The sequence below is a fragment of the Micromonospora sp. WMMA1923 genome, from assembly GCF_049179195.1.
GTDB classification, from domain to species: Bacteria; Actinomycetota; Actinomycetes; order Mycobacteriales; family Micromonosporaceae; genus Micromonospora; species Micromonospora yangpuensis.
Genome location: NZ_JBMHLZ010000001.1, coordinates 2,111,963 through 2,169,633 on the forward strand (window position 1 = coordinate 2,111,963; position 57,671 = coordinate 2,169,633).

At 71.4% G+C, this 57,671-nt stretch carries 50 protein-coding genes and 1 riboswitch (2 of these 51 running past the window's edge); of the genes, 29 read left to right on the plus strand and 21 right to left on the minus strand.

Features of this window, described 5'->3' with window-relative positions:
• The 3 genes from ACN28G_RS09640 to ACN28G_RS09650 all read left to right on the plus strand — a co-directional run.
• Nucleotides 1-173, plus strand: the final stretch of a protein-coding gene (locus ACN28G_RS09640; protein ID WP_091437451.1) for a sugar phosphate isomerase/epimerase family protein. Its footprint begins 679 nt before the window's first position; the window shows 173 of its 852 coding nt (coding positions 680-852); its start codon lies off the left edge, out of view; it ends in the stop codon at nt 171-173.
• Nucleotides 174-263: 90 nt separating this feature from the next.
• The gene (locus ACN28G_RS09645; RefSeq protein WP_229688629.1) at nt 264-785 is read left to right on the plus strand and encodes a hypothetical protein; all 522 of its coding nucleotides are present in this window, start codon (nt 264-266) and stop codon (nt 783-785) included.
• Nucleotides 782-4,009, plus strand: a complete 3,228-nt coding sequence (locus ACN28G_RS09650; RefSeq protein ID WP_421478938.1) for an FG-GAP-like repeat-containing protein — start codon at nt 782-784, stop codon at nt 4,007-4,009. Before ACN28G_RS09645 ends, ACN28G_RS09650 begins: the two co-directional genes overlap by 4 nt.
• Nucleotides 4,010-4,092: 83 nt before the next feature.
• On the opposite strand, the gene ACN28G_RS09655 is transcribed toward ACN28G_RS09650, so the two are convergent.
• Complete coding sequence (locus ACN28G_RS09655; RefSeq protein WP_091437458.1) at nt 4,093-4,806, minus strand: hypothetical protein; 714 nt, start codon at nt 4,804-4,806, stop codon at nt 4,093-4,095.
• Nucleotides 4,803-5,015 carry a hypothetical protein gene (locus ACN28G_RS09660; protein ID WP_091437461.1) on the minus strand — a complete coding sequence of 71 codons (213 nt, stop codon included), beginning with the start codon at nt 5,013-5,015 and terminating at the stop codon, nt 4,803-4,805. The genes ACN28G_RS09655 and ACN28G_RS09660 overlap by 4 nt, the downstream gene beginning before the upstream one ends.
• 177 nt (nt 5,016-5,192) lie before the next feature.
• On the opposite strand from ACN28G_RS09660, the gene ACN28G_RS09665 reads away from it, so the two are divergent.
• The 7 genes from ACN28G_RS09665 to ACN28G_RS09695 all read left to right on the plus strand — a co-directional run bounded on the left by ACN28G_RS09665 (nt 5,193) and on the right by ACN28G_RS09695 (nt 18,001).
• The gene (locus ACN28G_RS09665) at nt 5,193-7,187 is read left to right on the plus strand and encodes an N-6 DNA methylase (RefSeq protein WP_175440530.1); all 1,995 of its coding nucleotides are present in this window, start codon (nt 5,193-5,195) and stop codon (nt 7,185-7,187) included.
• Between the two features lie 130 nt (nt 7,188-7,317).
• A complete protein-coding gene (locus ACN28G_RS09670) occupies nt 7,318-8,571 on the plus strand; it encodes a lytic polysaccharide monooxygenase (protein WP_217628810.1) in 1,254 nt (417 codons plus the stop codon).
• Nucleotides 8,572-9,004: 433 nt separating this feature from the next.
• Nucleotides 9,005-10,711: a family 43 glycosylhydrolase gene (locus ACN28G_RS09675; RefSeq protein WP_421480886.1), complete on the plus strand. Its 1,707-nt coding sequence runs from the start codon at nt 9,005-9,007 to the stop codon at nt 10,709-10,711.
• Between the two features lie 10 nt (nt 10,712-10,721).
• Entirely contained in the window at nt 10,722-12,047 is a 1,326-nt protein-coding gene (locus ACN28G_RS09680) for a cellulose binding domain-containing protein (protein WP_421478939.1), read from the plus strand.
• Nucleotides 12,048-12,168: 121 nt separating this feature from the next.
• The gene (locus tag ACN28G_RS09685; RefSeq protein ID WP_421478940.1) at nt 12,169-13,461 is read left to right on the plus strand and encodes a cellulose binding domain-containing protein; all 1,293 of its coding nucleotides are present in this window, start codon (nt 12,169-12,171) and stop codon (nt 13,459-13,461) included.
• Nucleotides 13,462-13,483: 22 nt separating this feature from the next.
• A complete protein-coding gene (locus ACN28G_RS09690; RefSeq protein WP_421478941.1) occupies nt 13,484-16,327 on the plus strand; it encodes a glycosyl hydrolase family 95 catalytic domain-containing protein in 2,844 nt (947 codons plus the stop codon).
• A gap of 36 nt (nt 16,328-16,363) precedes the next feature.
• The gene (locus tag ACN28G_RS09695) at nt 16,364-18,001 is read left to right on the plus strand and encodes a cellulose binding domain-containing protein (RefSeq protein WP_091437474.1); all 1,638 of its coding nucleotides are present in this window, start codon (nt 16,364-16,366) and stop codon (nt 17,999-18,001) included.
• 104 nt (nt 18,002-18,105) lie between these two features.
• On the opposite strand, the gene surE is transcribed toward ACN28G_RS09695, so the two are convergent.
• The 5 genes from surE to ACN28G_RS09720 all read right to left on the minus strand — a co-directional run bounded on the left by surE (nt 18,106) and on the right by ACN28G_RS09720 (nt 24,554).
• A complete protein-coding gene (surE, locus tag ACN28G_RS09700; RefSeq protein ID WP_091437479.1) occupies nt 18,106-18,975 on the minus strand; it encodes a 5'/3'-nucleotidase SurE in 870 nt (289 codons plus the stop codon).
• Nucleotides 18,972-19,934 (minus strand): 1-phosphofructokinase family hexose kinase, encoded by a 963-nt coding sequence (locus ACN28G_RS09705; RefSeq protein ID WP_421478942.1) that lies wholly within the window; start codon nt 19,932-19,934, stop codon nt 18,972-18,974. Before ACN28G_RS09705 ends, surE begins: the two co-directional genes overlap by 4 nt.
• Nucleotides 19,935-20,029: 95 nt before the next feature.
• Entirely contained in the window at nt 20,030-20,839 is an 810-nt protein-coding gene (locus tag ACN28G_RS09710) for an SAM-dependent methyltransferase (RefSeq protein ID WP_091446401.1), read from the minus strand.
• Nucleotides 20,840-21,051: 212 nt separating this feature from the next.
• Nucleotides 21,052-22,029 carry a ribonucleotide-diphosphate reductase subunit beta gene (locus ACN28G_RS09715; RefSeq protein ID WP_229688635.1) on the minus strand — a complete coding sequence of 326 codons (978 nt, stop codon included), beginning with the start codon at nt 22,027-22,029 and terminating at the stop codon, nt 21,052-21,054.
• Between the two features lie 47 nt (nt 22,030-22,076).
• Entirely contained in the window at nt 22,077-24,554 is a 2,478-nt protein-coding gene (locus ACN28G_RS09720) for a ribonucleoside-diphosphate reductase subunit alpha (protein ID WP_421478943.1), read from the minus strand.
• A gap of 126 nt (nt 24,555-24,680) precedes the next feature.
• A riboswitch (cobalamin riboswitch) is annotated at nt 24,681-24,887 on the minus strand.
• Between the two features lie 161 nt (nt 24,888-25,048).
• On the opposite strand from ACN28G_RS09720, the gene ACN28G_RS09725 reads away from it, so the two are divergent.
• The gene (locus tag ACN28G_RS09725; RefSeq protein WP_175440531.1) at nt 25,049-25,687 is read left to right on the plus strand and encodes a TetR/AcrR family transcriptional regulator; all 639 of its coding nucleotides are present in this window, start codon (nt 25,049-25,051) and stop codon (nt 25,685-25,687) included.
• 147 nt (nt 25,688-25,834) lie between these two features.
• Here the strand turns inward: ACN28G_RS09725 and ACN28G_RS09730 are convergent, their stop codons facing one another.
• Nucleotides 25,835-26,833, minus strand: coding sequence for a phosphotransferase (locus ACN28G_RS09730; RefSeq protein WP_091437492.1), 999 nt, complete (start codon nt 26,831-26,833; stop codon nt 25,835-25,837).
• A 224-nt stretch (nt 26,834-27,057) separates the two neighbouring features.
• Nucleotides 27,058-28,464: a Tat pathway signal protein gene (locus tag ACN28G_RS09735; RefSeq protein ID WP_139135662.1), complete on the minus strand. Its 1,407-nt coding sequence runs from the start codon at nt 28,462-28,464 to the stop codon at nt 27,058-27,060.
• Nucleotides 28,465-28,605: 141 nt separating this feature from the next.
• On the opposite strand from ACN28G_RS09735, the gene ACN28G_RS09740 reads away from it, so the two are divergent.
• Nucleotides 28,606-28,740 (plus strand): hypothetical protein, encoded by a 135-nt coding sequence (locus ACN28G_RS09740; protein WP_268239763.1) that lies wholly within the window; start codon nt 28,606-28,608, stop codon nt 28,738-28,740.
• A gap of 70 nt (nt 28,741-28,810) precedes the next feature.
• Here ACN28G_RS09740 and ACN28G_RS09745 read toward each other — a convergent pair whose 3' ends face one another.
• Nucleotides 28,811-29,011 (minus strand): helix-turn-helix transcriptional regulator, encoded by a 201-nt coding sequence (locus tag ACN28G_RS09745; protein ID WP_373868428.1) that lies wholly within the window; start codon nt 29,009-29,011, stop codon nt 28,811-28,813.
• 146 nt (nt 29,012-29,157) lie between these two features.
• Between ACN28G_RS09745 and ACN28G_RS09750 the strand changes: the two genes are divergently transcribed.
• Nucleotides 29,158-30,303 carry a helix-turn-helix domain-containing protein gene (locus ACN28G_RS09750; protein WP_421478360.1) on the plus strand — a complete coding sequence of 382 codons (1,146 nt, stop codon included), beginning with the start codon at nt 29,158-29,160 and terminating at the stop codon, nt 30,301-30,303.
• 55 nt (nt 30,304-30,358) lie between these two features.
• Nucleotides 30,359-31,219: a helix-turn-helix domain-containing protein gene (locus ACN28G_RS09755; protein ID WP_421478944.1), complete on the plus strand. Its 861-nt coding sequence runs from the start codon at nt 30,359-30,361 to the stop codon at nt 31,217-31,219.
• A 141-nt stretch (nt 31,220-31,360) separates the two neighbouring features.
• On the opposite strand, the gene ACN28G_RS09760 is transcribed toward ACN28G_RS09755, so the two are convergent.
• The 7 genes from ACN28G_RS09760 to ACN28G_RS09790 all read right to left on the minus strand — a co-directional run bounded on the left by ACN28G_RS09760 (nt 31,361) and on the right by ACN28G_RS09790 (nt 37,823).
• Complete coding sequence (locus tag ACN28G_RS09760; RefSeq protein ID WP_308472692.1) at nt 31,361-33,637, minus strand: ABC transporter permease; 2,277 nt, start codon at nt 33,635-33,637, stop codon at nt 31,361-31,363.
• A 2-nt stretch (nt 33,638-33,639) separates the two neighbouring features.
• The gene (locus tag ACN28G_RS09765) at nt 33,640-34,368 is read right to left on the minus strand and encodes an ABC transporter ATP-binding protein (RefSeq protein ID WP_091437512.1); all 729 of its coding nucleotides are present in this window, start codon (nt 34,366-34,368) and stop codon (nt 33,640-33,642) included.
• 27 nt (nt 34,369-34,395) lie between these two features.
• A complete protein-coding gene (locus ACN28G_RS09770; RefSeq protein WP_091437516.1) occupies nt 34,396-34,947 on the minus strand; it encodes a PadR family transcriptional regulator in 552 nt (183 codons plus the stop codon).
• Between the two features lie 83 nt (nt 34,948-35,030).
• Nucleotides 35,031-35,480, minus strand: coding sequence for a SitI3 family protein (locus tag ACN28G_RS09775; protein ID WP_091437587.1), 450 nt, complete (start codon nt 35,478-35,480; stop codon nt 35,031-35,033).
• A gap of 1 nt (nt 35,481) precedes the next feature.
• Complete coding sequence (locus ACN28G_RS09780; RefSeq protein WP_091437590.1) at nt 35,482-35,916, minus strand: hypothetical protein; 435 nt, start codon at nt 35,914-35,916, stop codon at nt 35,482-35,484.
• Between the two features lie 158 nt (nt 35,917-36,074).
• Nucleotides 36,075-36,602: a DUF6244 family protein gene (locus tag ACN28G_RS09785; protein ID WP_091437593.1), complete on the minus strand. Its 528-nt coding sequence runs from the start codon at nt 36,600-36,602 to the stop codon at nt 36,075-36,077.
• Nucleotides 36,603-36,674: 72 nt separating this feature from the next.
• Nucleotides 36,675-37,823: an acyl-CoA dehydrogenase family protein gene (locus ACN28G_RS09790; protein ID WP_091446406.1), complete on the minus strand. Its 1,149-nt coding sequence runs from the start codon at nt 37,821-37,823 to the stop codon at nt 36,675-36,677.
• Between the two features lie 161 nt (nt 37,824-37,984).
• On the opposite strand from ACN28G_RS09790, the gene ACN28G_RS09795 reads away from it, so the two are divergent.
• Complete coding sequence (locus ACN28G_RS09795) at nt 37,985-38,470, plus strand: MaoC family dehydratase (protein ID WP_091437597.1); 486 nt, start codon at nt 37,985-37,987, stop codon at nt 38,468-38,470.
• Between the two features lie 55 nt (nt 38,471-38,525).
• Here the strand turns inward: ACN28G_RS09795 and ACN28G_RS09800 are convergent, their stop codons facing one another.
• From ACN28G_RS09800 to ACN28G_RS09810, 3 genes are read right to left on the minus strand one after another with little or no spacing between them, the layout of a single operon-like run.
• Nucleotides 38,526-39,038: a flavin reductase family protein gene (locus ACN28G_RS09800; protein WP_175440532.1), complete on the minus strand. Its 513-nt coding sequence runs from the start codon at nt 39,036-39,038 to the stop codon at nt 38,526-38,528.
• A complete protein-coding gene (locus ACN28G_RS09805) occupies nt 39,038-39,856 on the minus strand; it encodes a VOC family protein (protein WP_421478945.1) in 819 nt (272 codons plus the stop codon). The genes ACN28G_RS09800 and ACN28G_RS09805 overlap by 1 nt, the downstream gene beginning before the upstream one ends.
• Entirely contained in the window at nt 39,853-40,590 is a 738-nt protein-coding gene (locus ACN28G_RS09810) for an enoyl-CoA hydratase/isomerase family protein (protein WP_175440533.1), read from the minus strand. Before ACN28G_RS09810 ends, ACN28G_RS09805 begins: the two co-directional genes overlap by 4 nt.
• A gap of 230 nt (nt 40,591-40,820) precedes the next feature.
• Between ACN28G_RS09810 and ACN28G_RS09815 the strand changes: the two genes are divergently transcribed.
• The 11 genes from ACN28G_RS09815 to ACN28G_RS09865 are packed head-to-tail and all read left to right on the plus strand — an operon-like array spanning nt 40,821 to nt 52,941.
• Nucleotides 40,821-42,305, plus strand: coding sequence for an ABC transporter substrate-binding protein (locus ACN28G_RS09815; RefSeq protein WP_175440534.1), 1,485 nt, complete (start codon nt 40,821-40,823; stop codon nt 42,303-42,305).
• A gap of 2 nt (nt 42,306-42,307) precedes the next feature.
• Entirely contained in the window at nt 42,308-43,153 is an 846-nt protein-coding gene (locus ACN28G_RS09820) for an ATP-binding cassette domain-containing protein (protein ID WP_217628811.1), read from the plus strand.
• Complete coding sequence (locus tag ACN28G_RS09825) at nt 43,150-44,073, plus strand: ABC transporter permease (RefSeq protein ID WP_091437621.1); 924 nt, start codon at nt 43,150-43,152, stop codon at nt 44,071-44,073. The genes ACN28G_RS09820 and ACN28G_RS09825 overlap by 4 nt, the downstream gene beginning before the upstream one ends.
• A 5-nt stretch (nt 44,074-44,078) precedes the next feature.
• Entirely contained in the window at nt 44,079-44,969 is an 891-nt protein-coding gene (locus tag ACN28G_RS09830; protein ID WP_421478946.1) for an ABC transporter permease, read from the plus strand.
• Nucleotides 44,966-45,757: an ABC transporter ATP-binding protein gene (locus ACN28G_RS09835; RefSeq protein ID WP_175440536.1), complete on the plus strand. Its 792-nt coding sequence runs from the start codon at nt 44,966-44,968 to the stop codon at nt 45,755-45,757. Before ACN28G_RS09830 ends, ACN28G_RS09835 begins: the two co-directional genes overlap by 4 nt.
• A 17-nt stretch (nt 45,758-45,774) precedes the next feature.
• Nucleotides 45,775-47,172 carry a hydroxymethylglutaryl-CoA synthase gene (locus ACN28G_RS09840; protein ID WP_139135663.1) on the plus strand — a complete coding sequence of 466 codons (1,398 nt, stop codon included), beginning with the start codon at nt 45,775-45,777 and terminating at the stop codon, nt 47,170-47,172.
• The gene (locus tag ACN28G_RS09845; RefSeq protein WP_091437634.1) at nt 47,162-48,346 is read left to right on the plus strand and encodes an acetyl-CoA acetyltransferase; all 1,185 of its coding nucleotides are present in this window, start codon (nt 47,162-47,164) and stop codon (nt 48,344-48,346) included. The genes ACN28G_RS09840 and ACN28G_RS09845 overlap by 11 nt, the downstream gene beginning before the upstream one ends.
• Nucleotides 48,343-49,266, plus strand: a complete 924-nt coding sequence (locus ACN28G_RS09850; protein WP_091437637.1) for an SDR family NAD(P)-dependent oxidoreductase — start codon at nt 48,343-48,345, stop codon at nt 49,264-49,266. Before ACN28G_RS09845 ends, ACN28G_RS09850 begins: the two co-directional genes overlap by 4 nt.
• A gap of 47 nt (nt 49,267-49,313) precedes the next feature.
• Nucleotides 49,314-49,808, plus strand: a complete 495-nt coding sequence (locus ACN28G_RS09855) for a VOC family protein (protein WP_091437640.1) — start codon at nt 49,314-49,316, stop codon at nt 49,806-49,808.
• Complete coding sequence (locus ACN28G_RS09860) at nt 49,808-51,334, plus strand: class I adenylate-forming enzyme family protein (RefSeq protein WP_091437644.1); 1,527 nt, start codon at nt 49,808-49,810, stop codon at nt 51,332-51,334. Before ACN28G_RS09855 ends, ACN28G_RS09860 begins: the two co-directional genes overlap by 1 nt.
• Nucleotides 51,331-52,941, plus strand: coding sequence for a class I adenylate-forming enzyme family protein (locus tag ACN28G_RS09865; protein WP_421478947.1), 1,611 nt, complete (start codon nt 51,331-51,333; stop codon nt 52,939-52,941). Before ACN28G_RS09860 ends, ACN28G_RS09865 begins: the two co-directional genes overlap by 4 nt.
• 31 nt (nt 52,942-52,972) lie before the next feature.
• Here the strand turns inward: ACN28G_RS09865 and ACN28G_RS09870 are convergent, their stop codons facing one another.
• Nucleotides 52,973-54,067 (minus strand): MBL fold metallo-hydrolase, encoded by a 1,095-nt coding sequence (locus ACN28G_RS09870; RefSeq protein ID WP_091437651.1) that lies wholly within the window; start codon nt 54,065-54,067, stop codon nt 52,973-52,975.
• 68 nt (nt 54,068-54,135) lie between these two features.
• Between ACN28G_RS09870 and ACN28G_RS09875 the strand changes: the two genes are divergently transcribed.
• The 3 genes in view from ACN28G_RS09875 to ACN28G_RS09885 are tightly spaced (at most 33 nt apart) and all read left to right on the plus strand, a layout consistent with a single transcriptional unit that may run on beyond the window.
• A complete protein-coding gene (locus ACN28G_RS09875) occupies nt 54,136-55,698 on the plus strand; it encodes an AMP-binding protein (protein ID WP_091437655.1) in 1,563 nt (520 codons plus the stop codon).
• 33 nt (nt 55,699-55,731) lie between these two features.
• On the plus strand, nt 55,732-56,883 hold the full coding sequence (locus ACN28G_RS09880) for an acyl-CoA dehydrogenase family protein (RefSeq protein WP_091437658.1): 1,152 nt from the start codon (nt 55,732-55,734) through the stop codon (nt 56,881-56,883).
• A gap of 13 nt (nt 56,884-56,896) precedes the next feature.
• Nucleotides 56,897-57,671, plus strand: the 5' portion of a protein-coding gene (locus ACN28G_RS09885; protein WP_421478948.1) for an acyl-CoA dehydrogenase family protein. 248 nt of this gene lie beyond the right edge of the window; 775 of the gene's 1,023 nt are visible here — the first part of the coding sequence; its start codon is at nt 56,897-56,899; its stop codon lies off the right edge, out of view.

Sequence of the window (57,671 nt, forward strand, 5' to 3'; positions counted from 1 at the left end):
GGTTCTTCGCCACCCTGGCCACCACCGGCTACCGGGGCGCGGTCTGCGTCGAGTCGTTCACCGCCGACAACGACACCATCGCCACCGCCGCGTCGATCTGGCGACCGCTGGCCGCCAGCCAGGACCAGCTCGCCACGGACAGCCTGACCTACCTGCGCCAGCTGCTCCGCTGACACCCGATCGGCACCACCACCACCGGCACCGCCATCCGAGTAAGGAGATCCCGCCGTGTCCGTACCGTCCCCGGGGCCACCCGCAGGCGGGTGCTGGCCGCGGCCGCGACCGTCGTGGTCACCGCCGTGGCCACCGTGACCGTCGTCGCCGCCTCGACCGCACCCGCCCTCGCCGCCACCACCACCCTCTACGCCGCGCCGTCGGGCAGCGGTACCGACTGCACCGCCGCCGCGCCGTGCTCGCTGACCGGCGCGCAGACCGCGGTCCGCGCCCGCACCGGCGCGATGTCCGGTGACATCGTCGTCGAGCTCGCCGACGGGGTGTACCGGCTCACCTCCCCGCTGCGGATGACCGCCGCCGACTCCGGGACCAACGGGTACCGGGTGGTGTGGCAGGCCGCCGCGTCGGCCCGTCCGGTGCTCAGCGGCGCGCGGGCGACGCAGGTGCCGGTGACTCAGAACACAATGGACGGTGCAGCGCGCAGCGCCATAGCATCCGCGCCATGTTCCCCCGCTTACCCGTCCGTGGTGCGCTCAGTGCGTTTCTCGCCGTGGTGCTGGCCCTGTCCGCCACGGCCGTTGCGGCCCGTGCCGCCGACGACTCCCGTGTGACCTTCGGGGTCGGGTACTCGGCCTGGCAGGAGTCGTACATCGAGACCGCCCTCAACCAGACCTATCCGGCCCGCTACTACGACCGCGACGACGATATGCCGCTCGACCCGGGTGAACTGCGGAAACGGGACGAGGTGTGTGTGGGCGACATCCGCGACATGTCCGCGGAGCAGTTGGCCCGCTGCGCGGTACGGAAGAAGTACGACGTGCCCTCGGGCGACGCCCTGCCGGGGGCGGTCCTCATCCGGGTCGATCCGGCCGCGGACGATGTCGTCTTCGAGGTGCCGGGCCCGGCGTCGGAGGAGAACGAGAAGGAATGGACGGCGTTCGTGATCTCGACCATGGGCAGTGTCGGCAAACCGATCGTGCAGGGGCTCTGCATGGCCTGGCGTGCCCAACGCGGTGCCAACGTGGCCGACCCGCCGCAGGTCGCGGGCTGCGCGGGGGTCTCCGAGCTGGTGGCCAACTTCGTCTCCCGCGGCGCGGAGAACCTGCGGGACGGCGAGTTGAGGAATCCGCACGCCTGGGGCGCTGATCTGCTGGCCGCGGTCGTCGCCGGCGGACTCGCCTGGCTGTGGGAGTACAAACTCGTCGGCGTGGTCCAGAACGACGGCAGGGCGTTCTTCCAGGCGGTCATCGCGGCCCCCATCCAGCAGATGGCCCAGGGCGTCGGCCGCGCCTGTCCAGGCTGCAAGAAGTACTTCGGCTCCGTGTACCACGTCTTCTACGACGCGATCTTCCAGCAGCTTCCGCTGACCGGTTCGCCGACCGGTTCGCCGACCCCCACCCCCCGTGGCCTGTCGGCGTTGCGCGTGATGCCTCTCGGTGACTCGATCACCTACGGCGTCGGCGTGCAGGACCCGGAGGGCACGGGATACCGTGCCCGGCTCTGGAACGGCCTGGCGGACGAGGCGGTGCTGGACTTCGTCGGCTCGCAGAGCAGCGGAACGCTGCCGGACAAGAACCACGAGGGCCACCCGTACTGGCGGATCGATCAGATCGGCCAGCTTGTCGAGTGTGCGATTCCGAGACACCGGCCCAACGTGGTGCTGCTGCACATCGGCACCAACGACATGTCGTACAACGTCGACGTGGCGGGTGCTCCGGCGCGCCTGGACGCGTTGATCTCCAAGATCGTCAGGTTGGCGCCGGAGACCACGGTCCTGGTGGCGCAGCTGGTCCCGGCGTACAACCAGGGCACCAACAACCAGGTGCAGGCGTACAACGCCGCGATTCCCGGCATCGTCGCCCGGCACCGGGCGGCGGGCGAGCGCGTCCGGGTCGTCGACATGAGCGCGGTGACCAGGGCCGACCTGACCGACTCGGTCCACCCCAACGCCGAGGGGTACCGCAAGATGGCCGACGCGTTCCTCGGTGCCGTCAAGGCGGCCCGTACCGAGGGCATCATCGTCGACCCGGTCGCCGGTGACGCCGGGGCGTGCACGCCGACCACCGGCAAGGCGCCCGACTCCCTCTCGGACGACAGCACCGCCTCCGGTACGGGCTGGCGCTGGCAGGGACTCGTCGCCCCGGGGGTCGGCGCGACCCGCGACCGCGTCCACTTCGCCGACGTCGACGGTGACGGACTCGACGACTACCTGGTCCTCGACGACCAGGCAAAGGTCAAGGCGTGGACCAACGCGCATACGCTCGGTGACGGGTACGGCTGGCGCTACCGCGGCGTCGTCGCGACCGGCGTGGGGGCCGTCCCGGAGAACGTGCGGTTCGCCGACGTCGACGGTGACACCCTGGACGACTACCTCGTGCTGGACGGCACGGGCCGGGTGTCGGCCTGGATCAACGAGTACACCCCGGCCGGCAACTTCGGCTGGTCGTACGCCGGGGTGATCGCCACCGGTGTCGGGGCGACCCGGGAGCAGGTCCGCTTCGCGGACCTGAGCGGTGACGGCAAGGACGACTACCTGGTCGTCGACGACCAGGGCCGGGTCACCGCCTACGCCAACGAGTACCACGGTGGCGGCACGTACGGATGGTCGTGGATGGGTCAGGTGGCCAGCGGGGTCGGGGCGACCCGGGACCGGGTCCGGTTCGCCGATGTCAACGGCGACGCCCGCGACGACTATCTCGTGGTGCACGACGAGGCGCACGTGAACGTCTGGCTGAACACGGTTCCCCGGGTCGTCGTGCAGGCGCCCGGCGGCAGGCCACCGACGATCGAGTGGCAGAACCACGGCCGTACCCTGACGGCGAGGGGGGCGAACCGGGACCAGGTCCGGTTCGCGGACGTCAACGGTGACGGCAAGGAGGACTACCTGCTGGTCGACTCCGCCGGTCGGGCCGCCGCCGCGCTCAACGACCAGTACGGCCGCCCGCAGGCGTGGGACTGGCAGGGCGTCGTCGGCCAGAACCCGGACACCTCCACCAGCAACGGCATGGTCGACCTGACCGGTGACGGCAGGGCGGACTGGATCGCGGTCCGGTCGGACGGGACCGTCGCGGCGTGGATCAACCGGCAGAGCCAGGGCGGCGGCTACGGCTGGGACTACGCCGGACGGATCACCACCGGCGTGACTCCGGGCCGGGAGCGGGTCCGCTTCGCCGATGTCGACGGCGACGGCAAGGACGACTACCTCGTGCTCGACGACAACGGCGCGACTAGGGCCTGGATCAACAAGTACGCCCCGTCCAGCGGCTTCGGCTGGGACTACGCGGGGGTGATCGCCCCGGGGGCCGGAGCACCGAAGGAACAGGTGCGGTTCGCCGATCTCGACGGCGACCGCAAGGACGACTACGTGGTGCTCGACGGCGACGGTGCGCTCAAGGTGTGGCTGAACCGGCGGACGACCGGGTACGGCTGGGACTACGCCGGGCGGATCGGACCCGGCCTGCACACCGCGCGCGACGAGATCCACCTCGCCGACCTCAACGGTGACTTCCGCGCCGACTATCTGCTGGTGGACTCCGCCGGCCGGGTCTGGGCCTGGCTCAACCACTACCGGGACGGCCGTTTCGGGTGGTGGTTCGACGGTCTGGTCGCCTCCGGGGTCGGCGCGAGCGGCTCGCAGGTCCGGTTCGCCGACCTCAACGGTGACCGTCGGGCCGACTACCTGGTGGAAAGCCCGAACGGCCAGATCAGGGCCTGGACCTTCCACGGGTACGTGGTCGCCCAGGACGCGCCGATGCCCGAGGCGCCGACGACCCCGGACGTCGATGTCGACCTGGATCCCTGCGCACTGGTGGTGGCGAACCGGTTGCCCTGCTGAGCCGGGCAACCAGCGCGGGCGTCACCTTCTCCCCGGTGGCGCCCGCGGCCGTTCGGCGACCCGAGCGACCGGCGGCGGGGGCGCTAGCGCGGCGGTGCGGAGTTTGACGGGCTCGGCGTCGGCGCCGGGGTGGCGACCGGCCGGTCGGCGGTGGCGAGCAGGAAGAGCACCGCGCCCAGGGCGACCACGGCCATCGCCGCGAGCGTGGCGATCCGGGACCGCCGCAGCGCCTGCCGGACCTGCCAGACGTGCACGAACTCCAGCAGCCGTCGCTGCAACTGCCGGGCGAGGCGTTCGTTGGCCTGGGCGTCCCGCAGGGCCTGGTCGAGCACCGTCCGGGTCGTCGGATCCCGCTCCTGGCTGAGCAGGATGGCGAGCTGAGCCGCCGCGGCGGCGTGGGTGGTGACGCCGGCCCGCAGGTCGGTCACGCTGTCGCCGAATGGTCCATAGAAGGCACCGGGATCGGTGCCGATCCGGGCCCGCAGCCCGGCCAGGGCCGGGGTGTCCAGGGTGGCCAGCGTGGTGACCGGCGGGGTCAGCGCCTCGGCGGCGAACCAGATGCCGACGCCGACCCCGGCCAGCGCGACGACCAGCCCGACGAAGGCCCACAGGGCGTCACCGGCGGTGCCGACCCGGCCGACCGCCGTCAGCGGCCCGACGCCGAGCAGGAGCGAGCCGACCGCGGCCGCGGCGGCGACCAGCCACTTCGCGGTCGCCCGCATGTCCGGCACCGCGTCCAACGGCGACGGCCCCGACGGTACGTCCGGGGGCTCGCCGTCGCCGGTCGCGGCGCTCACGACGGGCTGTCGTCGGGTTGGTCCGGTGCCGCCCCGTCGTCCGGGTCGGCCTGGCCCGGTGTCGCCCCGTCGTCGGGCTCGGCGCGCACCAACGGGCCGGGGTCGGCCTCGACCAACCGGCGGTAGGGCACCCAGCGCTGGCCGTCGTAGGTCTGCACCACGCCGTTCTGTACCCGGATCTCACCCCGCTCGGGTGGGCTGGCTGTCATGGTCGTCCTCTCGCGTCCACGGTAGACCCTAGCCTTCCGCGTGGTCGGGGGAGCAGGTGCGGGCAGCGTCGTTGATCCGACTGCTGCGGTGCCGGGGTCGGATCGACGGTGAGATCACCTATTCAGGGGCGGCGTCAACAGACGTTCCGTCCTTGACGGGCGTGCGAAACTGGCCGCGTGCAGGAGAACCCGACCATCACGGCGGCGGAGATCGCCCGGCTCGCCGGGGTCGGTCGGGCCGCGGTCAGCAACTGGCGCAAACGGCACCCCGATTTCCCCGCTCCGGTGGGCGGCACCGTGGCCAGCCCCGAGTTCGACCTGGTCGAGGTCGAGCAGTGGTTGCGGGTGCAGGGCAAGCTTCCCGAACTGGCCACCGCCGACCGGCTCTGGCGGCACCTCGCCGCCGTCAGCGGCTCCCCGACGGCCGGCCTCGCCGCCGTGGGCGCGCGGCTGCTCGACCGGCACCGTGGTGTGCCGACCGGCCCGGTCGACGCGCAACTGGCCCCGCTGCTGCCCGACCTCGACGCCCTCGCCGACGAGTGGGGTCCGCAGGGCGCCTTCGACCAGCTCTGGCACCGGTTCGGCGCACCGGGGCCGGGGCGGTCCCTCGCCACCCCGGACGACCTGGCGGACCTGATGGTCGGGCTGGCCGACGTGGCGGGTGGCGTCGTGCTCGACCCGACCGCCGGCTCCGGTGCCCTCCTGCGGGCCGCCGTGCGCGCCGGCTGCACCCACGCCTACGGGCAGGAGCTGGATCCGGACCTGGCCGCGGTCGCCGGGCTGTGGTTGGCCCTGCGGGACGTGCCGGGGGAGGTGGTCGCCGGGGATTCGCTGCGCGCCGACGCCTTCGCCGGCCGGGCCGTCGACGCCGTCGTCTGCCATCCGCCATTCGGGGCCACCAACTGGGGTGACGACGAGTTGGGCCACGATCCACGCTGGATCGTCGGCACCACCCCCCGGACCGAGCCGGAGTTGGCCTGGGTCCAGCACACCCTGGCCCATCTGCGGGTCGGCGGACACGCCGTGCTGTTGATGCCGCCCACGGTGGCCAGCCGACGAGCCGGCAAACGGATCCGGGGTGAGCTGCTGCGTCGTGGCCACCTGCGGGCCGTCGTCGCCCTCCCGGCCGGGGCGGCCGCGCCGCACGCCGTACCCCTGCACCTGTGGGTGTTGCGACGGGCCGCGCCCGACGCGCCGCCGCCGCCCCGGGTGCTCCTGGTCGACGCCGCCGCCGGTGGCTCGGTCGGGACCGCCGCCGCCGGTGGCTCGGTCGGGACCGCCGCCGGTGGCGGCCTGGCCGGGACCGCCGCACGGGTGCGGGCCGTCTGGCGGGCCTTCGCCGCCGGGGACGCCGAGGTCGACCGGGACGGCTTCGCCCGCGCCGTTCCGGTCATCGAGCTGCTCGACGAGGATGTCGATCTGACCCCCGCGCGCCGACAGCCCACCATCGGGCGCGGTGCCACCGCGGAGCACCTGGTCCGCACCAGGGCGCGACTGACCGACGCCGTCGCCCGGCTCTCGGCGCTGATGCCGCAGGTAACAGCCGCCGCGTCGGGTGCGCCGGCACCGGAGACCCTGTCGGTGGCCGAGCTGGTCCGCACCGGCGCCCTGCACCTGATCGGCCCGGTCCGCGCCGCACCGGGCGCGGCGCCCGGTGGCCCGGGGGGCGCGGGCCCGGGCGACGGTGACGTGACGCCGGCCCGGGTGCTCACCGGGCGGGACGTCGTGGCCGGCACGGATCCCTCCGGGTACGACGACGGCACCCTGTCCGAACGGGTCGAGCTGCTGGTCGGGGACGTCGTGGTGCCGGTGGCGGCCCCGCAGATCGTCCCCCGGGTGGTCAGCACGCCGGGGGCCCTGCTGGGCGGGCAGCTCTACCTGCTGCGCCCCCACCCGGGCGCGCTGGACCCGTGGTTCCTGGCCGGACAGCTGCGCAGCTCCGGCAACGACCGGCAGAGCGCGAGCCTCTCCGGTACCCGGATCGACGTGCGGCGGGCGCAGATCCGCCGGCTCTCCCTCGACGAGCAGCGCGGGCACGGGCAGGCGTACCAGCGGTTGGTGGCCTGGGAGGCGACCTTGGCGGAAGTCGGCGTGCTCGGTGCCGAGTTGGCCCGCCTCACCGGCGACGGTCTCGCCGACGGCGCCCTGCTGCCCGAGGGGCAGCCCGACTGAAGCCCTGGTCGTCGGGGCGGTGACCTGAGTCTTTGCTCAAAGTTCTGACCCGGTCGGGTGAACCGGACCACTCTTCGGCCCGTCATGCGGGTGGCGGCGGCGGCCGCCCGAGCGGAACGAGGAGTGTGAGATGAGACTGAGACTCGGTGGGCGCGTGACGGGGCCCGGCCCGACCGGCAACGCGTCGGAAGCATCGGCCCGACCGCTGGTCCGCCGGGGTGTCGCGGTCGCCACCGCGGTGCTGTTGGCCGGTGGCTCCGTCCTCGCCGGGGTGGTCGCCATGGGTGACGAGCCGGCGGCGGCGCACGGCTCGATGCAGTCCCCGGCGAGCCGGATCTACCTCTGTTACCAGGAGGGGCCGGAGACGCCGCGCTCGCCGGCCTGTCAGGCCCTGCGCGAGGCCGGCGGCAGTCAGCCCGTCTACGACTGGAACGGTGTCCTGGTGTCCGACGTGGCCGGGCGGCACCGGCAGGTCATTCCGGACGGCAAGCTGTGCAGCGCGGGCAACGAGGCGTTCCGGGGCCTGGACCTGCCCCGGGCGGACTGGCCGGCGACCAGCCTGCCCTCCGGCGGTGACCACCGGTTCCTCTGGCACGGCACCGCGCCCCACGTGGGCACCTTCGAGTTCTACGTCACCCGGGACGGCTACCAGCCCGACAAGCCGTTGACCTGGGCCGACCTGGAGTCCGAGCCGTTCCTGCGGGCCGACCGTCCGCAGTTGCGCGACGGGGTGTTCCGGATCGACGGGAAGCTGCCGGCCAAGCGGGGCCGGCACCTGATCTACACGATCTACCAGCGCACGGACAGCCCGGAGGCGTTCTACGCCTGCTCCGACGTGACGTTCGGCGGCGGTGACGCACCGGCCCCGCCGCAGCAGCCGGAGGTCCAGCCGCCCGGCGGTGTCTTCCTCGAGCGTGAGTCGCCCGCCCCGGAGCAGCCCGCGCACACCGAGCACGAGCACGCCCCCGAGCAGCACGACGAGCACGACGAGCACGACGAGCGACCCGGACAGCCCGGCGGGGGCGAGCCGGAACGGGCGCCGCACACCCCGGAAACTCCTCCGTCGGGCGAGGTCGCCGGGTGGGCGGCCGGCACCGCCTATCCCGCCGGAGCACAGGTGACGTACCAGGAGCGGACCTACGTGGCGGTGCAGGCGCACACGGCACAGCCCGGCTGGGACCCGCCGCTGGTGCCGGCCCTCTGGCACGCGGTCGCGCCGACCGAGGCCGCCGGCGGGGTCGCGGCCTGGCAACCGCAGACGCCCTACGAGACCGGCTCGCACGTGACGTTCGAGGGAGTGGTCTACATGTGTCGCCAGGGCCACATCGCACTGCCCGGTTGGGAGCCGACCCGGACGCCGGCGCTGTGGGAGCCGATGGGGTGACCGCCGGCACCGCCCCGCCCCGCCCCGTCTGTCGGGACCGGGGCGGTGCGGTGCTGCCCCGACGGTGAGCGCGGTGCCGAGTCCGTGCCGTTTCCGCCGCCGGGGGTGCGACCGGCGGTGCCAAACTTTCGCGAAACATGGCGGACACATCTTGACGTCCGCAGCGCCATCGACGAGAGTCCATGTAGACGCGATGGCTGGCCGCCGGGGGCCGGGTGCGTCGGGTTCTCCCACGCACACATCGGTGTCAGGGCGCCAGGGCAGCGCTTGTTAACGCTAACACGGACGGCTGGTCGCCGACCCCCACGTGGGCCGGCCGACCCCTGCCGGACGCGCCGCCTTCCCGCATCACGTCCTGCGCAAGGAGAGCATCGTGACCCGAACCTTCCCGCGACGTGCCGTCGCCCTGCTCGCGAGCGTGCTCTGCGTGGTCATGCTCGGTCCGGCGGCGGTACGGGCGGACAACCCCATCGTCCAGACCATCTACACCGCCGATCCGGCGGCGCTGGTGCACGACGGCCGGGTGTACCTCTACACCGGACACGACGAGGACGGCTCCACGTACTTCACCATGAAGGAGTGGCGGGTCTACTCGTCGGCGGACATGGTGAACTGGACCGACCACGGCGTACCGATGAACCTGGCCACCTTCAGCTGGGCCAGCGCCGACGCGTGGGCCGGCCAGACCATCTACCGCAACGGGCGCTTCTACTGGTACGTGCCGGTCAAGAACCGGGCGACCGGGCGGATGGCCATCGGCGTCGGGGTGTCCGACAGCCCCACCGGCCCGTTCCGCGACGCCATCGGCCGGCCCCTGGTGGAGAACGGGGAGATCGACCCGCACGCGTTCATCGACGACACCGGACAGGCCTATCTGTACTGGGGCAACCCGAACCTGTGGTACGTGCGGCTGAACGCCGACATGATCTCGTTCTCCGGCAGCCCGACGCAGATCCCGCTGACCGCGGCCGGCTTCGGCGCCCGCAGCGGCAACCCCAGCCGGCCCACCCTGTACGAGGAGGGGCCCTGGGTCTACAAGCGCAACGGCACCTACTACAACGTCTTCGCCGCCGAGTGCTGCTCGGAGTTCATCGCCTACTCCACCGCCCCCGGCCCGACCGGCCCGTGGACCTACCGCGGCACGATCATGCCCCGGCAGGGTGGCTCGTTCACCAACCACGCCGCCGTCATCGACTTCAACGGCGGCTCGTACTTCTTCTACCACAACGGGGCGCTGCCCGGCGGCGGCGGCTTCACCCGATCGGTGGCGGTGGAGAAGTTCAGCTACCGGGCCGACGGCACCATCCCGACGATCAACATGACCACCACCGGCGCACCCCAGGTCGGCACCCTCAACCCGTACGTGCGCCAGGAGGCCGAGACGATCGCCTGGGCGTCCGGGGTGGAGACCGAGCCGGCCAGCGAGGGCGGGATGAACGTCGGTTGGATCGAGAACGGCGACTACGTCAAGGTCAAGGGGGTCGCCTTCGGTGCCGGCGCCACCTCGTTCACCGCCCGGGTGGCCTCGGCAGGCAGTGGCGGCCGGATAGAGGTGCGCCTGGGCAGCGTCAACGGCACCACCGTGGGCACCTGCACCGTCGGCGGTACCGGCGGCTGGCAGACCTGGACCACCGTCACCTGCCCGGTCAGCGGCGCCACCGGCACCCAGGACGTCTTCCTGCGCTTCGCCGGCGGCAGCGGCAACCTGTTCAACGTCAACTGGTGGCAGTTCAACCAGGGGTCGGGCCCGCCGCCGACCACCCCACCGACCACCCCACCGACCACCCCGCCGCCCACCACCGCACCGCCCACCACCGCACCCCCGACCACCCCGCCGCCGGGCGGCAGCGGCTGCACCGCCACCTACCGCACCGTCAACAGTTGGGGCGGCGGGTTCCAGGGTGAGGTCACCGTCACCGCCGGTACCGCGGCGATCACCGGCTGGCAGACGCGCTGGAGTCTGGCCAACGGCCAGAGCATCAGCCAGGTCTGGAACGGCACGCTGAGCACCAGCGGCTCGACCGTCTCGGTCGCCAACGCCAGCCACAACGGCGCCCTCGCCGCCGCCGGTTCCACCACGTTCGGTTTCATCGGCGGCGGCACGCCGTCCACCCCGACCGTCACCTGCACCGCGAACTGAGGACACCGTGATGACAACACCGCACAGATCCCACCTGGCCGCCGTGGCGTTGGCCATCCTGATGGTGCTCGGCGTGGGGGCCGTGACGCTCCCCGCAAGCTTCGGCGGGACCGCCCGCGCCGCGGACGTCACGCCGATGGCGGCGACGGCCGGCTGCGGAAAGGCACCGACGCTGGCCAGCGGAACGCACACCATCCAGAGCAACGGTAAGAACCGTACGTTCATCCTGCGGGTCCCCGACGGCTACGACGTCAACCGGCAGTACCGGCTGGTCTTCGGGTTCCACTGGCGTGGCGGGACCGCCACCGACGTCGCCACCGGGCAGACCGTGCAGCGCGACGTCTGGTCGTACTACGGGCTGCAGCGGCTGGCGAACAACAGCACCATCTTCGTGGCCCCGCAGGGCCTCAACAACGGCTGGGGCAACGCCGGGGGAGAGGACATCACCTTCGTCGACGACATGATCCGCCGGATCGACGCGGGCCTCTGCGTCGACACCACCCAGCGTTTCGCCCTCGGGTTCAGCTACGGCGGGGCGATGAGCTACGCGGTCGCCTGCGCCCGGGCCACCGTCTTCCGGGCGGTCGCGGTCTACGCCGGTGGCCAGCTCAGCGGGTGCAGCGGCGGTACGCAGCCGATCGCGTACTTCGGCGCGCACGGCATCCGCGACGGCGTGCTGAACATCTCCGGTGGCCGTACGCTGCGGGACCGGTTCGTCCGCAACAACGGCTGTGCCGCGCAGAACCCGCCCGAGCCGAGTCAGGGCAGCCTGACCCACCGCAGCACCACCTACTCGGGCTGCCGGGCCGGGTACCCGGTGGTGTGGGCGGCGTTCGACGAGGGACACATCGCCGCCCCCCAGGACGGCGCGACCGGTGACAGCGGCTCCCGGACCTGGCTGCCGGCCGAGACCTGGCGGTTCTTCACCCAGTTCGAGGGCACCAGCCCGACGACGCCCCCGACCACGCCCCCGACCACGCCGCCGACCACGCCCCCGACCACGCCGCCGCCGGGCACCGGCGCCTGCCGGGTCACCGCGACCGTCAACGCCTGGAACAACGGCCTGACCGAGGACCTGACCATCACCAACACCGGCAGTACCGCGGTCAACGGGTGGTCGCTGGTGTTCAACCTGCCCGGCGGACAGAGCATCACCTCCGGCTGGAACGCCACCTTCGCCCCGGCCAGCGGGCAGGTCACCGCCCGCAACGTCGCGTACAACGCCAGCATCGCGCCGGGAGCCTCGGTCGGCATCGGCTTCCAGGCGACCCACACCGGCAACACCGCCAGACCGACCTCGTTCACCCTCAACGGCGCCACCTGCACCACCGGCTGATCCGCCGGCCCGTCGCGGGCGGACCCGATCCGGTCCGCCCGCGACCACCACCGGCACCACCGGCACCGCCGTCCACCGGGACACCCCCGCCCGGTGCACCCGTCGACAGGAGTGACGTCTGATGACAAGGCGTAGTACCAGCACCGGAGCCCTGGCGGTCGCCGTGGCCCTGGCCGGCATCGTGTTCACCGGCACCCCCGGTCCGGTGTCCGCCGCCGGCGCCCTGGCCGCCCCCGCCGATGTCGGCGCCCAGGCGGCGACCGCAGGCTGCGGCCGGGCCCCCACTTTGGCCAACGGCACCTACACCATCCAGAGCGGGGGCAAGAACCGCAGTTTCATCCTGCGGCTGCCCGACGGTTACGACCGCAACCGCCCGTACCGGTTGGTCTTCGGCTTCCACTGGTGGGGCGGCACCGCCGTCGACGTGGCCACCGGCCAGACCGTGCAGCGCGACGTCTGGGCGTACTACGGGCTGCTGCGGTTGTCCGGCGACAGCACGATCTTCGTGGCCCCGCAGGGCATCAGCAACGGCTGGGCCAACGCCGGCGGCGAGGACGTCACCTTCGTCGACGACATGCTCCGCCGGATCGAGGGCGACCTCTGCGTGGACACCACCCAACGGTTCTCCGTCGGGTTCAGCTACGGCGGCGGGATGAGCTACGCGCTGGCCTGTGCCCGGCCGAACGTCTTCCGCGCGGTCGCGGTGCAGTCCTCGCCCGGCACCCTCAGCGGCTGCAGCGGCGGCACCCAGCCGGTGGCGTACCTCGGGGTGCACGGTATCGGCGACAACATCGCCAGCGGACGGTCGCTGCGGGACCGTTTCGTCCGCAACAACGGCTGCACGGCCGCGAACCCGCCGGAGCCCCGGGCGGGCAGCCTGACCCACACCGTCTACAGCTACTCGGGCTGCCGGGCCGGTTACCCGGTGGTCTGGGCGGCGTTCGACGGTGGGCACATCGCCGCGCCGCAGGACGGCGCCGGTGGCGACAGCGGCTCGCGGACCTGGGTCCCCGGCGAGGTGTGGCGCTTCTTCACCCAGTTCGCCGGCACCACCCCGACGAACCCACCCACCACGCCGCCGACCACGCCGCCCACCACGCCGCCGACCAATCCGCCGGCCGGTGGCTGCACCGCCACCTACGCGACCGTCGGGCAGTGGCAGGGCGGCTTCCAGGCCGAGGTCACGGTGACCGCCGGCAGCACCGCCCTGACCGGATGGCGGGTCAGCTGGACACTGGCCAGCGGGCAGAGCATCACCCAGATCTGGGGTGGCCGTAACGCCCCCAGCGGCAGCACCCAGCACGTCTCCAACGAGACCTGGAACGGCAACCTGGCCGCTGGCGCGTCCACCACCTTCGGCTTCGTCGGCGGCGGCCCGGCCACGACACCGTCGCTCACCTGCGTCCGCGCCTGACCGGAGCGGCTGGGAGAAACCGATGACGGACATGACCCGCAGGAACGTGCTCAAGGCCTCCGCGGCAGGCGCCGGGGCCGCGCTGGTGCCGACCGCCTGGACCGCCGTCGCCCGCGCCGGCTCCCAGGCACCGCCGCAGGCGCTGGCCGCCGGTGACCTGGCCCTGTGGTACGACGAGGCGGCCGGCACCGACTGGCTGCGGGCGCTGCCGATCGGCAACGGCCGCCTCGGTGCGATGGTGTTCGGCAACGTCGACACCGAACGGCTGCAGCTCAACGAGGACACCATCTGGGCCGGCGGCCCGTACGACTCGGCCAACAGCCGGGGGGCGGCCAACCTGGCCGAGATCCGGCGGCGGGTCTTCGCCGACCAGTGGAGCCAGGCGCAGGACCTGATCAACCAGACCATGATGGGCACCCCGGGCGGTCAGCTGGCCTACCAGCCGGTGGGCAACCTGAGGCTCGCCCTCGGCGCGGCCAGTGGCGTGTCGCAGTACACCCGGACCCTCGACCTGACCACCGCCACCGTCACCACGACCTACCTGCAGAACGGCGTCCGGTACACCCGGGAGGTCTTCGCCAGCGCGCCCGACCAGGTGATCGTGCTGCGGTTGACCGCCGACCGGGCCAACTCGATCACCTTCAACGCCACCTTCGACAGCCCGCAGCGCACCACCGGGTCGAGCCCGGACGCCGCCACCATCGCCCTCGACGGCATCTCCGGCAACATGGAGGGCGTCACCGGCTCGGTACGCTTCCTGGCCCTGGCCCACGCGGTGACCACCGGTGGCACGGTCAGCAGCTCCGGCGGCACCCTGCGGGTCTCCGGGGCCACCAGCGTGACCGTTCTGGTCTCGATCGGCTCCAGCTACGTCAACTACCGCACCGTCAACGGCGACTACCAGGGTGCCGCCCGTACCCGGCTCAACGCCGCCCGGACCGTCGGCATCGACCAGCTGCGCAGCCGGCACCTGGCCGACTACCAGGCGCTGTTCGACCGGGTACGCATCAACCTGGGGCGCACCGCCGCAGCCGACCAACCCACCGACGTACGGATCGCCCAACACGCGTCCGCCAACGACCCGCAGTTCTCCGCCCTGCTGTTCCAGTACGGGCGGTACCTGCTGATCTCCTCGTCCCGGCCGGGCACCCAGCCGGCGAACCTGCAGGGCATCTGGAACGACTCGATGACTCCGCCCTGGGACTCGAAGTACACGATCAACGCCAACCTGCCGATGAACTACTGGCCGGCCGACACGACGAACCTGTCGGAGTGCTTCCGGCCGGTCTTCGACATGGTCCGGGACCTGTCGGTGACCGGTGCCCGGGTGGCCCAGGCGCAGTACGGCGCCGGCGGTTGGGTCACCCACCACAACACCGACGGTTGGCGGGGCGCGTCGGTGGTCGACGGGCCGCTGTGGGGCATGTGGCAGACCGGCGGGGCCTGGCTGGCCAGCCTGATCTGGGAGCACTACCTGTTCACCGGCGACGTGGAGTTCCTGCGTACCAACTACCCGGCCCTCAAGGGGGCCGCCCAGTTCTTCCTGGACACCCTGGTCACCCATCCGACCCTCGGCTACCTGGTCACCAACCCGTCGAACTCGCCGGAGCTGGCCCACCACACCGACGTCAGCGTCTGCGCCGGGCCCACCATGGACAACCAGATCCTGCGGGACCTGCTCGACGCGGCGGCCCGCGCCAGCGAGGTGCTCGGTGTCGACGCCACCTTCCGCGCCCAGGCCCGTGCCACCCGGGACCGGCTGCCGCCGATGCGGGTCGGCTCCCGGGGAAACATCCAGGAGTGGCTGGCCGACTGGATCGAGCCGGAGCGGACCCACCGGCACGTCTCCCACCTGTACGGCCTGCACCCCAGCAACCAGATCACCCGGCGCGGCACCCCGCAGTTGTACGAGGCCGCGCGCCGGACGCTGGAGTTGCGCGGTGACGACGGCACCGGCTGGTCGCTGGCCTGGAAAATCAACTTCTGGGCCCGGTTGGAGGACGCCGCCCGCGCCCACAAGCTCGTTCGTGACCTGGTGCGCACCGACCGGTTGGCACCGAACATGTTCGACCTGCACCCGCCGTTCCAGATCGACGGCAACTTCGGGGCCACCTCGGGCATCGCCGAGATGCTGCTGCAGAGCCACAACGGTGAGCTGCACCTGTTGCCGGCGCTGCCGACCGCGTGGCCCACCGGGCAGGTGAGCGGGCTGCGCGGGCGGGGCGGGTACACCGTCGGGGTGGCCTGGAGCAGCGGCCAGGCCGACGAGATCGTGGTCCGGGCCGACCGGGACGGCACCCTGCGGCTGCGGGCCCGGCTGTTCACCGGCGCCTTCACCGTCACCGACGTCAGCGACGGCAGCACGCCGGCCACCACCCGTCCGGAGACCGACGTCGTGCAGCTCACCGTCCGGTCCGGCCGCACCTACCGGGCGGCCCGGCCCGGGGTGACGCCCACCCCGACGGTCACCCCCACCACTCCCGCGCCGCCGACGACACCCCCGACCACACCACCGACGACGCCGCCCACCACGCCGCCGACCACCAGCCCACCCGCGCCGTCGGGTGCCCGGGCCACGTACCGGGTGACGAACTCGTGGTCCGGTGGCTTCCAGGGTGAGGTCACGGTCACCGCCGGTACGACGGCGATCCGGGGTTGGACGGTCACCTGGACCTTCGCCAACGGGCAGGTCGTCAACCAGGTCTGGAGCGGGGTGCACAGCCAGAGCGGGGCGAACGTGACGGTGCGCAACGCCGACTACAACGGGGCGCTGCCCGCCGGTGGTGCCACCACCTTCGGGTTCATCGCCACGGTCAACGGCAGCACCAACAACCCGCCGACCAACCTGACCTGTACGACTACCTGACCGGCGGGGCGTGCCCCGGCTCGAGGAGGCAAGATCATGAGACACCGTGCTCGCCGGATGGTGACCGCGTTGACGGTCGGACTGCTGGTCGTGGTGGGAGCCACGACGGTGCTCCGTACGTCGCAGGCGCTGGCCCTGAACAACGGCGTCGCCCGTACTCCACCGATGGGCTGGAACAGCTGGAACACCTTCGGCTGCAACATCAACGAGACCCTCATCCGACAGATGACCGACGCCATGGTCAGCTCCGGCCTACGTGACGCCGGTTACCAGTACGTCGTCGTCGACGACTGCTGGATGAACCCGAACCGCGACTCGGCCGGGAACCTGCAGGGCGATCCGAGTCGTTTCCCCTCGGGGATGAAGGCGCTGGGCGACTACATCCACGCCCGGGGGCTCAAGTTCGGCATCTACCAGGCACCACTTGACCGGACCTGCGCGCAGTTCTTCGGGTCGTACCCCGGGGCCACCGGCTCCCAGGGGCGTGAGGCCCAGGACGCCCGCCAGTTCGCGGCCTGGGGTGTCGACTACCTCAAGTACGACTGGTGTTCGCCCAGCGGGACGATCGACGACCAGGTCCGCACCTTCGCCAGGATGCGCGACGCGCTGGCCGCGACCGGTCGGCCCATCGTGCTGAGCATCAACTCGAACAGCATCCACACCAAGACCGGGCCGCAACGTGACTGGGGTGACGTGTCCAACATGTGGCGCACCACCGAGGACATCACCAACGCCTGGAACACCGGCCAGACCAACGGTTATCCGATGGGCATCCAGAACATCGTCGACGTCACCGTGCCACTGGCCGCGCGGGCCCGACCCGGTGCGTTCAACGACATGGACATGATGGAGGTCGGGCGCGGAGGAATGTCCGACACCGAGATGCGCAGCCACTTCGCGCTCTGGTCGATCCTGGCCTCACCGCTGATCGCCGGCAACGACCTGCGCAACATGAACGCGGCCACCCGGACGATCCTGACGAACACCAATCTGATCGGCATCAGCCAGGATCCACTGGGCCTGCAGGCCACTCAGGTCTCCTTCGACGGCACCCGGCGGGTGCTGGCCAAGCGGCTGTCGAACGGGGACGTCGCGGTGGCCCTGTTCAACCAGGGCACGGCGACGACCACGATCAGCACGACCGCGTCGGCGATTGGACTCTCCGGTGGCTCCTTCACGCTGCGTGAGGCATGGACCAACGCGACCAGCACCACCTCCGGCGCCATCTCGGCGAGCGTGCCCGGCCACGGCACGGTCGTCTACCGGGTCAGCGGTGGGCCCGGCACCCCGACCAGCACCCCCACCGGTACGCCGACCGCGGTGCCGACCACCGTCACGCCGCCACCGTCGGCCGGCAACTGCCAGGTGACGTACGCGATCACCGGCCAGTGGCCGGCCGGGTTCCAGGGCGACGTGACGGTCCGCAACACCGGTACCACGCCCATCGACGGGTGGAGCCTGCGGTGGTCCTTCGCCAACGGCCAGCAGGTGAACCAGGCATGGGGGGCCACCTACACCCAGAGCGGCGCCCAGGTCACCGCCACGAACGTCGCCTACAACGCCTCGATCAGCCCCGGCGGTACCGCGACCTTCGGCTTCATCTCCAGCTGGTCGGGCAGCAACACCCGACCGAACGCGTTCACCCTCAACGGTCAGGCGTGCGGCGTCGCCTGATCGCGATCGGCCATCAGGCCGGACAAGGCGTCACCCCGCCGGGGACGGCGAGGCCCCGGCGGGGTGACCAACACGACGGCCCGGTGCGGGAGTAGCCGGGATTCTCAGGCCGATCCGGCCGGAACGGGATCCTCGTCGTCGCGGCCGGGCCCGGTCGGCACCACCACGTCGGGCAGGTGACCCAGGGCCCGCAGCGCGGTGACGGTGGCGTAGCCCTGCGCCAGCCAGGCCAGGTCCGTGCCGGGGACGTGCCGGGAACCCTGCTCCTGCACGGCGGTCCGGACGAAACCCTGACCGCTCTCGGCGACCGTCATCTGCACCTGGCCGAACGGGGCGAGGCTGGCCTGGCGCAACCCGGGGACCTCGGCGGCCGGCAGGTCCGGCACGTTGAGGTTGAGCACCGTCCCCGGCGCCGCGTCCAGCAACCACGGCAGCAGCGGTCCCGCCAGGTCGGCGGCGGTCGACCAGTGGCGGCGTTCGTCGTCGACGGCGTCCAGCACCGCGAACGCCGCCCCGCCGCTGCCCGCGCTCGCCGCCGCCGGGGAGAGCACGTCCAACGAGACGGCCAGCGCCCGGGTGCCGTTGTTGCCGGCGGTCAACGCCGCGCCGACCGTGCCCGAGTGCAGGACCGCGTGCCCGGCGTTCGCCCCCCGGTTGATGCCGGACAGCACCAGCGCCGGTGGCGGGCCGAAGACCCCGAGCCCGGCCAACACGGTGATGTAGGCGGGGGAGGCGGCCACCCCGTACGCCGGCACGTCGGGCAGCCCGGCCAGCTCCGTCTTGGTGAACACCACCCGCCCGTCGTCGGTGACCGCCGACAGGGCCGCGCTCATCCCGCTCGCCTCGGCCTGCGGGGCGGCGACCACCACGTCGAAGCCCTGCTCGTGGGCGGCCCGGGCCAACCACCGGATACCCGGGGCGTGCACACCGTCGTCGTTGGTCACCACCACCCGGGCCGGCCGGTCACCGGTCACTCCTTCTCCCCCTCGGCCTCGTCGTCCTTCTCGTCCTCGTCGACCGGGGTCAACCGGACCCGCTCGGCGAGCTCCCGGACCGCCTCGGCCCGACCGGTGCCCAGCCCGTGCTGGGTCACGTTGAGCGCGCCGGCCGCGGCACCGATGCGTACCGCCTCCTGGAGGTCGCCACCGCGGGCCAGCACCGAGGCGACCCCGGCGGTCATCGAGTCGCCGGCTCCCCGGTGCTCGGCCAGCTCCAACGGCGGGGCGTGCACCAGCAGCTCCTTGCCGCCGTCCAGCAGCGCCAGGGCGGGCTCACCGGCCCGACTGATCAGCACCGACGCGGCACCCTGCTGTTGCAGGCGGCGGCCGGCGGCCAGCAGCGCCTCGACGCTGTCGTCCTCGGCGAGACCGTCGTCGAGCAGCTCCTCGTGGCTGACCTTGAGCACCGCGACCCCGCCCTCGACGACCGCGCTGAGGTAGGCGCCGGAGAGGTCGGCCACCACGGTGCCGCCGTTGGCGCTCAGGTCGGTGGCGAGCCGCCGGTAGATGTCCGGATCGACCACGTCGGGGGCGGCGGGTCCGCTGAGGATGCTGACCGGGGCGCGCAGCCCCTCGGTCAACGTGACGGTGTACAGCTCGTCGATCTCGTGGCGGACCATCGGCGTACCCGGGTCGTCGGCGATCTCCGACCGGGAGCCGTCGCGTCGGTCGTGGACGTACCAGCCGGAGCCGGCCTGCCGCTCGACGGCGCGGACCGTGACGTCCTCGTCGGCGAGCAGCTTGCGCAGGGTGCCGCCGACCTCGCCGCCGAGCGCGACGCAGAGCGTCACCGGTGTGCCCAACGCGGTGATCATGCGGGCCTGCCAGACGCCCTGGCCCCCCGGGTGCAGGTGCAACTCGACGGCATCGGCCTGCTGCTCCAGGGTCACCGTCAACAGCGGTGCCGGAGCGAACACCATCACACGCTCATCCATGACCGCGTATTGCCCCGAACCCGGCCGGTCGAACCGCCGACCGGGCGTGTCGTCACCCCGGGGTTTCGCGCCCCCCGCCTGCCGCTACCCGCGGGTCACGGTTTGCGGCCGACCGCGCAGTACTGGTCGATCTGCTCGGCGGGAACCTCGCCGTCGGGCCGCCAGCTGACCACCGACACCACCCCCGGCGCGACCAGCTCCAGGCCGTCGAAGAGGCCGGCGATCCGCTGCGGACTGCGCAGGTGGTACCGGGGGTTGGCGGAGAGGTTCCAGATCCGCACCGCCTCGGTGACCGCCTCGCTGGTGTCGCTGCCGTCGTACATCGCCAGGTAACTGCCGGCGGGCAGCCGGTCCATCAGCCGCCCGATGATCGACGCGGCCTCGTCGTCGGACTCGACGTGGCCGAGGATGCCCATCAGCATCAACGCCACCGGCTGGTCCAGGTCCAGCGTGCGGGCGGCGGCCCGCAGGATGGTGTCGGGGTCGCGCAGGTCCGCGTCGACGTAGTCGGTGGCACCCTCGGGCGTGCCGACGAGCAGGGCGCGGGCGTGGGCCAGGACCAGCGGGTCGTTGTCGACGTAGACGATCCGGGCGTCCGGGGCCACCGACTGGGCCACCTCGTGGGTGTTGTCGGCGGTGGGCAGGCCGGTGCCGATGTCGAGGAACTGCCGGACCCCGGCCTCGGCGGCCAGGTAGCGCACCGCCCGGGCGAGGTAGGCCCGGGAGAGCCGGGCGTTCTGCGCCAGCTGCGGCAGGCTCGAGATGATCTGGTCGCCGACGGCCCGGTCGACCGCGAAGTTGTCCTTGCCGCCGAGCAGGTAGTTCCAGATCCGCGCCGTCTGGGGCACGTCAGCGTCGATCTTGGGCCGCTGCTGCCCGTCGTTCACGGCGGTACCGTCCATCATGGTCACACCTCGTGTCTACGGTGGACCAGGATCGGTCCACCCGCGCCAGCGTAGACCGTCTGCCTTCGGCGGTGCCGCCGTGGCGGCGGGTCAGCGTAGCGCGCTGCCCCGCAACCGGCGGGTGTCCCCTGCCGGGCGGTGGGCCACCGGGGTGACCCACCGCCCGGGTCCGGACCGCCGCCGGTCCGGTCGGGCTCAGCACCGGAGCGTGCTCAGAACTCGTCGTCGAAGGTGACGTTGCCGGTCACCCCTACCTGGTACGCCGACACCCGGCGCTCGAAGAAGTTCGACAGCTCCTGGACGTCCTGCAGCTCCATGAAGGCGAACGGGTTCGTCGAACCGTAGTACGGCGCGATGCCGAGCTGGGCCAGCCGCCGGTCGGCGACGTGCTGCAGGTACTGCCGCATGTCGGCCAGGCTGAGCCCGGAGACGCCCTGCTCCAGCAGGTCCTCGGCGAACTGCACCTCACACTCGACGGCCTCGGCCAGCATCTGGCGTACCTGCTCGACCAGGTCGTCGTCGAACAGGTCGGGCTCCTCGCGGCGGACCGTCTGCACCACCTCGAAGGCGAACTCCATGTGCATGGACTCGTCGCGGAACACCCAGTTGGTGCCGGAGGCGAGTCCGTTGAGCAGGCCCCGGGAGCGCAGGAAGTACACGTAGGCGAAGGCGCCGTAGAAGAACAGCCCCTCGATGCAGGCGGCGAAGCAGATCAGGTTGAGCAGGAAGGCCCGCCGGTCGGCCTTGGTCCGCAACTCGCGCAGCTCGAAGACGGAGTCGATCCAGCGAAAGCAGAACTCCGCCTTGCGTTTGATCGACGGGATGTTCTCGATCGCGGCGAAGGCCGCGAACCGCTCCTTCTCGTCGGGCACGTAGGTGTCGAGCAGGTTCAGGTAGAACTGGACGTGCACGGCCTCCTCGAACAGCTGCCGGGACAGGTACAGCCGGCCCTCGGGGGAGTTGACGTGCTGGTAGAGGTTGAGCACCAGGTTGTTGGCGACGATGGTGTCACCGGTGGCGAAGAAGGCGACCAGCCGGGACACCAGGTGCTGTTCGGCGGGGGAGAGCCGGGCCAGGTCGGCCAGGTCGGAGTGCAGGTCGACCTCTTCGACGGTCCAGGTGTTCTTGATGGCGTCCTTGAACCGGTCGAAGAAGTGCGGGTAGCGCATCGGCCGCAGGGTCAGGTCCATGCCCGGGTCGAGCAGCAGTTGACCGGTACGGGTGGTGGGGTCGATGTTCACTGGCAGGCCTCACAGCTCTCGGGGTTCTCCAGGGCACAGGCCAACGCCTCGTCGGCGTCGCCCACGGCGACGAGCGGCATCGCGGTGGCGTCGACGGCGACGAGTGGCGTCGCGGCGTCGCCGACGGCGACGAGTGGCGTCGCGGCGACCACCGGCGGCTGACTGTCGGCAGCCGTGACGGTGACGGTGGCCTGCTGGATGCGCGTCGCGGGCCGCGAGCGCAGGTAGTACGTGGTCTTCAGCCCGGCCTTCCAGGCGTACAGGTACATCGAGGAGAGCTTGCCGATGGTCGGCGCGCTCAGGAACAGGTTCAGCGACTGCGACTGGTCGATGTAGGGCGCCCGGGCGGCGGCCAGGTCGATCAACGCCCGCTGCGGCAACTCCCACGCCGTGCGGAACACCTCCCGCACGTCGGCCGGCAGCTCCCCGATGCCCTGCACCGACCCCTCGGCCCGCTTGATCCGGTCGCGGATCTCCGGCGTCCACAGTCCGCGGGCCTTCAACTCACCCACCAGGTACGCGTTGACCTGGAGGAACTCGCCGGACATCGTCTCGCGCTTGAACAGGTTGGACACCTGCGGCTCGATGCACTCGTAACAGCCGGCGATCGAGGCGATGGTGGCGGTCGGAGCGATCGCCACCAGCAGCGAGTTGCGCAGGCCGTGCCGGCCGATCGTCTCGCGCAGCGCCGCCCACCGGGAGGTCTGCGTGACCTCCGCACCCCAGAGGTCCGGGTGCAGCTCACCCCGGGCGGCGCGGGTCTCGGCGTACGCGGGATGCGGGCCGAAGCGTTCGGCGAGCCCGGCGGAGGTCTCCAGGGCGGTCAGCAGGATCTCCTCCTGCACCCGGGTGGACAGCTGCCGCGCCTCGTCCGAGTCGAACGGCAGCCGCAGGGTGAAGAAGGCGTCCTGCAGGCCCATCAGCCCGAGCCCGACCGGCCGCCAACGCGGGTTCGACGCCGCCGCCTGCGCGGCCGGGTAGTAGTTGATGTCGATCACCCGGTCCAGGAACACCACCGCGGTACGCACCGTGGCGCGCAGCCGCTCCCAGTCGACGCCGTCGGGGCCGACATGCGCGCCCAGGTTGACCGAGCCCAGGTTGCACACCGCCGTCTCGGCGTCGTTGTTGACCTCCAGGATCTCGGTGCACAGGTTGGACAGGTGGATCGAGTTGCCGGCCACGCCGGTCTGGTTGGACAGCTGGTTCGAGCGGTCCTTGAACGTCATCCACCCGTTGCCGGTCTGCGCCAGGGTGCGCATCATCCGCCCGTACAGGTCCCGGGCCTTGACCGTGCGGACCGCCTTCTTCTCCGCGATCCGGTACGCGGCGTCGAACTGCTCGCCGTAGAGGTCGGGCAGCTCCGGGGCGTCGCTGGGGTCGATCAGCGACCAGTCGCCGTCGGCCTCGACCCGGCGCATGAACTCGTCCGGGATCCAGTTGGCCAGGTTCAGGTTGTGGGTCCGCCGGGCCTCCTCGCCGGTGTTGTCCCGCAGCTCCAGGAACTCCTCGATGTCGGGGTGCCACGGCTCCAGGTAGACGCAGGCCGCGCCCTTGCGCCGGCCGCCCTGGTTGACCGCCGCCACCCCGGCGTCGAGGGTCTTGAGGAACGGCACGATCCCGTTGGACCTGCCGTTGGTGCCCCGGATCAGGGCCCCCCGGCCACGTACCCGGGACCAGGCGATGCCGATGCCGCCGGAGAACTTCGACAGCTTCGCCACCTGGTGGTAGCGCTCGTAGATCGAGTCCAGCTCGTCGCGCGGCGAGTCGACCAGGAAGCACGAGGACATCTGGGTGTGCCGGGTGCCCGAGTTGAACAGCGTCGGGGAGCTGGGCAGGTAGGCGAGCGACGACATCAGCCGGTAGAACCCGATCGCCTCCACCGGGGTCTGGGACAGCCCGCAGGCCACCCGCAGCAGCCAGTACTGCGGCGTCTCGACCACCTGCCGGGTCTCCGGGTGGCGCAGCAGGTACCGGTCGGCGACGGTCCGCAGGCCGAAGTACTCGAAGCGCAGATCCCCGGCCGGGTCCACGGCGTCGTCCAGCTTGCGCGCGTTGGCGGCCACGAAGGCGGCCGTCTCGTCGCCGATCAGGCCCAGCCCGTGGGCGTACCGGATGGACTGGCTGAAACTGGCCACCTGCTGGCCCCGGACCTCCTTGTCCACGTACGCGCCGAGCAGCCGGGCGGCCAGCCTGGAGTACTGCGGCTCCTCGCCGATCAGCTCCGCCGCCGTCTGGATCGACAGCTTGTCCAGCTCGGCGGTGGTCGCCCCGTCGTAGAGACCACTGATGGTCTTGGTGGCCACCCGCAGCGGGTCCACCTCGTCCAGGCCGGCGACCCACCGCTCGACCGCCTTGACGATCTTGTTGACGTCCACCGGCTCGGTCTCACCGTTGCGCTTGCTGACCCGCATCACCTGCCGGCGCTGCTCCGGTGCGTCCGCACCGGGTGCGGGCCTGTCCTGCACGACCGTCATGGTCTCTCCCTCGCGCTGTCTCCGCTGGTCTCCGGAGGCGCGGGCGGACGCCACCGGACCGCGAACTCGCGCGAGGTCCGTTCCTGGCGTCGGTCGTCCCACGCGACCGTCGACCGCCGTCCGCGAGCCGCGGACGGCGTGCTGGCAGGTCTTCGGACTCGTGGGCGTCTCACGCGTGCCTACTGGCCGTCGCTTCCCAGGCCGGGTGGCCCAGTGCTCGTTGACGGCGGTCGTTCCCACTCACCGCTGCGGGGCAGTTCCGGTCTCGCACCGGATTCCCTCTTGCCTCGGCCGCCCTGGATGGGCAGCCGAACCAGCTCCGCGGGACACCATATATGGGCGCCGTCCCGAACTTCCACACCACATGCTGTGTCGGCGTGTCGTGTGCGGTGGGTGACCGGCGCGACGCGGAGTACTCGGGCGGCTCCGCGCCCCCCATTCCTTCCGACCGGACGGTAGCATTGTGGGGCTGCACCGCGGATGGGAGATCACCAATGGCCCGAGCGACGTCCACCCGGCCGGAGTCGAACCGGCGCCGACAGCGCTGGCCGGACGGCTACGACCCGGAGAACACCCGCAAGTCGCTGATCGCCAGCGCGCTGGAGCTCTTCGAACAGCGTGGCTTCGACCGTACCTCCGTGCAGGAGATCGCCGACCAGGCCCGGCTCACCAAGGGCGCGTTCTACCACCACTTCGCCAGCAAGGACGACCTGCTGCGGCACATCCAGGAGGAGTACCTCCAGGCGCAGCTCACCGCGATCCAGCAGATCGAGGCCGACAGCGACGACCCCAAGGTACGGGTGGCCCAGCTGATCCGGTTCAGCCTGACCAGCGTCGCCGAGTACCGCGCGCACGTGACGATCTTCTACCAGGAGCGGCGCTACCTCACCGGTGACCTCTTCGCCGAGGTGACCCGCAAGCGCGGGCTGGTGGAGTCCGCCTTCGCCGGGATGATCGCCGACGGCGTCGACCGGGGCGTGTTCCGGGCCGACGTCGATCCCCGGATCGCCACCTTCGGGCTGGTCGGCATGTGCGCCTGGGCGTACCAGTGGCTCAACGTCGGCGGCCCACTCAGCATCGACGAGGTGGCCCGCCAGTTCAGCGCGATGGTCCTGGAGGGCCTGTACGCCTGAGCGAGAGGGCGCTCGATCTTGAATCGGGTTGACCGGCGTCGGTTAACTCCGTCGCCATGTCGTGCCGGTCCCGGTGACAATGCTCGTCGGACGGCGGGGTGTCGGTGGGTCTGATGACGCTTGGCACGATCCGGCTTCACGGTCGAGTCATGTCTTGTAGGTGAGCGCTTTCTGTAGGTGGAAGTCCGCTACGTCGAGCATCCACTTCCGGTTCGGGAAGTCGCCCTCGGCGATGCGCAGCGGGCCGCCGACCAGGTCCAGATGCATGACGTACTGGTAGTACTTGATCCGCTGCGGGTCGAGGTCCGGGTTGTCGAGCGCCGCGTAGTGCGGGCCGAAGCGCATCCGCATCCAGCAGTGCTCTACTTCGATGTCGGTGTACATCAGGCCTTCGATGTCGATGATGACGGGCTCCCCGTCCGGTCCGACGAGTGTGTGTTCTGCGCAGAGTTCGCCGTGGACCACGCCGTATTCCGCCCGTGGGTCGAGTGCGGCGTGCAGAGTGCGGAGTTTCTCCTCCAGTATCGCCTCGGCTTCGGCCGCGCGGGCATCGCGGGGCACGGCGGTGGCGATGTTCACCAGCGCGCGTTCCAGGTAGGCCTGCTCGCAGGTCGTGTCCGGCGGTGCGCCTCCGCTGTCGATCCATGCGACGCGCCCGAACGCCGGTGCCTGGTAGGTGTGCATGCCTCGAAGCATGTCCGAGAGTTGCGCGAGTGTTTGCCGGCCGGCGTCCGGGTCTCGTTCCAGCAGCGATTCCAGCGTTCCGCCGCGCACGTCCTCAGTGACGGCGACGTCGGCCGGGTACCGGTCCTTGCTGCGGTCGGCGAGCAACAGCTGCGGCGAACGGGCTCCGACCGCTTCCAGTCGACGGGTGGCAGCCTCGAAGTAGTCGATGCCGGAGGCGTGGGCGAACGGGTTCGACGGGTCGTCGTGGCCGTCCGGGAGCAGCCCGTCCCAGTAGTCCTCGCCGGCGTTCCATACGTAGGCGATCGCGCTTGTGGCATCGTCGAGCGTGATGCGGTAGACGCCCTTCTTGGTGCCGTTGACCAGGCGGTCGACGGCGGTGATGAGACGGTCCGTGCCGAAGACCTCCCGTATCACCGGGGTCAGAGTCTCGGCGTCGGCGAATTTTCGTTCAGCGGCCATTCCCGGTTCCTGTCTGGAGCGCCTGCGTCGATCATCCGGTCAGAGGACCATCCGTTGCCGAGTCACCCGCCGGTCAGGGCCATGAGGGCCGTGCCAGAATCCCGCCCATGCCCGAGATCGTCACCGCAGCACTGGTTCGTACGCACGGCGTTTATGGAAGCGATGCGGGGCGCCCGCGCCTGAGCCTCGACGCACTGTCATCGGCATGACAGCGACTGCCGCAGTCACCCAAGCTTTGGCGGGTTCCCTTGACGAAGGTAGGTTGCGGCCCGTTGATCGAGCTGCTTGGCGAAGGCGGGGAGGCGGGGGCCAAAGTTGCTCAGGCGGGTTCGGATGTTCTTCACGGCGGCCGAGGCACGGCCGGACTTCACACCCTCCATCGTGTCCATCGCGTGGTTCCAGTTCTCGGCGGCCTCACGTAGGCGTCCTCGGCTGCACTGGACGTCGGCGAGGTTGGCCAGAGTCAAGGTGTGGATACGCCGGTACGCCCCGGTGTTGCGGGTGACGATCGATCGGCGGAGTTGCGATTCGGCCCCCGGAAGGTCGCCGAGATCACGGAGCGCCTGGCCAGCTTGGCTGGCGAGGGATGCTTCGGTGAATCCGCTGGTCCGAATCCAGGTCGGCTCGTCGTCGGCGGAAGCGTCCGCAAGTTGAGCCTCGGCCGCGAGAAGCGCAGCCGATGTACGGGTCGGGTCACTCGTCGCGGCATGGCCCCGAGCGGTGAGAACGGTGAAGAGCGCGGTCGCGGCCGGGGTCGCACGCCCCCTCGACCATTCCAGCGCCGACCTGGCGAGTTTCAGGGCTTCCTGTCCATGACCAAGGTCCACGGCCTGATGTGCCATCGCCCGCAGGGTGAAGCCGCCGAGCGGTCGGTCGTCGGCTTCGTTGGCCAGCCGCAGCGCCTGGACGTAGTAGCGCTGCGCCAACCCATGTAGGGATGAGTCGAAGGCTTTCCAGCCGGCAAGATAGGTCATTTCGGCTGCGACGCTGAACATGTCCCTGCGGTCGTTGAGCGAGGAGAAGCGTCCTTGCAGGTAGCCAGCCACGTCCGAGGTGAGGTACTGGACGACAGCGAGGCGGGCATGTCCTCCTCCGAACCGCTCGTCGGCCTTGCTGAACACATCCAGCATCTCCCGTACGGCGTCGATCTCACTGCGCCCGACGGCGGCACCTCCTCCGTGTACTCGGCGCCCTCGGTCCGCGATCTCCTGCCAGGAGTCGAGCGGGACAGCGAGCGCTGCCAACGAGTACAGGGCGTTGAATCCGAACTCCCGTCGCTCCAAGTCGGCCCTCCCGACTGTCAAGAGATCGATGGCCGGAGCATGCTCCCACCAGTTCAGGCCACGAAGGTCAGGCTCCAGACTATCGCCTTCGAGGAGTCCGAGATCGACCGGATTCATCGTCCAACCGAGCCGGCGGGAGATTGCTTCGGCCAGGTATCGGGACGTTCTGCCACTGGGCTTGACACCACCGACCCAGTGCCCGACATGTGACCGGTCACAGGATGGCAGAGCGTCGAGATTCTCGCGAGCGATCGCGCGGACCGCTGCGGCGCAGGCATCGTACGACCATCGGCACTCTTTGATGGCTGCCAGTAACTTTTCGTTGCGCTGCCTCGGCGTCCGCGCCATCCGCTGACCTTCCTGGGAGATGCGTTCAACGCGTTCAACGTGCTCGCCGGGTCGGCTGGCTACCCGTCACCACAGCGACCCTGTTCACTTTAGGTGAAGCCTGTGATACAGGGGGTGAAGGGGTTCGTGGTGTCCGTGGCCGTGTCCGTCGTGTTCGGTGGGTTGGTGCCGGGGTTCCTGCTCGGGCTGCTCGCGTTCCGGGTGAAGGCGCGGTGGTGTCCCCGCTGCGGGGAGTACACCCAGGTTGTGCCGACACCGCAGGAGCGGGATCGGTGACCGTGTTGGGCCTACGGGGCGGGGACGCTCAGGCTTCCTGGTGGATCAGCAGGGACGGGCAGGGCAGTCTTTATTCACTGTCATCCACCAGTAGGTGCGGACGCTTTTCGGCGATCCACCGTTCCACGTCTGCCTTCAGCCAGACGCTGCCCATCTTGAGGGTGGCGATGGGGGCAGGGAAGTCTCTCCTGTTGATCAGGATGTAGGTCCGCTGCCGAGAGATCCCGAGGCGCTCCTGGATCTCGGCCGCACCCATCAGCTCGAACACCACCCGGTCCACGCTACGGTCAGTTTGGGTTGACATGTCCTATCTATCAGATGACTACACACAGAGGGGATGTCGGGTATGGTTGTCGTCATGTCAACCCCTACGGTGCCGGTCGTGTGCGACATACCCGCCCTCGGGGAGCGGAACCGGTGACCCGGCCGGGCCTGTCCGACGCCTGTGACCTGCCGATCGGGCGGCAGCTGGCCCGCTGGCGGGTGCGTCGCGGGCTGACCCAGCAGATGCTGGCCGATCGTCTCGGCAAGTCCAAGAGCTGGGTCGACAAGGTCGAACGTGGTGTCCGCGCCCTCGACCGGTACTCCGTCATCCAGGAGATCGCCGAGGTCCTCCACCTCGACCCGGCGGTCCTCCTCGGCAACCGACGGCCGCCACCGACGACCGCACCGGGCCCCGACGGGGTCGACGGGGTCCGCGCCGCCCTGGTCCGCCACCACCACCAACCCCACAGCACCGTCCCACCGGAGCAGGTACGCCGGCACATCGGGCACGCCTGGCTGACCTACCAGCACGCCCACTACGCCCCACTCCTGCGCGCCCTGCCCGACCTGCTCGACGCCGCCCACGGCACCCCGAACCTGCTCGTACCCACCTACCGGATCACCGCCCACCTGCTGATCAAACTCGGCGAGGCCGACCTCGCCTGGCTCGCCGCCGACCGGGCCGCCGCCACCGCGACCGACCCCACCCTCACCGGCACCGCCACCGTCACCGTCGTCCAGGCCCTACGCGCCCTCGGCCGCGACCGCCTCGCCCTCACCGCCGCCCTCACCGCCGCCGACACCACCACCAACCCGCCGGTACGCGCAGCCCTCCTACTCCAGGCCGCCCTCGCCGCCGCCCGCACCGGCGACAACCACACCACCCACGACCTACTCGACCACGCCACCCACCTCGCCAACCAGCACCCCACCGAGCAGGATCCGCAGCACACCACCGTCAACCCCATCGCCGTACGACTGGCCCGGTCCCTCGCCGCCCACCACCTCGGCCAGCACACCCACGCCGTACACCTGCACCAGCAAGCCCTACGCCACGACGACTGGCCCCGGCTCCCCGCCGAACACCGCGCCGCCCACCTCCTCGACGCCGCCCACGCCTACCACCACACCGGCGACCACACCACCGCCGCACAAACCCTCACCGACGCCGACACCATCGCCCCCGCCGAGATCCGCCTCCGACCCCACGCCCGCACCCTCATCACCGAAATCACCCGCAACGGCCCACCAACAGCCGCCGTGACCCGCCTCGCCACCCTCATCGGACTCACCCGATGAACCCGCGCTCCCAGCGAACGCCGGACACCCCACCCCGAGAGGAACAGACCGCGACGTGACCACCGACCTGGGCTCCAGCGTGCCCCGACGACACCTCGGACACATCCTGCGAGAGCTACGCACCGAAGCCCGAATGACCCTCGACGGCGCCAGCCAGGCGATCGGCTGCAGCCGGCAGAAGATCTGGCAACTCGAAGCCGGCCTCCGCCCCGTCCGCCCCCTCGACGTCCGCACCCTCACCACCCTCTACACCGCCAACCCCGACCTGACCACCAACCTGACCACCCTCGCCACCGAAACCACAGCCCGCGGCTGGTGGCACGCCTACGACAACCCCGTCCCCGCCACCTTCACCCCGTACCCCAGCCTGGAAGCCACCGCCGCCCGAATCCGCACCTACCACGAATCCCTCATCCCCGGGCTCCTCCAGACCGCGGCCTACACCCGGGCCGCCCACCCCCACCGGCCCGACGACCCCGACGTACGCCGCCAACGCACCGACCTGCTGACCCGACGGCTACCCCCACCACCACGACTGCACGCAGTGCTCTCCGAAACGGTCCTGCTACGCCCCGCCGGCGGACCGGACATCATGGCCGCACAGCTGGCCCACCTACTCACCCTGGCCGAACTGCCCACCGTCACCCTCCAGGTCCTACCCCTGACCGCCGGGGCAACCGCCGCCACCCTCGCCGGGCCGTTCACGATCCTCGACTTCGCCCCCGGCAACCGCACCACACCAGACCCCCCGGTGATCCACCGCGAACTCCTAACCGGTGCCCTCTACCTCGACCGCCCCGAGGAGATCGCCGCCTATGAGCGCGTGTGGACGAAACTCACCACACGCGCCCTCGACCCGGAAGCCTCGACACACCTCATCGACAAGCACCGCCACCATCTCGACGACGGTCGATAGTCGGCGCGCGACTCCTCAGACGAGTCCGCGACCATCTGCTGCCTCCACCAGATCCCCAACCTGTACTACGCGAAAGGGAACCAACACGCTTATCCACCTGCAAGAGGCGCCGTAACCTAGCAAGAACATCTACATGTATGGCTACTCGAAGCGGGTTCTGGTGGTGTCGGTGAACCGGCCCACCAGGCGTGCGGCGAGGAGAACGATCACCGTTGCTGTCGCCATGCCTATGGTTACGGGTAGTAGTAGGCCGAGCCAGGGTACGGGTGCCGGTTGGGTGCTGGAGGTGGCCAGCACGGTTCCGGAGACGCCGCCGGCGACCGCTGCCAGGAGTGACAGTGCGACCAGGGGGACCATCGCCTCCAGGAGGATCGCTCCGCGCAGGGACGTGACGGCAGCGCCGGTGGCTCGGAGGAGGGACAGGGGGAGTCTCCGCTCGATGAGACCCGTGACCATGGCGATCACCATGCCCAGGGACGAGATCACGAAAACGATCGTGGTGCCGACGGCCAGCAACCAGTAGAACCGTCGTACTCCTTCGTTGTAGCCGTCGAAGGAGTTCTGGCGGATGGTGACGGTGCTGGCTGGAACGGCCTGGTTGATGATCGTGCGAGCCTGCTCCAGTGCGGTCGGGTCCTGGTAGGAGAAGAGCAGTTTCGAGGGTCGGAGCTGGGAGGTCAGCGCCGTCAGGGTGCGGCTGTCGAGAAGGACTTGGGGCATGTCGACCCCGGCCTCGGCGGGCATCGACGCTGTGGTCGTCACGGACACTTTCTGCGCGGTGACGTCCTGAGGGTCGATGATGGCCTCTCTCGGTCTGACCTGCCGGGGGCTGAGGTTGTACAGGTCGAGGGTGCCTTCGGTGAGCACCGTCGTGGTGACGTTGTCCGCCAGCACTGCCGGTGCGTCGGCGCAGGAGACGGTCAGACGCGCCGCCGACTGCATCTCGCCGCAGTCACCGATCCACACGTTCGCCGGTTCGCCGATGGCAGACGAGGCCAGGCCTGTGTAGACCAGCGTCGCGGCCTCGATTCCCTCGATGCGGCGGACGTCGTCGAGCACGGTCCGGCTTCTGTCTGTGGAGGCGGAGGTGACGAGTGCCTGTGCGGTGTCGTCGCGTTGGCCGATCGTGGTGGTGCTCTGGAGGCTTGCGACCGCGGCGGGGGTCGAGGCCACGAACAAGGTGCAGACCAGCACGGCAAGGATGACGCCGCCGAGTGCCCGGAAGCCGGAGCGCGGATCCGCCGCGAGCCGGCGACCGGCCAGCAGGGCGACGGGGCCGCCACGGCGGGACAGGGTGACGCCGATCTGTTGAGTGATCCACGGGCCTGCCAGGATCAGACTGGCGAGCAGGACGGCGAACGAGAGCATGGCCCATCGCGTGCCGGTCGCGTCGGTTTCCCGCAGCGTCCAGAGCAGGGTGGGCGTGGCCAGTAGCAGTGGGACGATCCGCCACGGGTGGACGGGCCGCCCGACGGCGCGGGCGCTGGAAGCCAGCGGTGAGCGGGAGACCGCTCGTAGCGTGAGCTGTGATGCCAGCGCGGCCACGATCGGCACGGCGACGACCACCGTGAGGACACCCCACACACCCGGCCACAGGTCGTCGGTGAACCAGCGTTGGCCGTCGTAGTCCAGTCGCGCTACGACAGGGCGGAGGGCCGCGAAGAAGATCAGCCCGAGGACGACGCCCCCTACGCCGGGGATCAGGGACTCGATGCCGGCCATCCGACGGATCGTTCGCGGGCCCGCACCCGCCAGCCGTAGGCGCGCCAACCGCTCGTCGCGGCTGGCCGAGGTGAGTCGGGTCGCCATGGCGACGAACAGGGCGATGGGTGCCAACACCGCGACGCCCGCCAGTAGCAACAACGTTCGAAGAACACCGTCGAGTTCCGCCGCGGCGGTGTGCCTGGGGAAGCTGGTGACCGTCGTTCCGGTCACCGCCGCTGCCTGTGGGCTCACCCCCCTGACCACCAGGAGATGGTCTGGCCCCGCCAGTGCCTCCGCCCCGATGGTTCCCACCGAATTGCCGTATCGCCCCGTCAACGGCGGCTGCGCGGAGACCAGACGGTGCAGAGCCGGTGAGAAGTACGCCTCACCCTCGCGGGGAAGGCGCGGGATCCCGGGTGGAACCGGTGAGCCCGTTGATGTTCCGGCGACGATCACCACGTCGATGGCCGAGGTGCGGTAGTAGTCGGTGCTGGTGCCGACCGTCGTCGCCGCGTCCTGACCGAACGGCACCGAGCCGACAACGAGGTCGGACGACATCCAGCTCGTGCGATCGGAGCGCACCTGCGTCGCCGGCGCGACGGACAGGGCGAACAACAGAAGGGCGCTACCCGCACCGACGGCGAAGGTCGTGATCGTGTGGACCGCGTAGGCCGCCCGCCCGGAAAGCCCCAGCTTGAACGCAAGGCGGAACATGCTCACCTCGACGGCTCCACAGCCGTCGGGGTAGCCACGACACCATCGCGCACGACGATGGTACGAGTGGCATACGCGGCGACGCGCGACTCATGGGTGACCAGCACAATCGCCACGCCGTGGGACTGCGCCACCGAGGTGAAGCTGTCGAGGACCAGCAGGCCCGCCGCCGAGTCCAGGGAGCCGGTGGGCTCGTCAGCGAAGATCACCTTCGGTGAGGTGGCCATCGCGCGCGCAATCGCCGTGCGTTGCGCCTGACCGCCGGACACCTCGTGCGGCCGACGACGACCCAGTTCGATCAGCCCGAACGTCTCCAGCCACTGTCCTGCCCGCGCCATGGCCTCACCCCGCTTCACGCCGTTGAGCAACAACGGCAAGGCGACGTTCTCCAGCACGGTGAGTTCGCCGAGCAGCTGCCCGAACTGGAAGACGAAACCGAAGTCCGTACGGCGCAGCGCGCTCCGTTGCTCCTCGTCGAGGCGATCGACGCGGCGACCGTCATACACCACCGCGCCCTCGTCAGGCACGAGGATGCCCGCCAAGCAGTGCAGCAGGGTCGACTTTCCCGATCCACTCGGCCCCATCACCGCCACGATCTCACCGGCATGGATCTGGACGTCGGCCTGCTTCAGTGCCCGGGTCTTCCCGAAGGCCTTGCGGACACCGGACGCCTGCAACAACGGTGCCCCCGCGTCCTCGATGACGCCCTCCAGAGCCCTCGAATCGATCATGACGTTCTTCCTTCGTCGGTGCCAGGGTCAGGCCGGCGACGAGCAGTGCTCTTCGGATTCGGTGATGCCTTCGACCAGTTCCTCGCCCTGTGAGGCCACCACCTCCAGCCATCGCAGGTCGGCCTCCAAGTGCTGCAAGGCGTACTCGGCCAGCACACACGTCGCCCTGTCCCGACTACGACGAAGACCCGTCAGCTCGCGCATCCGCGCCAGATGCGCCTCCCGCTGCGCATCGATAAGCGGCTCAACGCTCCGACCCGTCAAGACCGTCACCACAACCTTGGTGTACAGCAGGGTCTGCAGATGAGGCGCCGGCTCAACCGGAGTGGTCAACCACCGGACCACCTCGTCGCGCCCCACCGACGTCAGCTCGTACATCCGGCGAGCCGGACCACTGTCCTGATCGACACCCGCCTGACGCACCAGACCATCCCGCTCCAACCTGGCCAACGTCGCGTAGATCTGCGCCGGAGCCACCGCCGCATCCGGGTCTACCAACGTGTCGTACCGGTGCTTCAACCGATAACCGTGCGAAGGCTGTCCATGGAGCAACCCCAGCAGTGCGAGTCGAACGCTCAACCCGCCTCCTCTAGAAACTCAGCTAGTAACCGAGATACTAGCCCCAGTCCTTCACGAGGGTCACGCCGGACGGCCGGTGACCGTCAGTTCGGTAGGACACCCTCGTAGCCGGGGTCGTACCAGTCGGCGTCGTGGTGCAACAACACTTGGCCGTTCATCCGAGTCAACATCAACCAACCGCCGTTGAGGATCAGCGCGGCGTCCTCCGGCCGGCTCCGGAGGACCTTTCCGACAGTCCGGATCATGTGCGGTCGGCCTTTCTCGGCGAGCACCTCGCTGTCCATGTGAAAGGTGACGTCCACACTCCTTGCCGGCTCCCACTGCCACATCTCGCCGTCATCGCTCTCGGCCTCGTAATAGCCGTCGTCGGTCTCGATGATGCTCACGACGTAGCCGTGTTCGTCGTTCAGGCTGGCGCTCAGCACCCGGTTACCAGCGGGTGACCAACTCTCCGTCGCCCCGGGCGCGGCGATGCTCGCTACCTCATCGAGGGTGAGGTCCCCGCCGAGGGTCAGACGGTAGTCGACGGACATGTCACTGCTCCTGTCGGTGTCGCTGAGTGAACTGTGAGATGCGCCCGGTTCGATCGAGGATCGCGAGCTCCTTGAGGCCGCTGACGGGCCAGGAGTCGAACTGCCGCTTCAGCATCGCGATATCCCCCCGCCAGTCGGTGAGGTTGATGACCACTCGTTGGGTCTGCTCGCTCCTCACCTTGTGGCTGACTTCCGTCCAGATCGATCGCACCGACGTCTTCTGCTGGGGTGAATAGCAGTCGAAGACATGACCCTCGATCAGGTAGTCCGGCCTTCGTGACGGTCTGCCGGTGTCCCCGGTCCGCTCTCTGGCTTCGGCGACCTCCTGGATGGCCGGGCGCTGATGTACCCGGTAACCCTTGTGCGCGATCGTAGCGGCGCACTCGTTCTCCAGTTCGTAGGAGCGCCGCTGGGCCGGTTGCTCCCTGGGCGAGATGGCCGCCGGGTGCCCGGTGGGCCGACCACCAGGGACGCCCGTCGGTCTCCTGGACCACGGTGCTAGGGGCGCGGGGTCACTCGTCGCGTGCGCGACCGGGTTGCTCCCAGCGTCGTCCGAGCGGGCGGGGCTGGCCGGCGGGGTGCCGCCAGCCCCGGTCAGTTTCCCTGGTCACCCAGGCGGCGGGCGTGGTCGATGGTCGCCTCGACCGTCTGCTGGGCGCTCTGGGTGCGCTGCACCAGCAGCACCAGGATCTGCTTGATGCTGTCGAGAGCCTGGAGCAGCGGGCCGGGTTGACCGCCCTGCAGGGCGGCGGTGACGAGTTGCTTGGCTGTTTCGACGTGCCCGATGGTGGCGGTGCAGGCCTCCCGGGCGGCGGTGATGCCCTGCCGCACGGGGCCGAGCGCGGCGATCGTCTCCTGCGGAGTGGCCTCGCGCGGCACGGCTGCGGTCGCCGTGAGCGCTTCCCCGCCGGTGGTCGCGAGGGCGCCAAGGCCGCCCTGGATGGTGACGACCGCGGAGCGTACCCGGGCGAGACCGGCGGCGACGGCGACGAAGCCTGCACCGGCCGCCCGGGCGGCGATTGCCTGGGCCTGGTTGTCGACGGCGGCGGCCAGGCCCTGCGCCCGCTCGACCCCGGTGAGCAGGGTACGAAGCTCGCCGGCTATTTCCTCGACAGTGGACACGGGGCACCTCGCGCGCAGGTAGCAGGGGTGGGTGCGAGAGGTGAAAGATACCCGCTTACCGTCGGCCCCGGGTCAGTCCTTGAGGAGTTGCCTGGCCATGACGATGCGTTGGACCTGGTTGGTGCCTTCGTAGATCTGGGTGATCTTGGCGTCGCGCATCATGCGTTCGACGGGGTAGTCGCGGGTGTAGCCGTAGCCGCCGAGGATCTGCACGGCGTCGGTGGTGATCTCCATGGCGGCGTCGGAGGCGAAGCACTTGGCCGCCGCGCCGAAGTAGGTCAGGTCGGCGTCGCCGCGTTCGGACTTGCCGGCCGCGGCGTAGGTCAGCTGTCGGGCGGCTTCGAGTTTCATGCCCATGTCGGCGAGCATGAACTGGATGCCCTGGAACTCGGCGATGGCCTTGCCGAACTGCCGGCGTTCGGCGGCGTACGCCTTGGCGTAGTCGAGCGCGCCCTGGGCGATGCCGACGGCCTGGGCGGCGATGGTGACCCGGGTGTGGTCCAGGGTCCGCATGGCGGTGCCGAAGCCGGTGCCGGGTTCGCCGATGATGCGGTCGGCGGGGATCCGGACGTTGTCCAGGTAGACCTCGCGGGTCGGCGAGCCCTTGATGCCGAGTTTCTTCTCCGGCGCGCCGAAGCTGACCCCCGGATCGGACTTCTCGACCACGAAGGCGGAGATGCCCCGGGACCGGGCGGCCGGGTCGGTGACAGCGAAGACCGTGTAGTACTCGGAGACGCCGGCGTTGGTGATCCAGCGTTTCACCCCGTTGAGGACCCAGTGGTCGCCGTCGCGGACGGCCCGGGTGGTCATCGACGCGGCGTCGCTGCCGGCCTCCGGCTCGGACAGGCAGTACGAGAACATCGCCTCACCCGCGGCCACCGGCGGGAGGTAGCGCTGCCGGAGGTGCGCGGAGCCGGCGAGCAGCAGCGGCATGGTACCGAGCTTGTTGCCGGCCGGGATCAGGGCCGAACTGGCGCAGGCGCGGGCCACCTCCTCGATGACGATCGCGGTGGCCAGGGCGTCGGCACCCGCGCCGCCGTACTCGACGGGCACGTGCGGGGCGTGGAAGTCGGCGGCCCGCAACGCCTCGTAGGAGGCCTGCGGGAACTCGCTGGCTTCGTCGGCGGCGGCGGCGTTCGGCGCGACCCTGGCGTCGCACACCGCCCGGACGGCCTCCCGGATCGCCCCGTGCTCCTCGGGCAGCTGGTACGCCTCGAACACCACGAACCTCCTCGTCACGGCACCTGTGAGCGCACCATACCATCCGGTCGGTATGTAGAACCCGGGTGGAGAGGAAGGTCGGGGGTGTGGCAAATACCTCCCAGTCGGAATGTAATAAGGTCCGAGTGGGACGTCCCCCCGACCGAAGGTGGCCCGCGCCGATGCGAACCGCGAAGCAGACGACCGTCCGTACCCCGAGTGACCTGCTGGAGCTGGTCGGCCAGGAGCTGGGGGTCAGCGAGCCCCAGGTGGTGACCCAGCAGCAGGTCGACCAGTTCGCCGACGTCACCGGCGACCATCAGTGGATCCACGTCGACGTGGAACGGGCGCGCTCCGGGCCGTTCGGCACCACGGTCGTGCACGGGTTCCTGACCCTGGCGCTGGTGCCCCGGCTGCTCGCCGACATCCTGGTGGTCCGGGAGTTCTCGATGGGGGTCAACTACGGGCTGGACCGGGTCCGGTTCATCAGGCCGCTGCCACCGGGCGTGGCGATCCAGGGTGTGGCCACGCTCGTCGCGGCGGAACCGATCGCGGCCGGCACCGGCGCACCCGGCGGCGTGCAGGCCAAGGCCTCGGTGCTGGTGGAGTTCGCCGACGAGGGCACCCCCTGCTGCGTGGCCGAGGTCCTGTTCCGCTACCTGGCCTGACCGCCGTCGCCCTCCGGCCGGGTCGTCGTGACCCGGCCGGGGCGCAGGCGGTGATCTACTCGGTGGCCGCGTCGGACGGGGCGACGAACCGGCCCCGGTAGAACGACAGCGCCGGCACGGTCGTCGGCTTCAGGTGCACGTGGTCCACGTCGATCAGGATGATCACGTGGTCGCCGCTGGTGATCACCTCGTCGCGGCGGCCGGCGAGGATGGCCGGCGTCTCGGGCAGCAGCGGCACGCCGTCGGGGCCGGGTGCCCAGGACACCCCGTCGAGCTTCTCGGCGCCGGACAGGCCCGAGGTGGCGAAGCGTCGGGCCACGTCCTGCTGGTCCTGGCTGAGGATGTGGATCGCGATGCGCTCGGCGGTGGTCAGGGTGGTGAAGCTCGACGAGTGGCTGGTGACGCAGAACAGCACCTTCGCCGGCTGCAACGAGACCGAGGTGAACGAGTTGACGGTCAGCGCCGCGAGCGTGCCGCCGGGGGCCACGGCGGTCACCGCGGTCACGCCGGTGGGGAAGTGCCCGCACACCTGACGGAACTCGGTGGAGTCGAACAGGGGCTCGGCCATCATCGGTTCACCGCCGGGGGTCGGGAGGGGTGTTCGGGACGGAGCCCGCCTTCGAGCTGGATGAGGCAGAGCGTGTGCCCGCCGGGATCCTTGACCAGGTGCAGCCGCCCGTGCGGGCTGTCCACCGGGCCGACGGTCGGGGTGCCGCCCAGGGCGCGGACCTGCCGGAGGGCGTCGTCGAGGGAGGCGACGGCGAAGTAGGTGATCCACCTCGCCGGGATCAGGTTCGGCCACTCGTTGTCCAGCGCCAGCACGCCGGCGACCGGGGTGTCGGCCAGCATCAGCAGCGTGTACGGCCGGGCGGTGGGGGAGTCGCCGTGCTGGCGGGTGGTGTAGCCGAACAGGGACCGGTAGTAGGCCACCGACCGGGCCGGCTCGCCGGTGTCCAACTCGTTCCAGCACAGCGCGCCCACCGAGTTGAGCGCCTGCACCCCGGCGCGTGACTCGCCCTGGTAGAGGCCGAAGGCGGCACCGAACGGGTCGACGACGGTCGCGCCGGTGCCGGCCGCGGGCAGGTAGCGCGGTGGCGTGACCAGCTCCCCGCCGAGGGCGACCGCCTGCCGTGCCGACGTCTCGATGTCGGCGACGGCGAAGTAGGTGAGCCAACCCCGGGGTCGGCCGCCGTGCAGGCCGGTGGCGTCGGAGATGCCGGCCACGTCGCGGCCGTCGACACTGCACATCCGGTACGTGGTGGCGCCCAGCCGTTCGGCGCGTACGGTCCAGCCCAGCAGGGCGGCGTAGAAGTCCTCGGCCCGCTGCGGGTCCGTGGTGCACAGCTCCACCCAGACGGCTTCGCCGGGGGAGAAGGGTCGGCTCATCGGGATGCCCCCTGTCTGGTCAGGCCGGCGACGATGGTGCCGGCCGAGATGTCGTACGCGGCGTCGGGGTGCCCGGTGGCCAGGCTGGACTCGATGACCTCGACCACCGCCCGCAGGGTCGGACCGCCCACCGCCAGCAGGCTCTCGACCAGGGCGTCCACGGCGGCGTCCAGCTCGTCGTCGGCGACCACCCGGGCGACCAGGCCCCAGTCGAGCAACTGCTCGGCGGTGGCGGTGCCCGCGCCGGTGAGCAGGTGGTAGGCGTGTGGCCGGGGGACCGCCCGGGTGATCGTGTGGCCGACCCCGGCGGGTGCGAAGCCGTAGCGGGCCTCCGGCAGCGACAGCCGCGCCCCGGCGGCGGCGATCGGCAGGTGCACCGCGCTGAGCAGGCCGGCGCCGAAGCCGATGACCTGACCCCGCACGGCCGCCACGACGGGTACCGGCAGCTGGCGGATCCGGTGCAGGGTGCGGTCGCTGTCGCGCAGCTCGGCGGCGACGGTGTCCCGGGTCGCGCCGGCCAGCCGGGCGAAGGAGGAGGTGTCCCAACCGCCGCAGAAGTGCCGGCCGGCCATGTCGAGCCGGATCACCACGCACCGGTCGTCGGCGGCGGCGGTCTCCAGGGTGTCGACGAGTTCGTGGAGGGTGGCGCCGTCGAAGCAGTTGCCGCGGGCCGCGTTGTCGAAGCGGACGTACGCGAGGCGGCCGTCGTGCCCATGGGTGAGGGTGATGGTCACGCCAGCATCATACATACCGGTCGGTATGAATACAACGTTGCTGGCCGGCGCAGGTTTGTCACGCGAATGTCATGGTCGAGATACGGTCTCGACCCGTTGACTTGATACCGGCTGGTCGGTACTTTGTGGCCAACGTCACCGTCGCCTCACGCCGAGACGTGACGGGTCCATCGCTGTGAAGGACATCCATGATGATCATGAAATCCTTGCGCTCTCGGCGCCCCCTGGCAGTGGCCGCCACCCTTAGCCTCCTGGGCGTCGGCCTCACCGCGTGCGGTGGTTCCGACTCCGACGACACCGGGGCGGCCGGCACGGTGACCATCCGGGCCCTGCTCGCCGCCCAGCCGGCCACCCTCGACCCGATCGTCGGTGCCCGCTCCGCCCAGATCGTCTGGGCCACCATGCTCGAACCCCTGATCGACACCGACGACACCCTCGCGCCTACCGACACCGGCCTGGTCACCAGCTGGGACCGGACCGACGCGACGACCTGGACCTTCACCGTCCGGCCGGACATCAGCTTCAGCAACGGGGAGAAGGCCGACGCAGCCGCGGTCGCCAACACCATCACGCTCACCCGCGACAGCGAGGCCTCGCAGCTCAAGAGCTACTTCGGCAACGTCAGCGAGATCACCACGCCGGACGCCACCACGGTGGTGGTCAAGACCACCACCCCGCAGTACAACATTCCCGACCTGCTCACCACGGTCTACCTGGTGCCGCCGGCGTACTACCAGGAGAAGGGCTCGGAGGGCTTCGCCGCCGCGCCGGTGGGCACCGGCCCGTACGTCTGGGCCGGCGGGAACGCCGGCCGGGACATCTCGGTCAAGAAGAACCCCGACTACTGGGGCCCGAAGGCGGAGAACGAGGGCATCACCTTCACCTGGGCCAACGAGGCCGCGCAGCGGCTGGCGCTGATCCAGAGCCGCAGCGTGGACGTCTCCTTCGACCTGCCGCCGGCGCAGGCCAACGCGGCCAAGGCCGCCGGAGTCGAGGTGGTGAGCACCGAGACCGCCATGAAGATCATCGCGTTCCTGGACTCGACCAAGGCGCCCTTCGACGACCCGAAGCTGCGCGAGGCGGCGGCCCTGGCCATCGACCGCAACGCGATCGTCGACGGCATCTTCGACGGCCAGGCCGCCGCCGACGCCGGCCTGCTCAACGTCCGGCCGGGCGAGCAGCCCGCGCAGAGCGTGACCGCCGACCCGGCCCGCGCCAAGGAACTGGTGGGCGGCGCGGCCCCGACCGTGCAGATCACCTACCCGGCGGCCCAGTACACCAACATCGAAGAGGTCTCCCAGGCCATCGGGGGCAGCCTCGAACAGGCCGGTTTCAAGGTCAGCTACGTCCCGCTCGACTACGGCACGCTCGTCAAGCGGATCATCGGCCGCCAGGTCCCCGGCATCTCGATCTTCGCCGGAGTGCCGAACGTGGCGGTGCCGGACTACTTCGTCAGCGGTTTCATGAAGACCAAGTCGATCACCGGCAACTGCCCCGACCCGCAGATCGACCAGCTCGCCCAGCAGGCCCTGGAGCAGGACGACGCCGCCCAGGCCGCGCCGATCTACGAGCAGCTCAACAAGATCGGCGTGGTCGACAAGCACTGCTACGTGCCGCTGTACCGGCAAATCTTCAACTACGCCACCGGCCCCGGCGTCTCCGGTGTGGAGTTCGGCCCCCTGAACACCGTCGACTTCACGAAGACGACCCGCTGACGATGTCCGAGGCAGTCCAGACGGGGATGCCGGGCGGCGATGCCCGGCATCCCCGCCACCCCGCCACCGACCCACCCGTGCTGGTGGTCGACAACCTCGTGGTCGACCACCGCGACCGCGGCACCGGCGAGGTCTTCCGCGCCGTCGACCACGTGTCGCTGCGCATCGACGCCGGGGCCAGCGTCGCCGTCGTCGGCGAGTCCGGCTCCGGCAAGACCACCCTCGCGATGGCCGCGACGGGACTGGGGGTACGCGGCGACGGCGACATCCGGCTGCTCGGACACTCGCTGTCGGCGATCGGCCGGACCCAGCTGAGGCGACTGCGCCCCGAGGTGCAGGTGGTCTTCCAGGACCCGCACGGCTCACTCGACCCCCGCCAGTCCGTCCGCTCCGGCCTGCGTGAACTGCGCTCGCTGCAACCGCAGCGGACCGCCTGGACCGACGACACCGACCTGCTCGGTCGGGTCCGGCTCACCCCGGAGATCCTCGACCGGTACCCGCACCAGCTCTCCGGCGGCCAGGCGCAGCGGGTCTGCATCGCCCGCGCGCTGCTCATGCGCCCCCGGCTCATCGTCGCCGACGAACCGACCTCCGGCCTGGACGTCTCCGTCCAGGCCGACGTGCTGGCGCTGCTCCGGCAGATCCGCAGCAGCACCGGCGCGGCGCTGCTGATGATCAGCCACGACCTGGCCGTGGTCCGCTCGCTCTGCGACGTCGTGCACGTCATGTACCGCGGCCGGGTCGTCGAGGCGGGACCGTGCGAGACGGTCCTGGTCGCACCGGAGCACGAGTACACCCGCGAACTGCTCGCCGCGATGCCCGGCGCGCGCTGGAGGTCCCGCAGATGAAGGCCCGTACCGTCCGTCGGGTCGGCGGCCGGCTCGCGTCGCTGTTCGCGTCGCTGCTCATCGCGCTGAGCCTGGCGTTCGTGCTCGGTCGCCTCTCCGGCGACCCGACCGCGACCATCCTCGGCCCGATGGCACCGCCGGAACAGCGCGAGGCGCTGCGCCAGGAACTCGGCCTCGACCTGCCCCTGGTCGTGCAGTACCTGGATTACCTCAGGAGCGTCTTCACCGGCGACCTCGGCCAGTCGCTGCAGTTCTACCAGTCGAACACCTCGATGATCGCCGACCGGCTGCCGTTCACCCTGCAACTGGTCGGCGCCGGGATGGCCCTGGCGCTGCTGGTCGGCGTACCCCTGGGGGTGCTCGCGGCCACCCGGGAGGGCACCTGGTGGGACCGGGGCGCCTCGACCCTGGCCCTGCTCGGCCAGTCCGTGCCGGTCTTCTGGTTCGGCATGATGCTGGTGGTGCTCTTCGCCGTGAACCTCGGCTGGCTGCCCGCCGGTCAGTCCGGCAGCTGGCGGCACCTGGTGCTGCCCGCGCTTACCATGGCCGTCTACCCGATGGCGCACATCGCCCGGCTCACCCGGGCCTCGATGAGCGAGGCGCTGGCCGAGCCGTACGTCGACGCCGCGCGGGCCCGGGGCATCGCCAACCGGCAGGTGGTGTGGCGGCACGCCTTCAAGAACGCCATGATGCCGATCCTGACCATCGTCGTGCTGCAGACCGGCATCCTGCTCTCCGGTGCCGTCGCCGTCGAGTACGTCTACTCCTGGCCCGGCCTGGGACAGCTCGCCCTGCAGGCCATCCAGTTCCGGGACTTCCCGCTGGTGCAGGCGATCGTCGTCTTCGGCGCGCTGGTCTTCGTCGTGCTCAATCTGCTCGTCGACGTCATCCACTCGATCGTCGACCCGAGGGTGAGGTGACTTCAGTGAGCCAGCTGGAGCTCGATCCGGCCACCAGCGCCACGGCCGTGCCGCGCCAGGCCGCCCGGCGCCGGCGTACCTCGGTCTTCTGGTTGTCCCTGCCGTTGGTGGTCGTCGCCGTCGCGGCGTTCCTGCTGCCACTGACCGGACTGCTGCCGGAGGCCGGCCAGAACCTCGCCGCGACCCGGCAGCCGCCCGGCTTCCTGCCCGGGGGCAGCTGGGCGCACCCCCTCGGCACCGACAAACTCGGCCAGGACGTGCTCACCCAGCTCGTCTCGGCCGGCCGGCTGACCATCGTCATCGGCCTGGTCGGGGCGTTGGTGGCGATCGGCCCCGGCACCCTGCTCGGCGTGCTGGCCGGCTACTTCCGGGGCTGGGTCGACCAGGTCATCTCGATCCTCATCAACGCCCAACTGGCGCTGCCGTTCATCCTGGTCGCGCTCGCCATCATCGCCAACCGGGGCAGTTCGCTGCCGGTGCTCTTCCTGGTGCTGGCACTGACCGGCTGGGCGGTCTGCGCCCGGGTGACCCGCTCGGCCACCCTGGCCATCCGGGAGCGCCAGTTCGTCTTCGGGCTGCGCGCCGCCGGTGCCTCGGAGTCCCGGATCGTCTTCCGGCACGTGCTGCCCAACCTGGCCGGCACCGTGGTGGCCCTGGGCACCCTGCAGGTCGGTACGGCGATCCTGATCGAGAGCGCGCTGAGCTTCCTCGGCCTGGGCGTGGTGCCGCCGATGATCAGCTGGGGTTCGATGCTCGCCTCCGGCCAGGACGAGCTGAGTCAGGCCTGGTGGATCGCGTTCTTCCCCGGCCTGGCCATCACCGCGCTGGTGCTGCTGGTGAACCTGCTCGGCGACGCGCTGCTCACCCACCACGACCCGCGAAAGAGGCGACGTTGACCACGCTGCTGCGCATCTCCGGGCTCTCCGTGACCGCCCGGCTCGCCGCCGACGACCTGCGTCTGCTCGACGAGGTCGACCTGGAGATCCGCCGGGGCCAGATCGTCGGCGTGGTAGGCGAGTCCGGCAGCGGCAAGACCACCCTCGCCCGCTGCGTCGTCGGCCTGCTGGAGCGCAACGTGCGCGTCGAGCACGGCGCGGTCACCCTCGCCGGTGAGCAGGTGGTCGCCCCCGGCCTCGACCGCACCGACCGGGTCCGGGGCAGCGCCGTGGGCATGGTGTTCCAGGACGCCTCCCGGTCGCTGAACCCGCTGATGAAGGTCCGCACCCAGCTCGCCGAGGTGCTGCGCCGCCACGTGCCCGGCATCGACCGGGCCGAGGTGGAACGCCGCTCGGTGGAGGTGCTGGAGCAGATGCGGATCAGCGAGACCGCCCGGGTCCTGGGCAGCTACCCCCACCAGCTCTCCGGGGGACTGCGCCAGCGGGTCGCCATCGGGCTGGCCGTGGTCACCCGCCCCGCGCTGGTGATCGCCGACGAGTGCACCACCGCCCTGGACGTCACCACCCAGACCAAGGTGGTCGGCCTGTTCCGCACCCTGGTCGACGAACTCGGCATCGGTCTGCTCTTCGTCACCCACGACCTGATGCTCGCCAGCGACCTCTGCGACCGGATCGCGGTGATGAGCGCCGGCCGGGTCGTCGAACAGGGCGACACGCTGCGCGTGCTGGACAACCCACAGCAGGAGTACACCCGCGGACTGCTGGCCGCCATTCCCTCGTGGAGCTGAAGGAGAACCAGCCGGACATGCCTGACCCCACCGGAATCGACGCCTACGCGGCCTACCTGCCGGCGTACGCGCTCACCGACAACCGACTCGACCCGACCGGGCCACCCCGGGCCGGCGGGCCGAGCCGCAGCGTCGCCGCGTACGACGAGGACAGCATCACCATGGCCGTCGAGGCGCTGCGGCACCTCGCGGCCGGCACCCCCGCCGGCCGGCAACTGCTGCTGGCCACCTGCAGCGCCCCGTACGAGGGGAAGACCTCGGCAGGGGTGGTGCACGAGGCCCTCGGGCTCGACCCCGGGGTCGGCGCGGTGGACCTGCGCGGCCACCGGGCCGGCGCGACCGCGCTGGACCTGGTGCTGCGGGCCGGCGCGCTGGCCGGGCTGGCCGAGGTGCGCACCACCCGCCCCGGCGCCCCCGACGAGCTGGCCCAGGGTGACGCCGCCGCGGCCTTCGTCGGCGGCGGTACCGCCGCCGCCGCGCTGCTGGCCCGGGCCGGGCACACCGTCGAGCTGCTGGACCGCTGGCGGCTGCCCGGTGACCGGCACGACCGGGTCTGGGACGAGCGGTTCACCGCCGACGTCCTGGTCGCCGCCGGCCTCGACGCGGCCCGCCGGGCCCTGGCCGAGGCCGGGCTGGACGGCGTCGACCAGGTGGTCGTGTCGTCGTCGAACGCCCGCGCCGCGGCCACCCTGCGCCGCGCGCTCGGCGGTTCGGGCGACGACGCCAGCATCGAGCGGGCCACCGGATTCACCGGCGCGGCCCACCCGGGTCTGCTGCTGGCCGCCGCCCTCGACCAGGCCCGACCCGGCCAGACGATCCTGCTGCTGTCGGCCACCGAGGGCGCCGACGCGTTCGTCCTCGCCGTCGGTGACGCGGTCGCCGCGGCCCGCCGCGGGCCGTCGGTGCGCGCCCAACTCGCCGACCGGCGGCAGCTCGGCTACGGCCGGTACCTGCGCTGGCGGGGGCTGCTGGACGTGCAGGGCCCGGCCCGGCCGGCCGCCCCGGCACCGGCGTCCCCGCCGATGCACCGCCGCGCCGGCTGGAAGTACCGGCTGGAGGGCAGCGCCTGCGGCGTCTGCGGCGCGGTCACCACCCCACCGGGCCGGATCTGCGCGGCCTGCGGCGCCACCGGATCCGACGGGTCCGGCACGGTGTCGCTGCGCGACCGGACCGCCCGGGTGGTCTCGGTGACCCGCGACCACCTGACCACCATGCCGGAGCCGGAGGTGGCGATCGTGGTCGCCGACGTCGACGGCGGCGGCCGGCTCAGCGCGTACGCCACCGACGTGGTGCCCGCCGAGGTGACGGTGGGCCAGCCGATGACGCCGACCTTCCGGCGGCTGTGGACCACCGACGCGATCCACAACTACTTCTGGAAGCTGCGTCCCACCGAGGAGAGCACCGATGGCCAGTAGGCGAATGGCGCACGACGTCGCGATCGTGGCGATGGGCTGCACCCCGTTCCGGGACCACTGGCAGGCCTCGGCCGACGACCTGCTCGTCGACGCGGTACGGGAGTGCGTCGGGTCGTTGCCGGCGGTCAGCCTCGACGACGTCGACGCGTTCTGGGTGGGCACCCAGGGCTCGGGCATGTCCGGGCAGACCCTGGCACGTCCGCTGCGGCTGGTCGGCAAGCCGGTGACCCGGGTGGAGAACTACTGCGCCACCGGGTCGGAGGCGTTCCGCAACGCGGCGTTCGCGGTCGCCTCCGGGGCGTACGACATGGTGATGGCCACCGGGGTGGAGAAGCTGAAGGACTCCTCGTACTCCGGGTTGTCGGCGGTCTTCCCACCGGCCGACGGCACCGACGTCGACTGGACCGCCCCGGCCGGGTTCTCCCTGCTCGCCCCGGCCTACCAGCGGGCGTACGGGGTGGACGACCAGGGCATGCGCGCCGCGCTGACCCGGGTCGCGGTGAAGAACCACGCCAACGGCGCGTTGAACGGGCGGGCCCAGTTCCGCAAGGCGGTCACCGCCGAGGCCGTCGAACGGTCTCCCCGCATCGCCGGGCAACTCGGCGTCCTGGACTGTTCCGGGGTATCCGACGGCGCGGCGGCGGCCATCCTGGTCCGGGCCGAGGACGCCTACCGCTACACCGACCGGCCGGTCTTCCTCAAGGGCATGGGCTTCGTCGCCGGCTCCGGGGCCGGGCTGGCCACCGACGGCTACGACTTCACCACCTTCCCGGAGGTGGTCGCCGCCGCCGGGCAGGCCTACGAGCAGGCCGGCGTCACCGACCCGGCGACGCAGATCTCGCTGGCCGAGGTACACGACTGTTTCACCCCGACGGAGGTGGTACTCATGGAGGATCTCGGTTTCTCCGCACGCGGCCGGGCCTGGCAGGACATCCTGGACGGCCGGTACGACCTGGACGGCGCGCTGCCGGTCAACACCGACGGCGGCCTGAAGTCGTTCGGCCACCCGATCGGCGCGACCGGGCTGCGGATGATGTTCGAGTGCTTCACCCAGCTGCGCGGGGACGCCGGCGACCGGCAGGTGCCCGACGCGCGGCTGGCGCTGGCGCAGAACCTCGGCGGACAGCCGGGCTCCTGCGTGGCGTTCGTGGCGGTCCTGGGGAGCCAGCGGTGAGCGCCGCGGTACGCCTGGACGGCCGGGTCGCGCTGGTCACCGGCGCCGGCAACGGCATCGGCCGGGCGCACGCGCTGACCCTGGCGCGGCACGGCGCGGCGGTGGTGGTCAACGACCTCGGGGGAGCGGTCGACGGGTCGGGGTCCTCGCAGGGCGCGGCCGAGCGGGTCGTGGCCGAGATCCGGGCGGCCGGCGGCACCGCCGTGGCCTCGACCGACTCGGTGGCCACCGCCGAGGGCGGCGCGCGCCTGGTCGGGCGGGCCGTCGACGAGTTCGGCCGGATCGACGCGGTGATCCACAACGCGGGCATCCTGCGGGACCGCACGCTTGCCAAGCTGAGCGACGAGGACGTCCGCGCGGTGCTCGACGTGCACCTGGCCGGCGCGTTCCACGTGCTGCGGCCGGCCTGGCCGCACCTGGTCGCCCAGGGCTACGGCCGGATCGTGCTGACCAGCTCCTCGTCCGGGCTGTTCGGCAACTTCGGGCAGGCCAACTACGGTGCGGCCAAGGCCGGCCTGATCGGCCTGATGAACGTGCTCGCCCTGGAGGGGGCCCGCCGGGGCATCCTGGTCAACGCGATCGCGCCCACGGCGGCGACCCGGATGACCGAGAACCTGCTCGGTGAGCTGACCGACCGCTTCGACCCGCAGCACGTCGCGGCGGTGGCTACCTACCTCGCCGCCGAGCAGTGCCAGCTCAACCGGCACATCCTCACCGTCGGCGGCGGGCGGGTCGGGCGGATCTTCCTGGGCGTCACCCCCGGCTGGTACGGCGGTGAACAGCCGGCCTCGCCCGACGACATCCACGCCGCGATCGACGACATCTGCCGACTGGACGACTTCGTCGTCCCCGACAGCGGCGCCGACGAGGTCACCCTGATCCAGCGGGTCCTCTCCGGCGGCTCCGGACCCGCCGCCTGAGACGGCGGATCCCCGAGCCGCCGGATCTTCCGAGAAAGCGAGTCACCATGCCGGTCAGCGAAGTACACCACGTGGCCATGACCGTCTCCGACGTCGACCGCGCCGCGGAGTTCTACGAGAAGGCGCTGGGCTACCGCCGGACCCTGCGTACCGACGTCGGCGGACCCGGCATCGAGGTGTCGTTGGGGCTGCCCGCCGGCACCACCGGTCGGGTCCAGTACCTGCAGGGCCCGAGTCAGGTCGGCCAGCTCGAACTGATCGAGTGGAACGGCACCCCGCGGCGCACCGCCACCGGCGGGCACCTGGAGCTGGGCCCGTTCCTGCTCAGCTTCGCGGTGCCGGTGGAGGAGATGGACGAGCTGCACCAGCGGCTGGTCGACCTGGGGGCCGAGTGCCTGACCACGCCGAACCGGGTGCTGCTGGAGAACTACGGCCACATCACCGCGTTCGCCGCCCGGGACCTCGACGGCAACCTGCTGGAGTTCGTCTCGTTGCCGTCCCGCGAGGAGATCCGCGCCCAGCGGCGCGAGGGCGGCCGCTGATGGCCGGCAGCAACTTCACCGAGCACCTGCGCCGGCAGGCCCTGCGCCGCGCCGACCACCAGGCCCTGGTCGACGGGGCGGACCGCTGGACCTACGCCGAACTGGACGCCGACGTCGACCGGTACGCCGCGGCGCTACGCGAGGCGGGCGTGGCCACCGGTGACCTGGTCGGCGTGCTGGGGCGCAACACCGGCCGGTACGTCCTGGAGCTGCTGGCGCTGAGCCGCCTCGGCGCGGTCTCGGTGCCGCTGAACTGGCGGCTGCACGCCGCCGAGCAGGCGTACGTCGTCGAGCAGGCGGGCATCACCGGGCTGCTCTACGACGACGACTTCGCCGACGAGGCGGCCCATGTGGCCGGTGCCACCGGGCTGCGGCTGCTGGTCGCCAACGAGACCCGGGTGGTGGCCGACGCCCGGCGGCTGGCCGACCTGCTCGCCGCCCAACCGGCCGGGGTGCGGGTGCCCGACGTCGAGCGCGGACCCGCCGACCTGCACCGGCTGCTCTACACCTCGGGCACCACGGCCCGCCCCAAGGGCGTGATGCACACCTGCGGCAACCTCACCGCCAACCACCTCGCGCAGATCCTCGAACTGGAGCTGACCCCGGCCGACCGGATCCTGGTCTCCGCGCCGCTGTTCCACGTCAGCGGCCTGGAGGCGCCGGGGCTGGCGGTCTTCGTGGCGGGCGCGACGATGGTGCTCACCCCGACGTTCCAGCCGGCCGACATCGCCCGGATCGCCGACGCGGAACGGATCACCGGGATGGTGCTCGCCGCGCAGATCCTCTTCGGCCTGCTCGACCTGGCCGAGCCGCCGGAGTTGGCCACCCTGCGGTACCTGCTCTTCGCCGGGGTCGCGCCGAGCGTGCGGCAGCAGGTCAAGCGCCGGCTGCCGCACGTGCGCCTGGTCGACACCTTCGGCATGACCGAGCTGTGCAACGGCGTCTGCTACCTCGACGCCGCCCACGAGGAGTCCAAGTTGGGCGCGCTCGGCGCGCCGTTTCCCGGGGTGCACATCCGGATCGTCGACGAGGACTTCCAGCCGGTCGCCCCGGGCGTCGAGGGGGAGATCATCGTACGGGGGGAGAAGATCTCTCCCGGTTACTGGCGCGACGACGAGGCGAACCGGCGGACCCGGCGCGACGGCTGGTTCCGCACCGGCGACGTGGGGCGGATCGACGCCGACGGCTACCTGTGGTTCGTCGACCGGCGGACCGACCTGATCAAGTCCGGTGGGGAGAACGTCGCCAGCGCCGAGGTCGAGCGGGTCCTGGCCCAGCACCCCGACGTGGCCGAGGTCGCCGTGATCGGGGTGCCGGACCCGCGCTGGGACGAGGTGCCGAAGGCGTTCGTCATCCTGCGCGAGGGCGCGACCACCACCGCCGAACAGCTGCGCGAGCACTGCCGGGCCGCGCTGGCCCGCTACAAGGTGCCCAGGTACGTGCAACTGGTGGCCACGCTGCCGCGCAACGACTCCGGCAAGGTGCTCAAGAAGGCCCTGCGCGAGGAGCCGGTGGTGCCCCGGTGAGCACCGCGAACATCGCCGCCATGCTGGCCGGTAACGCGCTCCGTTTCGGCGACGACGACGCGCTGGTCTTCGAGGACCGCCGGTGGACCCACCGGCAGCTCGACGTCGACGTCAACGCGCTGGCCGCCGGCCTGTCCGTCGAGGGGGTACGCCGGGACAGCCGGGTGGCGATCGTGGCGAACAACGTCCCGGAGTTCCTCCTCCTCTCCCTGGCGCTGGCGAAGCTCGGCGCGGTCTTCGTACCGCTGAACTACCGGCTGACCGCGGGGGAGCTGGCGCAGCTGATCGGCCACGCCCGGGTCGAGGCGGTCGCCACCGTTCCGGAGTACGCCGAGCTGACCGACGCCGCCCTGACCCGGGCCGGCGTGGCGGGGGTACGCCGGTTCGCGCTGGAGCCGATCGGAGATCCGGTCGGTCGCCGGGGAGCCGGCGACGCGAGCTGGGTTGACCTGCGCTCGCTCGTCGCGGCCCACCGGGGCACCCGGGTCCCCGACGCCGAGCTGGACGACGGCGCGCTGCAACGGATCGTCTACACCTCCGGCACGACCAGCCTGCCCAAGGGGGTCCTGCTCACCCACGGCAACGTGAACATGAACATGCACGCCCAGGTCGTCGAGCTGGGGTTGCGCCCGAGCGACCGGATCCTCAACGTCGCGCCGCTGTACCACGTCGGCGGCACCGACCTGCCCGGCTACGGCATCTGGCACGTGGGCGGCTGCATGGTGCTGCAACGGCGGTTCGAGCCGGCGGCCGTCCGGCGGGTGATCGAGGCCGAGCGGATCACCGGGATGGTGCTGGCGGCGACGATGCTGGACATGGTCCGGCGGGCCACCGAGGTCGAGGCGGACCTCTCCTCGGTGCGGTGGGTCATCTACTCCCAGGTGACCTCGGCGTTGTTCGCCGTGGCGCGTGAGCTGTTCCCGCGGGCGCGACTGATCGAGGGCTACGGGCTCACCGAGACGTGCAGCGGGTTGACCTACCTGGACGCCGCGCACCAGGAGTCCAAGCAGGGCTCGGTGGGCATCCCGGTGCCGTGGGTGCAGGTCCGGGTGGTCGACCCGGACGGCCGCGACGTGCCGGTGGGCCAGGACGGCGAGGTGGTCGCCCGGGGCCCGAAGGTGAGCCCGGGGTACCTGGACGACCCGGCGGCCACCGCGGCGGCGTTCCGCGACGGCTGGTTCCACACCGGCGACGTGGGCCGGCTGGACGCCGACGGTTACCTGTACATCCGCGACCGGCTCAAGGACATGATCCGCAGCGGAGGGGAGAACATCTCCAGCGCCGAGATCGAGAACGTGCTGGCCGACCATCCGCTGGTGCTGGCCGCCGCGGTGGTGGGCGCGCCGGACCCGGTGTGGCAGGAGGTGCCGGTGGCGTTCGTGGTCGGCCGGCCGGGGCTGACGCCCGAGGACCTCATCGGGCACGCCCGGCGGCGGCTGGGTCGGTTCAAGGTCCCGAAGGAGGTCTACCTGGTACCGGAGTTCCCGACGAACCCGTCGGGCAAGGTGCTCAAGCGTTCCCTGCGTGAGCTGCGCGGCACGCTGCGGCCGGACTGGCGCTACGCCGGCAGCGCTGGCAGTGCCGGCGACGCCGGCAGCGGGGGCTGACCCCGCTACCGGCGGGCGGTGCCGGCGGGCGCTACCGGCGGGCGGTGCCGGTGGCGTGGCGCAGCAGGGCCAGGGCGTGCACCAGGGCGAAGCGGCGGGTGCCCCGGCCCAGGTCGTCCCACGGCTTCTTCCAGGTCATCCGCTGGGCGAGCTGCCAGGCGGTGACGCCGCCGGCGGCGGGGTCCGCCCCGGCGGTGCCGGCGTGAAGGTCCGCCCCGGCGGTGCCGGCGTGCAGGTCCGCCCCGGCGGTGCCGGCGCGCCGGTCCGGCCCGGCCGCGTCGTGGGCCAGCTGCCGTACCGTGTCGATCTCGTCGCGGTGGAACGCGGCGAGCCGCTCGGCGCGGCCGGCGGGGTCGCGGTAGGGGTACTGGTGGGCCGGGCAGGCGATGGCGGCGCCGAGGTCGCCGATGCGCGCCAGCGAGTCGAACAGGTCCCGCGCCGGGTCGTCGTCGGCGCGGCTGACGATGGCGAGCTGGGTCGGCCCCTCGGCCATCATGGTGTCGCCGGTGAAGACCAGCCCCCGGTCGTCGAGGTAGACGGTGTGTCCGTAGGTGTGCCCGGGGGTGGGCACCGCGTGGATGGTCACGTCGCCGAAGCGCAGCGCGGTGGCGTCGGTCAGGGCCAGGTCCAGCGGCAGGTTCTCGTGGTGTTCGGCGACCGCGACGGCGTCGGCGTACATCGCCTCGACGACCGCGCGGGGTGCGCCGGTCAGCTCCAGGGCGGCACGCAGCTGGTCGAGGAAGGGCCCCCGGGTACGGTGCATCGTGGCGAAGTCGTCGGCGGCACCCATCACGATCCGCGCCCCGGCCACCTCGCGCAGCCGGGCGGCCAGCCCCACGTGGTCGGGGTGGTTGTGGGTGAGCAGGACCGTCGTGATGGCCTCGACCCGGTGACCGAGGGCGGCCACCGACTCGCGCAGCGACGTCCAGCAGCTCGGGTGGTCGTAGCCGGCGTCCACGAGGACCAGCCCGTCGGCGGTGTCGATCAGGAAGACGGTCACGTAGCGTAGCGCGCTGCCGTGCAGCGGAACGGGGACCGCCCAGACCCCGTCGACCAGCTCGGTGGTGGCCGGTACCTGGCGGGCGCGGTAGCTGGCGGCGTGTGCGTCGCTCACGGGTATGGACATCGTCGGGCGGCTCCCTTACTGTGAGACATCAACATACCGGATGGTCGGAATCAAACTCAAGGAGTCCGATGAGCGAGGAGCGGACCGGCTTTCGGCTCTGGGCAGCTGCCGAGCCCGACCTGTGCGCGATCGTGACCGCCGACGACCGGCGGATCTCCTACGGGGAGCTGTTCGCCGAGGTGAACCGGATCTCGCACGGCCTGCGCGAGCACGCCGGCCTGCGTACCGGCGACACGGTGGCCGCGGTCATGACCAACAGTGCGGGACTGGTCGCGCTCTACCTCGCCGCCATGCAGTCGGGGCTCTACCTGGTGACGCTCAACTACCACCTCACCGAGCCCGAGGTCGCCTACATCCTGGCCGACAGCGGGGCGAAGGTGGTGGTCGGCTCCGAGCGGGTGGAACACGTCGTGGTCGCCGCCGCCGGGAGCACCGCCGCCGGGAGCACCGACGGCATCCAGGTCTTCGTCGACGGCACCCCCACCAGCGACCGGGCCCAGCCACTGTCGGCGCTCACCGCCGGGCAGCCCGCGACCAGCCCCGAACAGACCCCGGCCGGGTCGCTGATGATGTACACCTCCGGCACCACCGGTCGGCCCAAGGGCGTCAAGCGGCCGTTGAGCGGTGTCGACGCGGACACCGGCGCGCTCACCTACACCTGGCTGTTCCGGGAGTTCGGGATGGAGCGTCCGGCCTTCGCCTCCTGGCTGGTCTGCGCCCCGATGTACCACTCGGCAAACATCACCGGCGCGATGGGCGCGCTGCACGCCGGCGGCACGATGGTGCTGATGGACGGCTGGACCCCGGAGGGTTTCCTGCGGCGGGTGCAGGACCGGCGGGTCACCGGGACCAGCATGGTGCCGACGCACTTCTACCGGCTGCTGCAACTGCCCCCGCAGGTCCGCGAGAGCTACGACGTCTCCTCGCTGCGCTACGTGCTGCACGGTGCCGCGCCCTGCCCCCGCGAGGTCAAGCAGCGCATCCTGGACTGGTTCGGCCCGGTGGTCTACGAGTACTACGGCTCGACCGAGGTGGGCACCACGGTCGCGAGGCCCGAGCAGTGGCTGGCCCACCCGGGCACGGTCGGGCGGCCCGCCTCGATCTCGACCCTGAAGATCCTCGACGAGCTGGGCAACGAGGTGCCCGCCGGGCAGACCGGCATCGTGTACATGCGCCAGGGCGACGACCGGGTCGAGTACCACAACGACCCGGGCAAGACCGACGGCGCGCGGCGCGACGGGCTGATGACCGTCTGGGACGTCGGCCACGTCGACGCCGACGGGTTCCTCTACATCACCGGCCGGGCGGCCGAACTCATCCTGGTCGGCGGGGTCAACGTCTACCCGGCCGAGATCGAGGCGGCGCTGCTGGAGCACGAGTGGGTGGCCGACGCCGGCGTGGTCGGGGTACCCGATCCGGAGTTCGGCGAGGTGCCCCAGGCGCACCTGGTCCTCGGTGAGACCGCGCCCGGTGCCGACGCCGCCCTCGCCGAGCTGCGCCGGCACCTCGCCGACCGGCTGGCCAAACCGAAACGACCGGTGTCCTACGTGGTACGCGACGCGCTGCCCCGGGACCCCAACGGCAAGCTCTACAAGGCCCGGCTCACGCCCCGTACGCAGGTGTCCGCGTGACCGGCACGGTGCACGACCCGGTGGGAGGTGGGCATGGACTTCGCTGACAGCGACACCGATCTGGCGTTCCGGCGCGAGGTCGGCGACTGGCTCGACGAGGCGCTGCGCGACGTGCCCGACCAGGAGGACCTGTCGCAGGACGAGCGCGAGCACTACTCCCGGGTGTGGCAGGACCGGCTCTGCGCCGGCGGCTGGGCCGGGCTGTCCTGGCCGGTCGAGCACGGTGGCCGGGGACTGGACGCGCTGGCCCAGGCCATCTTCAACGAGGAGGCCGCGGTCCGCGGCGCGCCGTACCCGCTCAACGGGGTGGGCATGATGCTGGCCGGGCCGACGATCATCGCGCACGGCACCGACGAGCAGCAGGCCCGGCACCTGCCCGGCATCCTGCGCGGCGACGAGTACTGGTGTCAGGGCTTCAGCGAGCCCGGTTCCGGCTCCGATCTGGCCAGCCTGCGTACCGCCGCGACCCGGGTGGACGGTGGCTGGCGGATCAACGGCGCGAAGATCTGGACCTCCAACGCGCACAACGCCTCCCGGTGCCTGCTGCTGGCGCGCACCGACACCGACGCGCCGAAGCACCGGGGCATCACCTACTTCCTCGCGCCGATGGACGCCTTCACCGTCCGTCCACTGGTGATGATCAACGGGGACACCGAGTTCAACGAGATGTACCTCGACGACGTCTTCGTGCCCGACGCCGACGTGCTCGGCGGGGTGGGCAACGGCTGGACGGTCGCGCTGACCACGCTCGCCTTCGAACGCGGCAGCATGGCGCTGAACCTGTGGGTCTGGGCCCGTCAGGCGGTGGACCGGGTCGTCGACCTGGCCGTCGCCCGGGGGATGGCCGACGACAGCGCCTTCGTCGACACCGTCGGGGCGTTGCAGTGCGACGCCGAGGCGGTCCGGATCGGGTCGATGCGGATGCTTGGCGAGAGCCGGGCCGGTGGCGTACCGGGGCCGGAGACCTCGGCGCTCAAGAGCCTGTGGGCCGGGGTGGTGCAGAACGCCAACCGGCTCGCCGTGCAGCTCGACGAGGCCGGCGGGGTGCTGCTGGACGGTGCCGGGGCCGCGGCCCGGATGCACCGGTACCTGCGGGCCCGCGCCCACACCATCGAGGGCGGCACGGAGGAAGTCCAGAAGTCGATTCTCGCGGAGCGGGTGCTGCACCTGCCCCGCTCACGCTGAGCGGAGTGGCCGCATGCGCGCGACCTTCACTGACGAACAACAGGACATCGGCCGGACCGTACGGTCGCTGGCCGCGGCCGAGCCGGGTACGGCACGCGCCGCGCTGAACGACGGGTGGCAGGCCCCGGCCTGCGACGGGCCGTTGCTGCGCGACTTCGGGCTGCTCGGGGTGCCCGAGTCAGCCGGCGGCATCGGATCCGGCCTGATCGACCTGCTCGTCGCCGTCGAGGCGCTCGGCGCGCAACTGGTGGCGAGCCGGTTCCCGGCCCACGCCGCAGCCGTGCAGCTGCTCGTCGGTGCCGGTGGCACCGGGCCGGTGCCCGAGAAGGTGCTGGAGGGCCGTCGGGTGCTCACCACCGCCGTCGACGTGCCGGGTGCCGCCGGCTGGGCCGACCGGGTCAGCCCGGACCCGCTGGTGCGGACCCTGGTGCCGTACGCGGCGCAGGCCGACGGCTTCGCCGTGCTGGGCGCCGAGGGGGTCTGGACCGCCGGGTCGGCCGGGATCACCGCACGGCAGTCGGTCGACCCGTCGGTGCCGCTGTCGGAGGTCACCCTCACCGCACCCGCGCACGCCGACCCGGTGGGCGCCGGGGTGCGCCGGGCCGCCCTGGTGGTCGCCGCCGAGCTGTGCGGGGTGGCGCAGGGGGCGATCGACCTGGCCGCCGAGCAGGCCCGTACCCGGCAGCAGTTCGGTCGGGTGATCGGCTCGTTCCAGGGGGTCGCCTTCCAGCTCGCCGAGGCCCTCACCGCGCGCAAGGCCGCGTGGGACCTGACCCTCTACGCCGCCT

Bases quoted from the DNA above. Each gene is read 5' to 3' on its own strand.
- ACN28G_RS09660 (WP_091437461.1), bottom strand. From the start codon at position 5,015: ATGACAGCCAGCCCACCCGAGCGGGGTGAGATCCGGGTACAGAACGGC.
- ACN28G_RS09670 (WP_217628810.1), top strand. From the start codon at position 7,318: ATGAGACTGAGACTCGGTGGGCGCGTGACGGGGCCCGGCCCGACCGGC.
- ACN28G_RS09675 (WP_421480886.1), top strand. From the start codon at position 9,005: ATGCTCGGTCCGGCGGCGGTACGGGCGGACAACCCCATCGTCCAGACC.
- ACN28G_RS09680 (WP_421478939.1), top strand. From the start codon at position 10,722: ATGACAACACCGCACAGATCCCACCTGGCCGCCGTGGCGTTGGCCATC.
- ACN28G_RS09685 (WP_421478940.1), top strand. From the start codon at position 12,169: ATGACAAGGCGTAGTACCAGCACCGGAGCCCTGGCGGTCGCCGTGGCC.
- ACN28G_RS09690 (WP_421478941.1), top strand. From the start codon at position 13,484: ATGACGGACATGACCCGCAGGAACGTGCTCAAGGCCTCCGCGGCAGGC.
- ACN28G_RS09695 (WP_091437474.1), top strand. From the start codon at position 16,364: ATGAGACACCGTGCTCGCCGGATGGTGACCGCGTTGACGGTCGGACTG.
- ACN28G_RS09705 (WP_421478942.1), bottom strand. From the start codon at position 19,934: ATGGATGAGCGTGTGATGGTGTTCGCTCCGGCACCGCTGTTGACGGTG.
- ACN28G_RS09710 (WP_091446401.1), bottom strand. From the start codon at position 20,839: ATGATGGACGGTACCGCCGTGAACGACGGGCAGCAGCGGCCCAAGATC.
- ACN28G_RS09715 (WP_229688635.1), bottom strand. From the start codon at position 22,029: ATGGACCTGACCCTGCGGCCGATGCGCTACCCGCACTTCTTCGACCGG.
- ACN28G_RS09720 (WP_421478943.1), bottom strand. From the start codon at position 24,554: ATGACGGTCGTGCAGGACAGGCCCGCACCCGGTGCGGACGCACCGGAG.
- ACN28G_RS09725 (WP_175440531.1), top strand. From the start codon at position 25,049: ATGGCCCGAGCGACGTCCACCCGGCCGGAGTCGAACCGGCGCCGACAG.
- ACN28G_RS09730 (WP_091437492.1), bottom strand. From the start codon at position 26,833: ATGGCCGCTGAACGAAAATTCGCCGACGCCGAGACTCTGACCCCGGTG.
- ACN28G_RS09735 (WP_139135662.1), bottom strand. From the start codon at position 28,464: ATGGCGCGGACGCCGAGGCAGCGCAACGAAAAGTTACTGGCAGCCATC.
- ACN28G_RS09760 (WP_308472692.1), bottom strand. From the start codon at position 33,637: ATGTTCCGCCTTGCGTTCAAGCTGGGGCTTTCCGGGCGGGCGGCCTAC.
- ACN28G_RS09765 (WP_091437512.1), bottom strand. From the start codon at position 34,368: ATGATCGATTCGAGGGCTCTGGAGGGCGTCATCGAGGACGCGGGGGCA.
- ACN28G_RS09775 (WP_091437587.1), bottom strand. From the start codon at position 35,480: ATGTCCGTCGACTACCGTCTGACCCTCGGCGGGGACCTCACCCTCGAT.
- ACN28G_RS09795 (WP_091437597.1), top strand. From the start codon at position 37,985: ATGCGAACCGCGAAGCAGACGACCGTCCGTACCCCGAGTGACCTGCTG.
- ACN28G_RS09800 (WP_175440532.1), bottom strand. From the start codon at position 39,038: ATGGCCGAGCCCCTGTTCGACTCCACCGAGTTCCGTCAGGTGTGCGGG.
- ACN28G_RS09805 (WP_421478945.1), bottom strand. From the start codon at position 39,856: ATGAGCCGACCCTTCTCCCCCGGCGAAGCCGTCTGGGTGGAGCTGTGC.
- ACN28G_RS09820 (WP_217628811.1), top strand. From the start codon at position 42,308: ATGTCCGAGGCAGTCCAGACGGGGATGCCGGGCGGCGATGCCCGGCAT.
- ACN28G_RS09825 (WP_091437621.1), top strand. From the start codon at position 43,150: ATGAAGGCCCGTACCGTCCGTCGGGTCGGCGGCCGGCTCGCGTCGCTG.
- ACN28G_RS09840 (WP_139135663.1), top strand. From the start codon at position 45,775: ATGCCTGACCCCACCGGAATCGACGCCTACGCGGCCTACCTGCCGGCG.
- ACN28G_RS09845 (WP_091437634.1), top strand. From the start codon at position 47,162: ATGGCCAGTAGGCGAATGGCGCACGACGTCGCGATCGTGGCGATGGGC.
- ACN28G_RS09855 (WP_091437640.1), top strand. From the start codon at position 49,314: ATGCCGGTCAGCGAAGTACACCACGTGGCCATGACCGTCTCCGACGTC.
- ACN28G_RS09860 (WP_091437644.1), top strand. From the start codon at position 49,808: ATGGCCGGCAGCAACTTCACCGAGCACCTGCGCCGGCAGGCCCTGCGC.
- ACN28G_RS09870 (WP_091437651.1), bottom strand. From the start codon at position 54,067: ATGTCCATACCCGTGAGCGACGCACACGCCGCCAGCTACCGCGCCCGC.
- ACN28G_RS09875 (WP_091437655.1), top strand. From the start codon at position 54,136: ATGAGCGAGGAGCGGACCGGCTTTCGGCTCTGGGCAGCTGCCGAGCCC.
- ACN28G_RS09880 (WP_091437658.1), top strand. From the start codon at position 55,732: ATGGACTTCGCTGACAGCGACACCGATCTGGCGTTCCGGCGCGAGGTC.